The 57671-nt window shown below is 46.2% G+C and carries 52 protein-coding genes and 1 pseudogene (2 of these 53 cut by a window edge); 42 read left to right on the top strand and 11 right to left on the bottom strand.

Translation table 11 applies throughout. The features are described 5' to 3' along the window. The 5 genes in view from AC0WRU_RS23550 to AC0WRU_RS23530 are tightly spaced (at most 27 nt apart) and all read left to right on the top strand, a layout consistent with a single transcriptional unit that may run on beyond the window. On the top strand, positions 1-520 hold the 3' portion of the coding sequence (locus AC0WRU_RS23550; RefSeq protein ID WP_025684309.1) for an ABC transporter permease. The gene continues 281 nt to the left of window position 1, outside the view; 520 of the gene's 801 nt are visible here — the last part of the coding sequence; its start codon lies off the left edge, out of view; it ends in the stop codon at positions 518-520. 12 nt (positions 521-532) lie between these two features. After that, positions 533-1300 carry an ABC transporter permease gene (locus AC0WRU_RS23545; RefSeq protein ID WP_476126531.1) on the top strand — a complete coding sequence of 256 codons (768 nt, stop codon included), beginning with the start codon at positions 533-535 and terminating at the stop codon, positions 1298-1300. 27 nt (positions 1301-1327) lie between these two features. After that, the gene (locus AC0WRU_RS23540) at positions 1328-4519 is read left to right on the top strand and encodes a lantibiotic dehydratase (RefSeq protein WP_476126530.1); all 3192 of its coding nucleotides are present in this window, start codon (positions 1328-1330) and stop codon (positions 4517-4519) included. Further along, positions 4516-6399 carry an ABC transporter ATP-binding protein gene (locus AC0WRU_RS23535; RefSeq protein ID WP_476126529.1) on the top strand — a complete coding sequence of 628 codons (1884 nt, stop codon included), beginning with the start codon at positions 4516-4518 and terminating at the stop codon, positions 6397-6399. Before AC0WRU_RS23540 ends, AC0WRU_RS23535 begins: the two co-directional genes overlap by 4 nt. Continuing rightward, complete coding sequence (locus tag AC0WRU_RS23530; RefSeq protein ID WP_476126528.1) at positions 6396-7778, top strand: lanthionine synthetase C family protein; 1383 nt, start codon at positions 6396-6398, stop codon at positions 7776-7778. The genes AC0WRU_RS23535 and AC0WRU_RS23530 overlap by 4 nt, the downstream gene beginning before the upstream one ends. 125 nt (positions 7779-7903) lie before the next feature. Here AC0WRU_RS23530 and AC0WRU_RS23525 read toward each other — a convergent pair whose 3' ends face one another. Further along, positions 7904-8908, bottom strand: a complete 1005-nt coding sequence (locus tag AC0WRU_RS23525; protein WP_476126527.1) for a cellulase family glycosylhydrolase — start codon at positions 8906-8908, stop codon at positions 7904-7906. Positions 8909-9381: 473 nt separating this feature from the next. Next, the gene (locus AC0WRU_RS23520; protein ID WP_476126526.1) at positions 9382-10389 is read right to left on the bottom strand and encodes an acrylyl-CoA reductase family protein; all 1008 of its coding nucleotides are present in this window, start codon (positions 10387-10389) and stop codon (positions 9382-9384) included. A gap of 355 nt (positions 10390-10744) precedes the next feature. On the opposite strand from AC0WRU_RS23520, the gene AC0WRU_RS23515 reads away from it, so the two are divergent. After that, a complete protein-coding gene (locus tag AC0WRU_RS23515; RefSeq protein WP_476126525.1) occupies positions 10745-12154 on the top strand; it encodes an MATE family efflux transporter in 1410 nt (469 codons plus the stop codon). Between the two features lie 314 nt (positions 12155-12468). Beyond that, positions 12469-13482, top strand: a complete 1014-nt coding sequence (locus AC0WRU_RS23510; protein ID WP_476126524.1) for a LacI family DNA-binding transcriptional regulator — start codon at positions 12469-12471, stop codon at positions 13480-13482. A gap of 185 nt (positions 13483-13667) precedes the next feature. Here the strand turns inward: AC0WRU_RS23510 and AC0WRU_RS23505 are convergent, their stop codons facing one another. Then, a complete protein-coding gene (locus tag AC0WRU_RS23505) occupies positions 13668-14624 on the bottom strand; it encodes a sugar kinase (protein WP_476126523.1) in 957 nt (318 codons plus the stop codon). Between the two features lie 339 nt (positions 14625-14963). On the opposite strand from AC0WRU_RS23505, the gene kduI reads away from it, so the two are divergent. The 8 genes from kduI (at position 14964) to AC0WRU_RS23465 (ending at position 23496) form a co-directional block, all read left to right on the top strand. Then, a complete protein-coding gene (gene kduI / locus AC0WRU_RS23500) occupies positions 14964-15794 on the top strand; it encodes a 5-dehydro-4-deoxy-D-glucuronate isomerase (RefSeq protein WP_476126522.1) in 831 nt (276 codons plus the stop codon). A gap of 79 nt (positions 15795-15873) precedes the next feature. After that, the gene (locus AC0WRU_RS23495; RefSeq protein ID WP_025683172.1) at positions 15874-16518 is read left to right on the top strand and encodes a bifunctional 2-keto-4-hydroxyglutarate aldolase/2-keto-3-deoxy-6-phosphogluconate aldolase; all 645 of its coding nucleotides are present in this window, start codon (positions 15874-15876) and stop codon (positions 16516-16518) included. 50 nt (positions 16519-16568) lie between these two features. Next, on the top strand, positions 16569-17345 hold the full coding sequence (gene kduD / locus AC0WRU_RS23490; RefSeq protein ID WP_025683173.1) for a 2-dehydro-3-deoxy-D-gluconate 5-dehydrogenase KduD: 777 nt from the start codon (positions 16569-16571) through the stop codon (positions 17343-17345). Positions 17346-17592: 247 nt separating this feature from the next. Next, positions 17593-18831 (top strand): CynX/NimT family MFS transporter, encoded by a 1239-nt coding sequence (locus tag AC0WRU_RS23485; protein ID WP_476126521.1) that lies wholly within the window; start codon positions 17593-17595, stop codon positions 18829-18831. Next, complete coding sequence (locus AC0WRU_RS23480; RefSeq protein WP_476126519.1) at positions 18812-19963, top strand: winged helix-turn-helix domain-containing protein; 1152 nt, start codon at positions 18812-18814, stop codon at positions 19961-19963. Before AC0WRU_RS23485 ends, AC0WRU_RS23480 begins: the two co-directional genes overlap by 20 nt. 91 nt (positions 19964-20054) lie before the next feature. Beyond that, entirely contained in the window at positions 20055-21419 is a 1365-nt protein-coding gene (locus AC0WRU_RS23475) for an MFS transporter (RefSeq protein WP_476126518.1), read from the top strand. 49 nt (positions 21420-21468) lie between these two features. Further along, positions 21469-22056: a GNAT family N-acetyltransferase gene (locus AC0WRU_RS23470; RefSeq protein WP_476126517.1), complete on the top strand. Its 588-nt coding sequence runs from the start codon at positions 21469-21471 to the stop codon at positions 22054-22056. A gap of 273 nt (positions 22057-22329) precedes the next feature. Then, positions 22330-23496 (top strand): cation:proton antiporter, encoded by a 1167-nt coding sequence (locus AC0WRU_RS23465; protein ID WP_476126516.1) that lies wholly within the window; start codon positions 22330-22332, stop codon positions 23494-23496. A 183-nt stretch (positions 23497-23679) separates the two neighbouring features. Here the strand turns inward: AC0WRU_RS23465 and AC0WRU_RS23460 are convergent, their stop codons facing one another. Next, positions 23680-24315, bottom strand: coding sequence for an NAD(P)-dependent oxidoreductase (locus AC0WRU_RS23460; RefSeq protein WP_044644324.1), 636 nt, complete (start codon positions 24313-24315; stop codon positions 23680-23682). Between the two features lie 256 nt (positions 24316-24571). Here AC0WRU_RS23460 and AC0WRU_RS23455 point away from each other — a divergent pair, with 256 nt between their 5' ends. The 3 genes from AC0WRU_RS23455 to AC0WRU_RS23445 all read left to right on the top strand — a co-directional run bounded on the left by AC0WRU_RS23455 (position 24572) and on the right by AC0WRU_RS23445 (position 28174). Beyond that, positions 24572-25525 (top strand): alpha/beta hydrolase, encoded by a 954-nt coding sequence (locus tag AC0WRU_RS23455; RefSeq protein WP_476126515.1) that lies wholly within the window; start codon positions 24572-24574, stop codon positions 25523-25525. 211 nt (positions 25526-25736) lie between these two features. Next, positions 25737-26294, top strand: coding sequence for a glycerol-3-phosphate responsive antiterminator (locus AC0WRU_RS23450; protein WP_476126514.1), 558 nt, complete (start codon positions 25737-25739; stop codon positions 26292-26294). 176 nt (positions 26295-26470) lie between these two features. Beyond that, entirely contained in the window at positions 26471-28174 is a 1704-nt protein-coding gene (locus AC0WRU_RS23445; RefSeq protein ID WP_476126513.1) for a glycerol-3-phosphate dehydrogenase/oxidase, read from the top strand. Positions 28175-28273: 99 nt separating this feature from the next. Here AC0WRU_RS23445 and AC0WRU_RS23440 read toward each other — a convergent pair whose 3' ends face one another. Together AC0WRU_RS23440 and AC0WRU_RS23435 are read right to left on the bottom strand one after the other, a co-directional pair. Then, on the bottom strand, positions 28274-28951 hold the full coding sequence (locus AC0WRU_RS23440) for a CidB/LrgB family autolysis modulator (protein WP_476126512.1): 678 nt from the start codon (positions 28949-28951) through the stop codon (positions 28274-28276). Then, on the bottom strand, positions 28948-29319 hold the full coding sequence (locus tag AC0WRU_RS23435) for a CidA/LrgA family protein (RefSeq protein WP_025683925.1): 372 nt from the start codon (positions 29317-29319) through the stop codon (positions 28948-28950). Before AC0WRU_RS23435 ends, AC0WRU_RS23440 begins: the two co-directional genes overlap by 4 nt. A gap of 131 nt (positions 29320-29450) precedes the next feature. On the opposite strand from AC0WRU_RS23435, the gene cidR reads away from it, so the two are divergent. Continuing rightward, the gene (cidR, locus tag AC0WRU_RS23430) at positions 29451-30350 is read left to right on the top strand and encodes a cidABC operon transcriptional activator CidR (RefSeq protein WP_476126511.1); all 900 of its coding nucleotides are present in this window, start codon (positions 29451-29453) and stop codon (positions 30348-30350) included. Positions 30351-30449: 99 nt separating this feature from the next. Here the strand turns inward: cidR and AC0WRU_RS23425 are convergent, their stop codons facing one another. Beyond that, positions 30450-30629 (bottom strand): Spo0E family sporulation regulatory protein-aspartic acid phosphatase, encoded by a 180-nt coding sequence (locus AC0WRU_RS23425; RefSeq protein ID WP_476126510.1) that lies wholly within the window; start codon positions 30627-30629, stop codon positions 30450-30452. A 517-nt stretch (positions 30630-31146) separates the two neighbouring features. Between AC0WRU_RS23425 and AC0WRU_RS23420 the strand changes: the two genes are divergently transcribed. From AC0WRU_RS23420 to AC0WRU_RS23410, 3 genes and pseudogenes are all read left to right on the top strand, one after another. After that, positions 31147-33513 (top strand): helicase C-terminal domain-containing protein, encoded by a 2367-nt coding sequence (locus AC0WRU_RS23420; RefSeq protein WP_476126509.1) that lies wholly within the window; start codon positions 31147-31149, stop codon positions 33511-33513. Then, the gene (locus AC0WRU_RS23415; protein WP_476126508.1) at positions 33503-34012 is read left to right on the top strand and encodes a MarR family winged helix-turn-helix transcriptional regulator; all 510 of its coding nucleotides are present in this window, start codon (positions 33503-33505) and stop codon (positions 34010-34012) included. The genes AC0WRU_RS23420 and AC0WRU_RS23415 overlap by 11 nt, the downstream gene beginning before the upstream one ends. A gap of 114 nt (positions 34013-34126) precedes the next feature. After that, a pseudogene (locus AC0WRU_RS23410) lies at positions 34127-34264 on the top strand (pentapeptide repeat-containing protein); the annotation flags it as partial. Between the two features lie 85 nt (positions 34265-34349). Here the strand turns inward: AC0WRU_RS23410 and AC0WRU_RS23405 are convergent. Then, positions 34350-34958: a hypothetical protein gene (locus tag AC0WRU_RS23405; protein WP_134912046.1), complete on the bottom strand. Its 609-nt coding sequence runs from the start codon at positions 34956-34958 to the stop codon at positions 34350-34352. A gap of 216 nt (positions 34959-35174) precedes the next feature. Next, complete coding sequence (locus AC0WRU_RS23400; RefSeq protein ID WP_476126507.1) at positions 35175-35351, bottom strand: Spo0E family sporulation regulatory protein-aspartic acid phosphatase; 177 nt, start codon at positions 35349-35351, stop codon at positions 35175-35177. Positions 35352-35556: 205 nt separating this feature from the next. Between AC0WRU_RS23400 and AC0WRU_RS23395 the strand changes: the two genes are divergently transcribed. The 12 genes from AC0WRU_RS23395 (at position 35557) to AC0WRU_RS23340 (ending at position 50008) form a co-directional block, all read left to right on the top strand. Beyond that, positions 35557-36513: a nucleoside hydrolase gene (locus AC0WRU_RS23395; protein WP_476126506.1), complete on the top strand. Its 957-nt coding sequence runs from the start codon at positions 35557-35559 to the stop codon at positions 36511-36513. Between the two features lie 456 nt (positions 36514-36969). Next, a complete protein-coding gene (locus tag AC0WRU_RS23390; RefSeq protein WP_476126505.1) occupies positions 36970-37575 on the top strand; it encodes a hypothetical protein in 606 nt (201 codons plus the stop codon). After that, entirely contained in the window at positions 37559-38092 is a 534-nt protein-coding gene (locus AC0WRU_RS23385) for a hypothetical protein (protein ID WP_476126504.1), read from the top strand. Before AC0WRU_RS23390 ends, AC0WRU_RS23385 begins: the two co-directional genes overlap by 17 nt. Then, complete coding sequence (locus AC0WRU_RS23380; RefSeq protein ID WP_476126503.1) at positions 38085-38462, top strand: DUF4280 domain-containing protein; 378 nt, start codon at positions 38085-38087, stop codon at positions 38460-38462. The genes AC0WRU_RS23385 and AC0WRU_RS23380 overlap by 8 nt, the downstream gene beginning before the upstream one ends. Before the next feature lie 52 nt (positions 38463-38514). Next, a complete protein-coding gene (locus tag AC0WRU_RS23375; RefSeq protein WP_476126502.1) occupies positions 38515-41361 on the top strand; it encodes a phage baseplate assembly protein V in 2847 nt (948 codons plus the stop codon). Continuing rightward, the gene (locus tag AC0WRU_RS23370) at positions 41358-42806 is read left to right on the top strand and encodes a discoidin domain-containing protein (protein ID WP_476126500.1); all 1449 of its coding nucleotides are present in this window, start codon (positions 41358-41360) and stop codon (positions 42804-42806) included. The genes AC0WRU_RS23375 and AC0WRU_RS23370 overlap by 4 nt, the downstream gene beginning before the upstream one ends. A 24-nt stretch (positions 42807-42830) precedes the next feature. Then, complete coding sequence (locus tag AC0WRU_RS23365) at positions 42831-44018, top strand: hypothetical protein (protein ID WP_476126499.1); 1188 nt, start codon at positions 42831-42833, stop codon at positions 44016-44018. A gap of 26 nt (positions 44019-44044) precedes the next feature. Next, a complete protein-coding gene (locus tag AC0WRU_RS23360; RefSeq protein WP_476126498.1) occupies positions 44045-45238 on the top strand; it encodes a hypothetical protein in 1194 nt (397 codons plus the stop codon). Between the two features lie 95 nt (positions 45239-45333). Further along, entirely contained in the window at positions 45334-46374 is a 1041-nt protein-coding gene (locus AC0WRU_RS23355; protein WP_476126497.1) for a hypothetical protein, read from the top strand. 20 nt (positions 46375-46394) lie between these two features. Next, complete coding sequence (locus tag AC0WRU_RS23350; protein WP_476126496.1) at positions 46395-48419, top strand: polysaccharide deacetylase family protein; 2025 nt, start codon at positions 46395-46397, stop codon at positions 48417-48419. A 20-nt stretch (positions 48420-48439) separates the two neighbouring features. Further along, positions 48440-49834, top strand: coding sequence for a hypothetical protein (locus AC0WRU_RS23345; RefSeq protein WP_476126495.1), 1395 nt, complete (start codon positions 48440-48442; stop codon positions 49832-49834). 27 nt (positions 49835-49861) lie between these two features. Next, positions 49862-50008 carry a hypothetical protein gene (locus AC0WRU_RS23340; RefSeq protein WP_476126494.1) on the top strand — a complete coding sequence of 49 codons (147 nt, stop codon included), beginning with the start codon at positions 49862-49864 and terminating at the stop codon, positions 50006-50008. 140 nt (positions 50009-50148) lie between these two features. Here the strand turns inward: AC0WRU_RS23340 and AC0WRU_RS23335 are convergent, their stop codons facing one another. Next, positions 50149-50457 (bottom strand): hypothetical protein, encoded by a 309-nt coding sequence (locus tag AC0WRU_RS23335; RefSeq protein ID WP_476128703.1) that lies wholly within the window; start codon positions 50455-50457, stop codon positions 50149-50151. Positions 50458-50715: 258 nt separating this feature from the next. Further along, the gene (locus AC0WRU_RS23330; RefSeq protein WP_354450225.1) at positions 50716-51069 is read right to left on the bottom strand and encodes a hypothetical protein; all 354 of its coding nucleotides are present in this window, start codon (positions 51067-51069) and stop codon (positions 50716-50718) included. An 81-nt stretch (positions 51070-51150) separates the two neighbouring features. Between AC0WRU_RS23330 and AC0WRU_RS23325 the strand changes: the two genes are divergently transcribed. The 8 genes from AC0WRU_RS23325 to AC0WRU_RS23290 all read left to right on the top strand — a co-directional run. Next, positions 51151-52614: a lipase family protein gene (locus tag AC0WRU_RS23325; protein WP_476126493.1), complete on the top strand. Its 1464-nt coding sequence runs from the start codon at positions 51151-51153 to the stop codon at positions 52612-52614. Positions 52615-52662: 48 nt separating this feature from the next. Beyond that, entirely contained in the window at positions 52663-52956 is a 294-nt protein-coding gene (locus AC0WRU_RS23320; RefSeq protein ID WP_476126492.1) for a WXG100 family type VII secretion target, read from the top strand. A gap of 446 nt (positions 52957-53402) precedes the next feature. After that, positions 53403-53741, top strand: a complete 339-nt coding sequence (locus tag AC0WRU_RS23315; protein WP_049827368.1) for a hypothetical protein — start codon at positions 53403-53405, stop codon at positions 53739-53741. Positions 53742-53922: 181 nt separating this feature from the next. Continuing rightward, positions 53923-54996 carry an ABC transporter substrate-binding protein gene (locus AC0WRU_RS23310; RefSeq protein ID WP_476126491.1) on the top strand — a complete coding sequence of 358 codons (1074 nt, stop codon included), beginning with the start codon at positions 53923-53925 and terminating at the stop codon, positions 54994-54996. Then, positions 54996-55925 carry a nucleoside hydrolase gene (locus AC0WRU_RS23305; protein ID WP_476126490.1) on the top strand — a complete coding sequence of 310 codons (930 nt, stop codon included), beginning with the start codon at positions 54996-54998 and terminating at the stop codon, positions 55923-55925. Before AC0WRU_RS23310 ends, AC0WRU_RS23305 begins: the two co-directional genes overlap by 1 nt. A 27-nt stretch (positions 55926-55952) precedes the next feature. After that, the gene (locus AC0WRU_RS23300) at positions 55953-56774 is read left to right on the top strand and encodes an ABC transporter permease (RefSeq protein ID WP_025683946.1); all 822 of its coding nucleotides are present in this window, start codon (positions 55953-55955) and stop codon (positions 56772-56774) included. 6 nt (positions 56775-56780) lie between these two features. Beyond that, positions 56781-57569 (top strand): ABC transporter permease, encoded by a 789-nt coding sequence (locus AC0WRU_RS23295; protein ID WP_476126489.1) that lies wholly within the window; start codon positions 56781-56783, stop codon positions 57567-57569. Between the two features lie 16 nt (positions 57570-57585). Continuing rightward, a protein-coding gene (locus tag AC0WRU_RS23290) for an ABC transporter ATP-binding protein (protein WP_476126488.1) crosses the window boundary here: on the top strand, positions 57586-57671 show its beginning. Its footprint extends 973 nt past the window's final position; only the first 86 of its 1059 coding nucleotides appear in the window; the start codon lies at positions 57586-57588; its stop codon lies beyond the right edge, outside the window.

Raw genomic sequence — 57671 nt, 5'->3', positions numbered from 1 at the left:
CCGTGGCCAGATATTTTGGAGCAAGCTATTCGTGGTTAATATCTCTATTTTGCTGCTTCTAGTAGTTTTTGCGGTATCCTCGCAGGTGATCGTTGAAGTATGGAGATTCTCATACGATCTAGGTAATACTATTTTTATAGGGAATAAATGGATCTACGTATTCGAATATTACGGTTGGGCGTTTGCTTCGCTACTCGCTATAAGCTCCCTCTATTCCTTTATTGCTATGTGCAGCAAAAGTGTAACGTATGCGATTGGTGCCTGTATGACTTACAATCTGGGTGCCTTGCTGTTTGATGGATTATACCTAAAATTAGCTTCCCTTGCCCCTCACACTTCATATTTACACGATGTCATTGCTTTTTTGCTTATTCCTTATATGCAATATACAGGGCTGGATGGATCGCTGGAGGGAAATGGGTCTGTGAATGGGGCGATTACCACAGTTGTCGCTTTTTATTTAATCTTTTTTACGTGGGCCGCATACCGTCGTTTTGCTGCCGGTGATTATTTGTATTAGGAGGATCTTTGTATGCTGGGAATTTGGCGAAGTGAAATGGAACGGATATGGAATCGAAAATCCACAATTTTATTATATATAGCTTTTGTACTTATCGTTATTGCAAACATTTGGAGCCTGAAAATAACAGATACAATGAGGTTCCGGTTCGGTGAAGGGATTGTTGCTGTTAACAATTTGAATTTGCCGTGGCTCATGATGAGTGAAGTTTCCTTATTTCTAATCACGGCGATGTTACCCATCTTGTATGTGGATCAGTTAAGCGGGGATATTCATTCTGGTGCGTATCGCTTATACGTATTGCGGCCGTACCGGCGTTTTCAATTCTGGTTGGGTAAGTTGCTCGCATTATCAGTTACGACGATATTTTTTACAGGAACGACCCTGCTTATAGGTGTGTTTGCCGGGTGGATGTTGTTCCCGAACGCCGCTACCTTTTTTAAATACGGTTCGACATTACCCTCCACCTCAACGGAAGCTGTCTCATACACCCTTGCGTTTTATCTGTTGCTCACACTGGTTTGTCTGGCAAAGCTCATGCTGAGTAGCGTCGTGTGCTTGTTCATCTCCAGACCTTTGTTTGCCTTTATTGCCATTTTGGCTTTATCCATGTTTCTCTACCCCATTTTCAAGCCGCTTGTGGTATTAATGGACCCTTTTCAGCAAATTCTGCTTGCGTTAAGAGTGGATGGTTCCTTCAAATTCTGGATGTGTTTAGGTGTGACTGTACTACTGTGCTCTATCGTTAGTTTCACTCGTTGGCAAAAAAAGGTTATCTAGAAGCTTGGTTTAGAACGGAGGTTTCACATGAAGACGCAAGAAAACCTTTATAAAACCTTGGATTTCTTTATGCTCCGTACCCCGGTGCTGCCTATAGAAGAGTTTGCAAAATGCTTTCCAACCTGTGTCGGAGAAGATGAGAATGTCAGAAAGGTCACATTGCATCATCTATCCGAATGGTCCAGCAACCCCTTCATACGTGAAGCACTGGCAGCTTCCAGTCCTACGTTGCTTGAATCTTTATTACATATTAGCAACCCGGACAATCCGCGCAAACAGGGACAGGTCATCAAAGCCTTCATGCGCTATATCATCAGAATGATGACACGACCCACACCGTTCGGCTTGTTATCGGGGGTCACATACGGGCAATTCACGGAACAATCACAGCTTTGTTTACGAGGGACGGATACTTATCAAAAGCGTGCAAGACCCGACATGGAGTGGCTGCTGAAAGTGATGGAGCTGATCGAAGGCCGTCAAGAGGTGGTACGTCAGTTAAGGATTCAGCGTAACACCTTAATTTACCGTCAGGGCAACCGTGCTAAAATTCCCTATACGACAAGGCACGGAAGTATGGTTGACGGTGAAGATCAGAGTGTGTCCGTTCGTACGACCCAAGTGTTTGATTGTGTGATGGACGTAAGCTCGGTCCCCATCCCTTATCTGGAACTGGTCGATCATCTCCAAAAGGAATTTGTGGGTGCTAGTCCTGAAACGATTGACCGTTATGTGTGGCAGCTATTTGAGCAAGAATTTCTGATTTCTGAGCTTATTCCTCCTACGACGACTCCTGACCCGCTAAATCATATACTATCCACCTTGAAACACGTAACGGGTATGGATGAAATCAAACAAAAGCTTATTTACATTGCAGATGCTATTCATGAATATAATGGTTTACCTATCGGTCAGGGAGAAGAATTTCTGGCTGAATTAAGACGCTATATGGACGACATGTTCAGTGTGAAATCCAGTTTGCAAATCGACCTGTCTATGGAGGATCGAGGGATGTCCCTTCCGCACGCCATTCGTAAAGATGTTGAGCGTGTTGCTGACTTGTTGACCAAGCTTTCGACGCGTGAAAACAGACCCTTGGACGAATTTTGTGTGGAATTTCTGGAGAAGTACGGTCCGTACCGAGAGGTTCCCTTGCTGGAGCTGCTGGATGAGGATACGGGCTTAGGGGCTCCCGCAGGCTACAAGCATCCCCTGAGCCGCCGAGTGCGACTAGAGAATATGTCTCCATCCAAGTCGAGAACGCATTATGAAAAGCTTTTATTTCAATGGTTCGTGTCCTGCATTCATGAAGGAAAGAATGAAGTTGTGCTGACAGATGCCATGATAGACGAAATTGTAAAGGGGCAGGAGCAGGGGAAATGGCTCGCAGCACCTTCTATGGAATTGATCTTTCAAATTTCTGCCTCGGACCAACTGGCTGTGGATCGCGGCGAATATACCTTGCTGTTAGGACCTAATCAGGGGTCTGATGGGGCGGGGAAGACATTCGGGAGATTTTTGGACCTGTTTGGGCAGCCTTTTGCGGACCTATTCTCTCAAATTCAGCTAGAAGAGCAACGATTACAGCCTGAAAAGCTGCTGGCTGAGATATCCTACTTGCCTAGCGCGGGAAGAACGGCGAATGTGGTGTTAACGCAGCACACCCGGCCTTATGAAATTGCAATAGGAACCAATCACATCATGCCAGAGGAACGGCAAATTCATGTTTCGGACCTCGCCGTAGGGGTACGGAACGACCATTTCTATTTGAAGTCGATGAGCCGCAATCGTGAGATCATTGCCAGAGCCGGACATATGCTCAATGCGGAATTGACCCCTAACATATACCGCTTTCTCTTGGAGGTCAGCGACGACGGTTACCGACATTGGTCGCCTATGGAGTGGGGGTTCGTCGCGCACGCTCCTTTTACTCCGCGGCTAAGATATGAGCATATTATTCTTCACCCGGCGACATGGAGAATGATATGTGATTCAACACTGGATGCATCCAAGGATGCGGGGCTCTTTGAGAAGTGGGTGCGTCAGTTCCAAAAAAAATGGAGCCTGCCGCGTTATGTGTACATAATTGAATTAGATAATCGCATTCTGCTGGATATGGAACACCCGCTGCATATGGAGCAGATTTGCAAGGAGCTTCAATCCAAAGGCAAAGTCACTCTGATTGAGCATATAGGTGCAGTCGAAGATATGCCCGTTTCTCGCAGTGGTAGCCGTGTAGCGGCCGAATTTGTGTTTCCGCTCATGCGTCGCAACCAGGTTGTTGATGCGCATCGTTTTGGAGAAGAAGTGGCTGCTTCCCTATATATAGATCAGGAGGAAACCAATCACCACCCCACAGAAGCGGTCTTTGCTTATTTGCCGGGTAGCCGCTGGTTCTACGCGAAGCTATATGGTATGAACAGTCGGCAGGATGAGTTTATTGGTGGGTACTGGGAGGAATTTGTGCGCCAGCAACAAGATAGTGATGTGATCCTTCAGGGTTACTTTATCCGCTATGCTGATCCGGATAAGCATATTCGCGTTCGATTCGAACAGTCGGAGAATCAGGAGGGCAATGCGTTCCTTTCCCTTTTCCATCAATGGACAGAGACACTTTTGCATGAAGGATTGATATCCAGAGTGGTCATTGATACCTATGAACCTGAAATAGAGCGTTACGGCGGGAAGGAGCCTATGGCGTGCGCGGAGCGAATGTTTTCCTGCGACAGTGAGGTAGCGGCTAGGCTTGTACATCTGATCCGGTTCAACCAGACCTCCTTGCAGCAGGATGTGATCGCAATCCTAAGCGTCATTAACCTCCTGTCTCAGTTTGGGTACAGTGAGGAAGATACCTTCAACCTCCTGAATCAACATTTTGACGTCAAAGAGTATTTGGATGATTTCCGCAAGGAAAGAAAGTTCTTTTTACAATGGATGGCATCGGATCAGGAAAATCTAAATTCGGTTCAATCCAGCCGTGACTCCATAGAGAGTATTTTTAACATGAGAAAAGAAACGGTAGCGCGGTATAACCGTGTGATCCATGAGCAGGAAGCGAAGGGGGGAGCCACCAATACAAGAGATGATATCGTATATAGTGTGATCCATATGCATCTAAACCGATTTCTAGGGATAGACAGGGATCGGGAGCGTAAGGTGATGATTATGGCCAGACATGCGATGCACAGCTTGATTCAGTATCGGTGGAATTGCCAATGAGCAGCGTGCAGGAAAGTGCAAAGCTTGAGGTTGAGTCCATCTGGAGGTCCATACGACAAGGTTTAAAGCTTTTTGGACTGGTATTTGGTATGAATAAGCCGTATATGGTTTCCAGTATTTTTTTGCACATCGTCCAAGGCTTGATGCCTGTTCTTACATTGATTATTATGCAAAATCTGCTCAATAGCATTGTTTCTTCCAGCCCGCAGGGCATCTCCCTGATTATGCTTCAATTTGGTCTGTTTATAGCCATTCATGTATTAAAAAGTGTGGTGACGATGAGTCAAAGCTATGTAGAGGGAACGCTTGAAGCTGTACTGTCCAAGTCCCTGAATATTATGATCGGAGAAAAGTCAGGTTCCTTGGGACTGGCGGATTATGAAAATTCGGAGATCAACGATCAGCTGAAGCGGGCTTCTCAAGAGGCTTCTTATCGTCCGTATCAGTTATACACTCAAATGGCAGGTATTATATCGAGCTTGGTTACCATGCTGTCTTCTGCAACGCTGCTTTTCCTATGGAAATGGTGGGTTGTCGTCATTCTTTTTATAATCTCTTTGGTATCTGTGTATTCCATTTTCAAATTAAATAAAGAACAGTTTGAAATTTACATGAATCGTACCCCGTTATATCGGGAGTCCTGGTATATGACCTATTTGCTGACCAATGATCGTGCGGTCAAGGAAGTGAAAATGTTTAATCTGGGACCTTATTTGCTGAAAAGATACGGGGCTTTATTACAACGATTTTTTGTAGAGGACAGACGAATATTGGGCAAAAGGGTTAGGATTACGTTTCTGTATAGCCTACTGGAGCTGACGGTTTTGCTATGGGTCGTATGGCTGGCGATTCGGGAAACCTTTGAGCAAAAATTATTAATAGGCAGTTTATACGGCTACATTCAAGCTATTATGCTGACCCAAAGCCAGATGCAGGCCTTGATTCAGGGGATTGTCCAATTTTCGCAAAACAATCTGTATATGGAGCAGTTATTTCTATTTTTACAGTTACCCACATCGGATCCGGTTCGTCGTCAACAGGAACAGGCGCTTTCGATTCGCTCGGAATGCAGTACCGGCTTTGGTATTGAGCAAATTTCAATAGAAGGCGTTTCTTTTACCTATCCCGGTCAAACCGAGCCGTCCATTCGGGATATTCATTTAACAATGGACAAAGGCCAGACCATAGCCATTGTAGGGAAAAATGGTTCAGGGAAATCAACGCTCATGAAGGTGCTGATGCAGCTCTATTCGGATTACAGCGGTGTGCTCAAATTGAATGGGCGTCCTGTTCAAGATTACGATCTGGAACAGATTCAGGAGAAAATAGGCGTGGTATTTCAGGACTTTATGCATTATGAAATGTCTGCTCGTCACAATATCGGCTTTGGTTCGCTGGAGCATATGGGGCAGGATGAGGAACTAATGCATGCTGCCGAATACGCAGCTATAGACCGCATTATAACCCAATTGCCACAGGGCTTGGACACACAGCTTGGAAAATGGTTCGAGGATGGCTATCAGCTCTCGGGAGGTCAGTGGCAGCGGGTGGCTATCGCAAGGGCTTTTTTGCGGAAAGCGGATGTGTATATTTTGGATGAACCTAGTTCTTTTTTGGACCCGGTGGCAGAGAGGGACTTGCTCGTCTTGTTTCTGGATTTAATGAAAGACAGCATCGGAATTTTTATTACTCATCGGATTTCCTCAGCACGTCTGGCTCAGAAAATTGTGGTGATGGACAATGGTTTAATTGTGGAGCAGGGGACCCATAGGGAATTGATCTTACTGGATGGGTTGTATGCAGAGATGTATAGGATTCAAGCCAGTTCGTTCAGTGAAGAAGATTCCTTAATCGAAGCCGGAGGGAGAGTTTCAGGATGACGACGATTTCATATACATGCGACAGTTGGATACCCGTCGAGGGGGAAATAAAAGATAGGATATCTGCGGTCTTGCTGGAGATTGCCGAGCGTTATAGAGACCCGGAGCAGGTTCGTTTATGGATGAAAAAAGTACCTCCGATCGAATCTGACGGAATGAAGATTGAGCGTTGGTCAGATGAAAGCTTGGGAAGCGGGTTTACGGGCATATGTTTGCTGATGGGTCAGTTGGATCGACTCTATCCCGAGGATGGCTGGGATAGGGTAGGACATCAATATCTGGAGCGAATTCGTTTGGTCATGGAACAGCAAGGTATCCATGATCTGTCGCTGTATAGTGGATTAGCAGGTATTTTGCTGGCCATTCACTCCTTATCGAGAAAGGGTACGCGCTATCAAGGGATGCTGGACACTCTCGCCTCCTGGTTCGAAGAATCCGCGCTGCATAGTGTGGCTTTATGCCAAGAGCAATGGGAAAAAGGGCAGCTACAAATGAGTCAGTATGATGCCATATCAGGTTTTACGGGGATAGGACGCATCGCCATGCTATTTTCTGATCGCCCCACTATGCGTACGGTATGGAACCAGACGATTGAGTTGTTTCAAGTGATGTGCAGCGACCGAATTAGGAATGGGCATTCTGTACCTGGGTGGCACATTTCCTCAGAACATCAGTTTCAGGAGGATGAAAAGCTACAATATCCTCAGGGGAATTTCAATTTAGGACTTTCGCATGGTATTGCAGGTCCCTTATGTTTTCTGAGTCTATCTGCTCTCCATGGAGCGGACTCCCTTCTTTTAGAGAACGATATACAAAAACTGGCCGAGTTTATACATCATTGGCGCGTTCAGGATAAAGAGGGCATAATTTGGCCCGGTCGGGTTTCTTTTGAAGAATGGGTGGGTGACCGTTTATTGCCGGACAGCGCTCAAAATCACCGTGATTCCTGGTGTTACGGTGTACCAGGCATTGCGCGTTCGATTTGGCTGGCAGGACAAGCAGTTCAAAATGAAGAATGGATTGAAACGGGACTTCGCGCCTACTTGGATATGGAAAAACGGCTTTACCGTAAGGGTGGATTAACCTCTGCCACATTGTGTCATGGTATTGGGGGATGGTTGCATCTGGTTCAACGGATGTACTCAGATACTGCCCATGAGCAGTTAGGTATGATGCGGGACAGACTACTGGAAGATGTATTAAATATGTTCGATACTAATTCGTTGTTTGGCTTCTATGATCATAGCCTACTGGATGGAAGGCTTGCAGAAGTGGATGAGGCTGGTTTTCTGAATGGAAGTGCTGGTGTTGCTCTGATGTTGGCTTCTTTGATCGGCGATGAAAGTCCGGAATGGGACGCCGCTTTTCTAATTCGCTAAGATGTACCACGGTTTTTTTGCATGATCTGAAAATAGAGTAAGTGAAAAAAGATCCAATCGGCCATTTGTGGCTCGACTGGATCTTTTATATTGAATACCAATACCTCGTGAGCCTCAGTCAGACCTTAGTACACCGAAGCTGTCTTCGAAGTGTTCTTGATGCCGTTGGCATCGTTCAATACGATATTGCCCCATGCCGTTGGCGTTTTCCAGTCGCTGCTGTTCACGAGATCAAGCCACGCGTTCTCACTGTTGTTGCCAGTCCAGGACCAGGCCAGATAGCCGATGCCTTTTTCTTGGGACTGCTTCATGACCTCATAGGGATTCACGGTGGTGCCCAGATTGTTGTTGCCATTGTTGTAGTTGTAGCCAAACTCACCCACGATTACCGCGAGGCCCTTGTCTTTAATGGCTTGCAGCTCGGAGCCGATTTTACTGGAATCATTGTAGTTGGCGTACATATGGACAGAAAATAAAAGATTATGGTTAGGATCATGCTGTAGCAGCTCTACGCCATGGGCCTTGATCGGGGAGGCATATTGTCCCCAGCCGGAGCCGTCGATTACAATCGTATTCGGCAAGCCTGCGTTGCGCAGTGTGGTAATAGCCGTTTTGTAAGCGTCTCGCCACGCGGCATCGGTGAGGTTGTGGTCACCCCACTCATTCGCGATATTCACCAGTACGTATTTCTGGTTATCGGCCAGTACCTTTTTCACCGCTGGATCAGCGAAATAACGGGCCATATCGTTCAAACGGTTGGCGTCATTGCTGCCCGTAACATCGTGCAGTTCAACCACGGAAATGAGCTTGAGCTGTTTAGCGCGGTTGATGATTTCCTCCAGTCTTTGTGCTGATCCATTCGTTTGCCACACAATGCGAACAGTGTTGGACTTCGTGGCCGCAATGGTATCCAATGCCTGATAGGCCTGTGTATCGAACCAGATATGAGGGTTATTCACTCCACGCATGACAAAGGTATTCCCGTTCGCATCCTTCAGACTGGTTCCGCTTACATAAAACCCTGAGGCTGCAAACGATGTACCTCCATTCAACAAACCAATGCCGGAAAAAAGCAGAAACACCACAGCGAATACCAGCACCTTTTTACCATAAAACCGCCAATCTCTCACAAACGAACGCCTCCTTCTCTATAGTCAAGTTAATCCTATGTTGAAAATGGATACATATTACACCTATTGTGATGTTGGAATGGCATATCGTTTCTTATACATAGAGTTCGGTTATTAATTGCCTAGTCACGCAATAGATCGACATAGGGGAGAAGGAGGTATGAGTATGTGGAAATGGGGCAATCAGGATAAGCACATTTTAAGGGAATACCAAATTTCAACTTTACAAAATTATCATGTTGAACTAGGTTGTAATATATACCCAAGCAATTGTTAAATCATACAAAATAATTCTGAGAACCATTAATGATTAGTAGAACTCTCCAAGTATAAAAAAGTAACCTTCATATTCACTTCCAGTGATTTGAAGGTTACTTTTTTATACTCAATTAACACAAAAAATTAAAGTTAGGAATCTTGGTAAGCTTTTGTGGTGGTCATAAAACTGATATTGTATTTGTAAATCGTCACTGCTAGTCAGCCACCCGCACGAGCGTTCTGCCCTGCGAGCGGGCTGCCAGGATGTCCTCCAGCGCGTTTGGCAGGTCAGCCAATCCGACTTCGCGCTCGAGAAGCTGCTCCAGCCGTTCCGGCTTCCAGTCGCTGCCAAGCCGCTTCCAAATCGCTACGCGTGTTTCATAAGGGCAGAAGACGGAGTCTATGCCCAGCAGGCTTACGCCGCGCAAAATAAACGGCAGCACCGTGGCAGGCAGCTTGGTACCTGCCGTCAGGCCGCTCACAGCAACGGAGCCGTTGTAGGCGACTTGGCTGAGCAGCGAAGCGAGCGGCTTCCCGCCTACGGGATCAATGGCCGCTTGCCAGAGCTGCTTGCCGAGCGGCCGGATGCTCTCCGCGCCGTCGTAGACCTCACCGCGGGAGATAACCTCAGCCGCTCCGAGCGCCTTGAGGTAGTCGTGCGCCTCGGCTTTGCCGCTGCTGGCTACAACATGGTAGCCCCTCTTGCCCAGCAGGGCAATGGCGGCTCCGCCTACGCCACCCGTTGCTCCGGTGACGAGCACCTTACCTTGATCCGGCGTAACGCCGTTTTGTTCCAGCCGATGTAACGACAGGGCCGCAGTAAAGCCGGCTGTCCCATAAATCATGGCCTCTCTTGGCGAGAGTCCGTCCGGAAGCGGAACCACCCAGTCGGCAGGCACGCGTGCATATTCGCTGAATCCTCCGAATTGAGACACGCCGAACCCGTAACCGGTAACGAGAACGGCTTGTCCTTCGCTGAAACGGTTATCCTCTGAAGAGACGACGGTTCCCGAGCAATCTATGCCTGGCACAAACGGATAGGCTTTGACAATATTTCCATCCTTGCGGGCGGCAAGCCCGTCTTTATAATTGATGCTGGAATAAGCGACACGAATCGAAACTTCTCCAGCAGGTAAACTGCCAGTTTCCAGAGAGCGTACCTCTGCTTGAACTTCACCGTCCTGCGTCTGATCGACGACAAGGGCTTGAAATGATTGAGTCATTTGTAAAAGCCTCCTTTATTGCAATATAAGCCTTTGATGGCGGAACATTTTAGTATACCTCACAAATCATGCTTAAGAAGATACAACTATCCGCGCAGCCTGTCAGCGGCAATGCTCACAGGTCCATATTCTCATTATACCCTTCTGCTCATAATTCCGTCGAAAAAGCCCGGATTACAGGGGCTACTTTTGCCATATTGTGTTTCAATAAAGTTCGATAATCAATTGAAAGAAAGTGATAAATGAATTCTTACGTGTTTTGCAAATCATTTTACGCAAACGGGATGTATTTTCAGAATGACTGTGCTAACATACCTTTTGATCGTTAAATAAATCTATGAAGAAAGGTGAATGAATGACAACCAGAGCACTAAAAAAGGGTTCGGTATTGTCCGAAGCCAAGGAACTGAATTTGTTCCGTTTGACATGGCCTATTTTCCTTGAATTGTTCCTGTTTATGCTAATGGGAAGCGTCGATACATTCATGATCAGTTCTGTATCTGATAATGCAGTGTCGGGTGTGGGCGCGTCCAACCAAATTATTTCAATTGCTATCCTTGTACTGGAGGTTATCGGCAACGGCGCTGCTATCGTCGTAGCTCAATATATCGGTTCTAAAAAGCTTGTCGAAGCGGCCCAGGTTACGGGTACGGCCATTACTTTGAATCTAATGGTGGGTCTTTTGCTTAGCGTGATTTTTCTCGTGTTTGGTACTCATATGCTGCAATGGCTGAATGTCCAGGGAGATATTCTGGTTTATGCGGAATCGTATATGAGCATCGTCGGGGGTGCCATTTTCCTTCAGGCATTGATTAACGCGCTGGCGGCGACGATTCGTACACATGGTTTTACCAGGGAAACGATGTATGTGTCTGTGCTGATGAACGTGATTCACGTCATCGGTAACTATGTTTTGATTTTCGGACATTGGGGAATGCCTGCGCTGGGTGTAGAAGGTGCGGCTATTTCTACGGTGGGAAGCCGTTTTGTGTGTCTCCTGATTTTCTTCTGGCTGATGTACCGCGTAACCGAGGTGCGTGTCGAGTGGAGATATTACGTTCAGTTGTCCAAAAAGTTTATCGCTAAAATTTTGCGCATTGGTGTACCCTCCGCGCTGGAGTCCATCCTGTATCAGTCGTGTCAGCTCATTTTTACACTGTACGTGACCTATCTGGGCGCAGAAGCGATGGCGACCCGTCAATATGCCAATAATATTTCGAGCTATATTTACTTGTTCAGTATGGCGGTCGGTATGGGTACGGCGATCGTGGTCGGAAGGCTGGTCGGAGCCAGACAGAAGGATACAGCCTACAAACGTGTAATGAGCAGTGTAAAATGGGCGCTTATCGTGACCGTGGTTATTGATGTGATTATTATCTTTTTCCGCGTGCCTTTGCTCAGCCTGTTCACCGAAAACCCTGAGATTATTCGTTTGGGGGCGCAGGTGATTTTACTTAGCATTTTACTGGAAACCGGCCGCACGACGAACATCGTCATCATTAGCTCCTTGCGTGCCGCAGGAGATGCCAAGTTCCCGGTCTTCATGGGATTGATCTCCATGGTCTGCATGAGCTTGCCACTCGGTTATCTGCTCGTGTTCAAGCTGGATATGGGGCTGGCAGGTGTGTGGCTGGCGATTGCTGCTGATGAATGGACACGTGCAGTCATTATGTATGTCCGCTGGAAAAGCCGTTTGTGGGAAAAACATGCGCTGATCGAGCACGATGCACCAGATCAGCCTGCAACGCCAGTGCCGGCACACTGATTCGAGGATCATCTATGATTATGTAGAGGTAGTTCAAGAGAGCATCTTGAACTACCTCTTTTTGCTGCCCTGAGAGTAAATAGTAGTTTTATAAGCTGATCTAAAAAATGTACATGGAAAACGGAGTAGGCGGAATGGTGCTGTACAAGCGAAGCACTATCCATCTGCACAGTGGCACGATAGGTAACTTTTAAGTTCAGATTATATAATCATGGTATTCATAAATAGAAGTATGGTAAATTTACTAAAAAAAAGATATACTTTTGTTGCACTAATGCAGTGCATGCAGTACATGAGGGACAAGGAGTGTACCGATGAAGAAGCCGACGATTGAAGATGTTGCCCAGAAGGCGGGAGTGTCTAAAAGCACAGTCTCGCAGTTTCTGAACAAACGATATAAATACATGAGTGACCAGACCAGAGACCGAATTTCCGAGGTCATTCAAGAACTAAATTATCAACCTAATGGACTGGCTCGCAGCTTGAAGCAGAACCGGACGTTTATGGTGGGTGTTATTGTAGCCAACATTGATTACACGCTGTCGATCCAGTCCATTCGGGCTATTGAGGAGGAATTGCAGCGTTTTGGCATTCAGGTAATCATCTGTAACGCCGACGAAAACCCGGACAAGGAGAGCCAGTATATTGAGATGCTCAAGGCTCGTCAGGTGGACGGATTGATTATTTTCCCGACAGGCAAGCATGCGGATATATACAACCAGCTTATCCGTGAAAAGTATCCACTGGTGTTTTTGGATCGTCTGGTAGATGGTGTGAACACGCGCAGTCTGCTGCTGGATAACGAAATGGCGGTCAAGCTGGCGATTCAGGAGCTGGTGGCCCATAAGCATGAACGGATCGCGCTGATTACCCTGCCGCTGGGACTGAACCGGATTACTCCAAGGGTAGAGCGGTTGAGCGGGTACAAAAAGGCGCTGGAGGAGCGTGGCTTGCCCTTTCGGGAAGAGTACATGCGCAGTGTGTCGAAGGAGGATATCCAGCAGACGCTGGAGGAGCTGTTTCAGTTGCCGGAGCCGCCGACTGCGCTGCTGGCCGGGAACGATATCGTGCTGGCAGAGGTGCTGAAATATGTGAATGCCCGCCGTATACGCATTCCGGCTGAGCTGTCCATTATCGGAATTGACGATGCGGAGTTTGCCCATATTTACAATCCGCCGATTACGACCATTACGCAGCCGATTGCGGATATGGGAAAGCAGGCGGCAAAAACGTTGCTGTCCAGCATCGAGGAGGGCGGCGAATCGGTTCCGATCATTTACCGCTTTGTGCCTGATTTAAAGCGGGGCGAATCCATCAAAACGTTGTAGAGCATCATCAGGCATCACATTATAAAAGTAGCCCGTATTCCTTTCTGCGTCCCAAGCCTGTACGTACTAATCAGGCTGTGCATAAGTGAATACGGGCTATTTGAGTTATCTTCGAAGATTCCTGATTCACCTTGCAGGGCATGTGGAATCAGCAATATAGGAAAAGGCAGGGGAATAAACCCTGCCTAATTCGTGCTGGCGCTGAGTAAAAAAGACTCCAGCTCAGCTCGTGTCGGATAGCCGTCCATATCTCCGGCTGACATGACCGCCAGTGCGCCAAGGGCGTTGCCGCGTTTGACCGCTTCTGCCAGGGGCAAGCCCTCCAGCAGCGCGCTGATGACGCCTGCGGCAAAGCCGTCGCCCGCCCCAACGGTATCGACGACATGCTCCACGCGGAAGCGTTTGACATATCCTTCTGCATCGGCGGATTTATAATACGCGCCTTCCGTTCCCAGCTTGATGATGACCAGCGAAGTACCACGGTCAAGGTAGAAGGAAGCGATATCCTCTGGTGAGGTGTAGCCTGTCAATATTTTACCTTCATGAATGCCCGGCAGAAGCCAGTCGCAACCCTCAGATGCCTCGTTAATCGCCTCCACCATCGTTTGCGTATCAGGCCATAACTTGGGTCTGAGGTTCGGATCAAAGGATACGGTTTTCCCTGCCTTTTTCATAAACTGCCGCGCATGTCGGGCGAAGTCACGACACTCAGGAGAAAGGGCGACAGAAATACCTGTAAAGTGCAGATGGCGTGCCCCGGCAAAGTATGCCTCGTTAAAATCGGCGATGCTTAATGTGGAAGCGGCAGAGTGTCTGCGAAAATATTCGACCTCCGGGTCTCCGCTTATGACTTTGGATTTAATCAGCATCCCGGTAGAGTGGTTTTTGGTAAACATGACGTTCTGGGTGTCGATCCCCTCTTGACGCAGCGCCCCGGCAATGAACCTGCCGAATGCATCCTCGCCTAATTTGGTCACGAGTCCCGCCCGCAGTCCCAACCGCGCCAAACCGGCCGAAACATTTGTCTCCGCCCCGGCCAGCGCTTTGGTGAACGAACGCACCTCATCCAGAGAGCCTGCCTCATTGGCATAAAACATGGCCATCGGTTCTCCGAAGGTAACAGCATCCAATGTTGCGGTCATTCTAAATTCCCCCTTTGTTTAGTAAACTAAATCTGTAAGCGCATGCACCAACTGAATAAATTGAAATTATCACATAAATCGGTTTTTCACAATGAGGAAGTTGATATATTTGTTAAAAAATTTTTGGATAATGTAGATAAAAAAATATGATTTTGTTTATCAAAAGGTAAAAAGAGTGTAAAAGTTCGTGAATATTAAGGATTTTTCAAGGAATAGTGAAGATTTGGGTTGACACCCTCTTAGATAATAATTACAATTCTAGCTAAGAAGTAGAGTTAGAAACCGCTTTTATAACAATCCGTTGATAAAAAAGTTTATCTAAACAGGAGGAATGTTTTTATGGAAATGCGTTATTCAACTCATCCCGAACATGCCAAGCATTTTACGACTGAAGAGTTGCGTCAGCACTATTTGATACAGGAGCTGTTTGTGCCTGAGGAGGTAAAGCTGGTCTATACGCATGAAGATCGTGTCATTATCGGGGGCATTTATCCCGTGAATAAATCCGTTGCGCTGGAAGGCAGCGATCAAATCAAGGCGGAAACCTTTTTGGAGCGCCGCGAGCTGGGTATTTTTAATGTCGGCGGTAGCGGTACTGTAAAAGTTGACGGTGAAACCTATGAGCTGAACACGAAGGACTGTCTCTACGTAGGCAGAGGGGGCAAGGAGTTGATCTTTGAAAGCGATTCCAGCTCGAAGCCTGCAAAATTTTATATCGTTTCAGCCTTGGCTCATACCACGTATCCGACGACGAAGCAGTCTTTTGCCGATGTACCGTCTGAAAGTCTGGGTTCGCAGGAAACAGCCAACAACCGTACGTTGCGTCGCTTTATCCATGATGAGGGCATTCAAAGCTGCCAATTGGTTATGGGTATGACGACGTTGGAAAACGGCAGTGTGTGGAACTCGATGCCGACACATGTTCATGACCGTCGTATGGAAGTGTATTTCTACTTTGAACTGAATGAGAATGCGAGAATGTTCCACCTGATGGGTGAGCCGAACGAAACGCGCCATCTGGTGATGAAGAATGATGAAGCCGTTATTTCTCCACCTTGGTCTATCCACTGCGGTGCGGCTACTGGCAGCTATACCTTCATTTGGGGCATGGCCGGTGAAAATAAAACATACAAAGACATGGATCAGGTAGCCATGAGCGAGTTGCGTTAATCCGATCAGTGCATTGGAGCGTAGACCTGCAAGCGGCTGAGGGTACATGGTCATCCCATTCGTGGAAAGGATCAGGAACATGACGAAAAAGAAAGTTTTGGAGCATATCACTTCGGTAGGTGTCGTCGCAGTCATTCGGGGAAACACGGCGGAGGAAGCGTATCTAATGTCTAAAGCCTGCATTGAAGGCGGCTTGGATAATATTGAGCTTACGTTTACCACGCCGGATGCGGATCAGGTCATTCGAAGATTGAGAGACGAATTTAAAGATCGGGCAGTGATTGGTGCAGGAACGGTACTGGAGTCACTGACGGCGAGAATTGCTATTCTGGCCGGAGCAGAGTTTGTCGTGAGTCCTTCTTTTGAAGAAGAAACGGCGAAGCTATGCAATTTGTACGCGATTCCTTATATGCCCGGCTGTATGACGCTGAATGAGATCAAGGAAGCCATGAAATTGGGTAGCGATGTCGTGAAGTTGTTCCCAGGCAGTGCGATGGGGGCGGACTTTGTTAAGGCGGTCAGAGGTCCAATGCCTCATGTGCAGATTATGCCAACCGGTGGCGTTGATCTGGATAATATGGAAACCTGGCTGCGCAACGGATGTGTGGCCGTGGGAATTGGGGGCAATTTGACGGCTCCAGCCAAGGAAGGCCGCTACGACTTGATCACAGAAAATGCAGCGCGTTATGTAGCTAAATATAAGGAAGTTCGTGCAGCGCTGTAGGATTCATTAGAGGAATATATCTTAAACTAAAATATGATGGAGGCGTAGGCATGGGTCTGGACAATTTTTCATTGGATTTTTTCAGTCTAAAGGGTAAAACGGCAATTGTAACAGGAGGCAACAGTGGTTTGGGTCAAGGGTATTCCGTAGCTTTGGCTAAAGCGGGTGCAGACCTGTTCATTGTAGCTAACAATGATGAATATGAAGAAACCAGACGTTTGCTGGAACCTACAGGTGTGAAGGTTGTCTTTCATCAGGCCGATCTGACGGAAAGAGAATCCATTACAAAGATTGTAGAAGAATGCGTCAAAGCATTCGGTAAAATTGATATCCTTGTGAACAATGCGGGTACGATCCGTCGCGCTCCTCTGCTGGAGTATAAAGATGAGGATTGGGACGCTGTCATGGAAATCAACCTGAATGCCGTATATCATCTGAGCCAGGAAGTGGCAAAGGTGATGGTAGAGCAAAAAAGCGGGAAGATTATCAATGTCGCTTCTATGCTTGCTTTTCAGGGTGGCAAGTTCGTTCCGCCGTATACAGCGAGCAAGCATGCGGTAGCTGGTTTAACCAAGGCATTTGCGAACGAGCTGGCGGTTCATAACGTTCAGATTAATGCGATTGCGCCTGGTTATATTGCTACGGCAAACACGGCTCCAATCCGTGCGGATGAAAGTCGCAATCAAGAAATCTTGTCGCGTATTCCTGCTGGTCGTTGGGGCGATCCGTCTGATCTGATGGGGGTTGTTGTTTTCCTCGCCAGTCAGGGTTCCGACTACATGAACGGTCATATCTTGGCGGTGGATGGCGGCTGGCTGGTACGTTAAGCAGCGCTGGTCACATCTAAGTCATGAACTGAAAGCTGCCTCAAAAGGAAACCATCCTTTCAGGCAGCTTTTATTTGTTCGATGAAGCTGTGCGCTGAATTTGAAGGTTTGGAGCGTTGTGTCGATCCGTCCTATGCATATGACATAAATGCCATTATAATTTAATGAGATAGAAATTGCTCAGGCTCCAGCCGTACACTTGGTTGGAGCCTTTGAGCATAACACAGATGGATTGGAGAATGGAGAGATGAGTTCACAGCAACACCAACGAGCTTTGGTATACAAATCTTTGTGGCATGTCGGTCCTTGGGTGCTTGCCGTAGGGATCATTTTGGTAGGTGCCAATCTGCGTGCCTCGATTACCTCGGTAGGACCCCTTATCGGTTTGATTAAGGATTCTTTGCATATTTCGAATACACTGAGTGGCCTATTAACGACATTGCCGTTGCTGGCTTTTGCCCTGTTGTCGCCATTTGTAGCCAAACTGTCGCGCCGCTTCGGGTCGACTCTTATTATTTTTGCAGCCTTGCTGCTGTTGACCGCAGGTATTGTGGTGCGCTCCACGTTGGGAGTGACTGCCTTATTTACCGGGACAGCCATGCTGGGACTGGCTATAGCGGTGTGTAATGTTTTGCTGCCCAGTCTGATCAAGGAAGAGTTCCCCCATAACAGCGGACTGATGACCGGAGTGTATTCAGTATCCATGAATGTGGTTGCTGCAACGGCATCCGGATTGAGCGTACCTTTGGCTCTAAACGGAGGTTTGGGCTGGCGCGGTTCTTTGGGAATATGGAGTATTGTGGGTGTGGTAGGTATTCTACTGTGGGTGCCCCAGCTTCTCAAGGCGCGAAAAACAGTCAATAAAGCGGCAGTGTCCGCCCGAACTGTGAGTGTGTATAAATCGTCTTTGGCCTGGAAGGTGACGTTGTTTATGGGGTTGCAATCTGCCCTGTTCTACGTCCCTGCCGCATGGTTTCCCGAGATGATGGTCGGACAGGGAATGGATTCGGAGACTGCGGGATGGATGCTGTCCGTTATGATGTTCTCGCAAATGCCGTTTACTTTTATTGTACCTATTTGGGCTGCACGGGTGAAAGATCAGCGAATATTGGTTCTGATTATGGCTGCGCTGTATTTTATCGGTTTGGGTGGATTTCTGCTCGGGGCTACACAGTGGAGTGTGATTTGGGTGATTTGTATGGGTATAGCGGGTGGTTTTGCTTTTCCGCTCGTGATGATGTTCTTTAATTTGCGGACGCGGACACCGCAGCAGGCGGCGGAGTTGTCGGGTATGGCCCAGTCCTTTGGTTACTTGCTGGCGGCGACAGGGCCGACGATATTTGGCTATTTGCATGATGCTACACAGGGCTGGACCATTCCGCTACTGCTGCTTTTGTGCCTGAGCGTATTGCTTCTGTTTATAGGGCTGGGAGCGGCGAAGAAACGATATGTCGGAGGCGAGGTGGATGATCAGGCTGCAATTTGATGCAGACGGTTACAGTGTAATCTGTAGTGCAGATCGTGTTATGTTGTTGGCTAAAGAGTTTGCACTGTTGCGCTTTCTATACGATAACTGCAATCAGGTATTTACCCGGGAACAACTGCTGGATCGTGTGTGGCCGCTGGAATATCCGGTGGAGCGCACGGTGGACGATCATATCTATAGATTGCGCAAAAAACTTAAGTCATGGAATGTGCTCCGTATTCATACGGTCCGGGGGTATGGTTACAGCCTGACCCTTACTGGCGTGCAACGACAGAATCATCCGTCCCTGCGCGATCAGGAGGTACAAGACGCTGTCCACGGACTGTTACGGAAATACCAATTGCTCGGACAGGGCAATTCCATCGTGGCGCTGGCTGCTCAGCAGGAGCAGATGGGATTCGAATTGTCTCCTTTTTATCAGATGTATACCCGGTTTGTGCAGGCCGATATATTGTGGTTTTTGGAACGGGAGGACTTTGCTCCTAAAGATCGATTGTACTGGATGTTACTGCTATATATGGGTACAGCAGGGGTAACAGATCAGAAGCTTGCTCTATGTGAGCAGGCGCTTTCCAGTGGATTACTATCTGCCGAGCAGGAGCGGGAATTACGTATTCTCAACATCCTGGAGGCTTATGTGGAGAATGGACAACCTGAACGCGCATTGGAGAGACTTCCGCTGGCTTTTGCAGTGATGGAGCGGGATGAGCTGGACAAATTTGTGATGCCTGTTGCACTGATGGAGATGTACATGCATCTGACCGCCAACCGTATGGAGGAGGCTAGGGTACTATCCGTTCGATTGAAAGGGATGCTATATGAGGCTCCATATTTGCGGGAGCTGGGACGTTATCGGATGATGCGGGGATTCATGCTATTGCTTACCGGGGGAGTGAACGAGGCCGAGCGGCTACTGGATGAGGGGCTGGACACGCTTGATATGGCTAAGCAGGAATTGCTTAAAATCAAGGCGGTCTGTCAAATCTGTGGTTTTTTGAAGCGTTATGGTGGCTTTCCTTCATTGGAAAAGAAATATACGGCTCAATATGAACGGCTTGATCGGGATAATGGCTTAACGTTACATGGTGCGACGCTGGGGCTTTGGTTGGAGCAAACACTTTCTGCGGTCTGATGTTTTTCGCTGTCTGATTTTCCTCTGATATAGGCCCGCTAGAATGTTCTTATTGCTACTAATGCAGAAAATGAGAGCAGGGTGAATAGAAATGAAGGAAAAGAAAGAATCAGAATCCACGTCTAGCATTTGGCGCAACGGCCGTTTTCGGCGGATGTTTGCGGCGCACACGGCTGCTTCCTTTGGCGATTGGTTTGATGCCATCGCTATTCAGGTGCTCGTCGCTTACCGCTGGGAAGCCGATCCCATGCTAATTGCGCTGATTCCGGTAGTGATGGCGCTACCGGGTCTGCTGCTCGGCTCTATCGCAGGTACGTTAGCCGACCGGGTGCATAAGGCCCGGCTGATGATCGGCTGCGATGTAGCTATTGCCTTGCTGACGTTGGCGATTCTCGCAGTTCCGGGGCCAGCGTGGTTGTTGCCTCTGCTGGGTCTGCGTGCGGCGGCTGGCGTATTCCAAATGCCATCACAGCAGGGCTTGACTCGCACTGTAGTCGCCAGCGGCGACCTGTTTCGGGCGACCTCGCTGAATGGGCTGGTCAATCAGGCTTCTAAAGTGGCAGGGCCATTATTGGGCGCCATGACCTTGACTGTGCTGTCGCCCCAAGCCTGCATTATTCTTAATGCACTGCTGCGCCTGTGCTCCGGTTTGGTGCTGTGGCCGCTGCGCGGAATCGGCCCCGCCCTCGTCAGCATAGAGCAGCAAGCGACTATTGCTGTGCTGCAAGGAAAGCCGGATTCGCCAAGCGAGGCTGAGGTTGAGGAAGCCGAGCATCGGAAGGAGCGCGTCGGCGCGTCCCGTTTTTTCAGCCAATGGCGCGAGGGCTGGGCGTTCCTCTGGCGCAGTCGAATGCTTTTGCATACGCTCATATTCGGACTTTTCGGCTTGACCGCCATTCTCATGATTGACTATCAGTTTCCTACACTGCTGCGAGTGCTCGCTCCGGGTAACGAATCGCTGCTTGGCTGGCTGGTTTCATCCATAGGGGCTGGCGCCGTCGGCTGCATGCTTGTGCTTAATCGCTTGAATCGCATAAGCGCAGGCTGGGGGCTTGGTGGAGGTAATGTACTGGTTGGTGGAGCTATTGCCGCTTTAGGCTGGGCGCAACCGGGGACAGGATTACCCGTACTGCTTATGATTGGGGCCATGCTAGGCGTGGGCAACGGCCTGTACATCATCACCCAGAATTACATATTACAAGCCGGAACTCCGGCCGATATGGTGGGGCGCGTCTTCGGTATCCAAAGTACTGTGATTGGAGCGATTATGATCGTCTCACCGCTTATCGGGGGTGTAATGATTCGCATAGCCGGAGCAGGAACTACCTTTGTTTGGATTGGGGTGACGATTGGGGCTTTGGGTTTAGTCGGACTCATGCTTCAATCCGTCATTTGGCGCCAGTCACCTGCTGATTTCAATAATTCTGCTGTGAAAAATGCCGACCCTGCACAGTAGTTTGTTTCCAAATTTCATAACTGAACATTTTTAGAATAGGAGGATGATTATGACTCAAAAATCTTTGTCCACAACGTCTGTGGCACGACTACTTGAAGGATCGCGGGTGTACTTGCGGCCCATTCAGGTGGAGGACACCGAACTGTACTATAATACGTTGTTTGATCAGGACGTGAGGAGGATGACGGGTACGCAGCGCAGCTTTACCAAGGATCAAATTGCACGTTATATCGAGGCTAAGGGGCAGGATACCTCCAGCCTGCTGCTGCTGATTGCCCTTCAGGAAGATGATCGTATTATCGGTGACATTGCTCTTCAGGATATGGACAGCCTGAACCGCAGTGCCAACATCCGCATTGCCATTAATGAACAGGAGAATCAGGGAAAAGGCTACGGCACTGAGGCGCTTGTGCTAATGCTGGATTACGGATTCGGTATCTGTAATCTGCATCGAATTGAGTTGAACGTGTATGATTTTAATGAACGGGCCATCCGTTGCTATGAAAAAATAGGCTTCCAACGTGAAGGCGTGCAACGGGATGCTTTATTTTATAATCATCAATACCATGACTCCATTCTGATGAGTATGCTGTCCTCTGAATACCGTGTCCGCTATGTAGAAAAAGCAGAGAACTGATTCAAAATGTTTACAGCGGTTTAGGAAAAAGGTATAATAAAGGTATATATGCGCGAACTTATGTAGGTTACTGAACGACAACATAAAATGACAATGAATTACCGGAGGAGCCTGTCACCAAGGCTCCTCTTTGTCTTTTTTAAGGGGATCTGTAGTTACAGGTTCCTTCTTTTGTTGTGTTCAGGGCACGTCAGACACATATTTTGCGCAAAGTTGTAGCATTTTATCAATATTAGATGTCTACCATTTGATGATTGAGGAGGTATATGAGCCATGCAATTTATATTGTATCTTTTGCTGATTCTGCTGTTTACTAAAGTGGCTGGTGATCTGTCGGTCAGACTTGGTCAGCCTTCGGTGCTAGGGAAGCTGATTGCCGGTATTGTACTGGGGCCGGCGGTATTGGGGTGGGTTCAGGACAATACACTTATTCATGATATGTCTGAAATCGGAGTGCTGCTGCTGATGTTCATTGCCGGGCTGGAGACGGATCTGGATCAGCTTCGTCGTAACTGGAAACCTGCGGTAGCGGTAGCAGTTGGGGGGATTATTCTTCCGTTGATCTGCGGTTTTGGAGTCGGGGAAGCCTTTGGATTTTCGGTGCATGAAGGATGGTTTCTCGGTGTTGTTCTGAGCGCCACTTCCGTCAGCATTACGGTGCAGGTGCTAAAGGATATGAACAAGCTTAACACCCGGGAAGGCTCGACGATTTTGGGTGCGGCAGTGCTAGATGATGTGCTGGTGGTAGTGCTGCTTGCAGTGATGATGAGTATATTCGGGGTAGGAGGGGGAACATCTCTGGGGCTTCTCGTCGGCAAAAAGCTTCTTTTCTTTGTCGTCGCTATATTCGGAGGTTGGTTTGTGGTTCCCTGGATCATGAAAATACTTGCACCGCTTAAGGTGACAGAGGCTACCATTACCGCTGCTTTGATCATCTGCTTCGGGTTTGCGTATTTTGCAGATATGTTGGGTATGGCGGGCATTATCGGAGCCTTTGCTGCCGGGATTGCCATTTCGCAAACGAGCTTTAAGCATGTCGTAGAAGAAAAAGTGGAGCCTATCGCTTATTCCATCTTTGTCCCTGTGTTTTTTGTCAGCATTGGATTAAATGTTTCTTTCGAAGGAGTAGGGCAGCAGATCGGATTTGTCGTTGCTTTGACACTGGTTGCAATGGTTACGAAGTTGATCGGTGGCGGAATCGGGGCACGTTTGACAGGCTTTAATAACCGTTCTTCGCTCGCGATTGGCTCCGGTATGATATCTCGCGGCGAAGTCGCGCTCATTATCGCAGCTACCGGGCTGCAAACGGGTCTGCTGGCACAGCAATATTTTACATCCGTCATTATTGTTGTCATTCTGACGACTTTGGCTGCACCTCCGATCCTCAAGCTATGCTTTAGCGATAAGAAGTCTCCCGGCCGTGCAGAAGAAGAGAGCTGAGGACTGACAGCATTGACAGCATTGACAGCATCCTCAAGTTATACCTAAAAGACCCTGTGGGTTCATATTCTCACAGTGTGTATGGAAAGTCCGATTTGTAGCAAAACCGGACTTTCCATGACATATGGGACATGACCGAAGGGTCTTTTTTATCATACGTATATGTCGGATTAAGTGCAGGAATTAGGACTCGGATACCACGGTGAAGCGTTGGTTCAGATGCTGTGGTTTCTCGATTTCGTCAATTACAGCCACCGCATAATCTTCATAGCTGACATAGCTTGCGCCTTTGGAATTAACTTGCAGCACATCTTTGCCTATTTTATAAGAGCCGGTGCGTTTGCCGAGAGCAAATTCAGCGGAAGGACTAATGAAAGTCCAGTTCAGATCGCTGGTTCCACGCAAAATTTCCAGGTTCTTTCCTTGATTATTAGCCGTTGGGTATACGAAATCCGGGAAACCAGGAGTGTCTTTTACCAACAAGGTTTGGGACTCATCTGTGAACAGGCTGCCTGCGCCGCCCACAACAATCAGGCGAGTACCGGACACATTACGCAATGCTTCAATCAGAACGTTACCTGCATCTACATGCAGATGCTCTTGACCGAGTGGAGCGGCAAAAGCGTTAACGACAACGTCAAAGCCTTTCAGATCGTCTGTTTTCAGATCGAAAACGTCTTTTTGTACCACAGTCGCACGGCTGTCTGTTACTTTGGCAGAGTCGCGAACGATCGCCGTTACCTCATGCCCTCTGTCCAATGCCTCTTTAACAATGTTGCCTCCTGCTTTACCACCTGCACCAATAACTGCAATTTTCATAATGAATAATCTCCTGTAAATGTTATTTAGATTACTAGTTTGATTATGGGTTTGCCCTATTCATTCACGAACTCTAATATGTAACTATTATAGTTACAAAATATAATGAAAGTCAAGCCCTTGTGTTGGGCATCCTAAAGCCATGAGATTAAAAAGAATTGATCTCGTTTAAGTATATAAGGTGAAGCTGAATGAGCCTAAATAAGCAACTTTGGATAGATAAAAACAGCAGACAGGAAAGGAAGAGTGAACCGATATGAGTAAAAAGGTACAGCTTGAACCCGCAGCGCAGAAGTTCGCAGACAATAACGCTAATCCTCCGTTTCTGTACGATTTGGGCCCTGAAAAGGGACGTGAAACGGTCAATGAGGTCCAATCCGGTCTGGCAGACAAGCCTGCCGCAGACGTGGAAGACTTGTCTATTTCCGGCGGCCCAAGCGGGGAGGTCAAGGTCCGGATTGTTCGTCCGCAACAGGTGACAGGGAACCTCCCGGTTATTGTATACGTCCACGGGGCAGGATGGGTATTCGGTAATGCCCATACGCATGATCGTCTGATCCGTGAACTGGCCGTGGGTGCGCACGCAGCGGTTGTATTCCCGGAATACAGCTTGTCACCTGAAGCCAAATATCCGACGGCAATTGAGGAAATTTACGCGGTCATTCAGTGGGTGGCTCAGCATGGACGCGAGCATGGGCTAAAGCCTGATACGCTGACGGTAGCTGGAGACAGCGTCGGCGGTAACATGACCGCAGCCGTAACGCTGCTTGCCAAGGAACGCAGCGGCCCTGCTATCCGACAGCAGTTGTTGTTCTATCCGGTGACAGACGCTTCTTTTGACACGGAATCGTATCATGAATTCGCCACAGGGTATTTCCTGAGCCGAGAAGGGATGCAATGGTTCTGGGATCAATACACGACAGATCCCAATGAACGGGCACAGATTACGGCATCTCCGCTGCGAGCAACGACAGAACAGCTCAAGGGGCTGCCGCCCGCATTGGTCATCACAGGCGAGGCTGACGTGCTGCGGGATGAAGGGGAAGCTTACGCGAACAAGCTGCGTGAGGCCGGGGTGGATGTGACCGCAGCCCGCTTTCAGGGAATCATTCACGACTTCGTGATGCTGAACCCGTTATCGGAAACCGCAGCCAAGCGCGGGGCGATTGCGCTGGCTACCTCATGGCTACGCCAAGGGTTTGAGGGTTAGTGCAATATAAAGCTTTTCAAAGGCACTGACATATGATGTGGTCTATTTCTGTTAAGGACTGAGGCTGTTTTCCCGAAGAATTTACTTTCGGGAGGACAGCTTTTTATATATGCCTAAAATGAAACCGCTTCACGTTCGTTGAACAGAGTGATAATATAAAATTTGAAAGATTTGACCGACATTTTAGCCTAGGGATTTAAGGGGGATATCCATGCCATTTCAGGGACAACGCATTTTGCCTGCGGCTAAGCATATGAAACAGCTGGAGGATATTTTGGACAGCTCCTATGAGTATGCAGTTTTTCTGGATACGCATGTAGCACAGCTACGCAGCCTGTATCAGTTGGCACGGAGCCGCAACAAGCAGATGCTTCTTCATGCCGATCTGGTACAGGGCTTGAAGAATGATGAATATGCCGCTGAATATTTGTGTCAGGAGATTAAGCCATTCGGTATTATTTCGACCCGATCCGGTGTGATTGCGACCGCCAAAAAGAAGGGTATTCTCGCTGTGCAACGGGTATTTATGCTAGATACGATTGCGCTGGAAAAAAGCTACGCGCTGGTGGAAAAAACGCGACCCGATTACATTGAGGTGCTACCCGGCATTGTTCCCCCCATGATTACAGAGGTCAGTGAACGCACGGGTATTTCCATCTTGGCAGGAGGGCTAATTCGTACCCCGGAGGATGTAGAGGCGGCTCTCGCTGCTGGAGCTACAGCGGTAACGACCTCCAACAAACAGCTTTTTGAGCATTATAAGCAATAGCCAATAACCCCTTTTCACAGCGTACGGTGTGTGCTACGATATAGATAAGTTAATACCCGTCAGGAGACTTGGAGAGACCATGAACCGCTCGGCATATGCCGTAGCGATGCTCGTGGTCTTTTTTTGTATTTTGATGATGGGGTCGGCGAGTGAACATAGAGATGGAGGGATAGACCATGGGAAAACTTGCATTTGCTGCGCAGGAGAGAACGGCTGTTTTGGAACGTATGGAGCGTGAGCATTTTGATATATTAATTATTGGCGGCGGCATTACAGGAGCCGGAATTGCGCTGGATGCCGCGGATCGCGGCTTGAAGACTGCTCTGGTCGAGATGCAGGATTTTGCGGCAGGCACGTCCAGTCGCTCTACCAAGCTGGTGCATGGTGGTCTTCGATATTTGAAGCAGTTTGAGGTTAAAATGGTAGCCGAGGTCGGGAAGGAGCGAGCGATTGTATTCGAAAACGGCCCGCACGTGACCACGCCGGAACGTATGCTGCTCCCATTTCACAAGGGAGGCACGTTCAACGCGTTTACCACTTCTGTCGGACTGCTAGTGTATGATTTTCTCGCCGGGGTTAAGCATAGCGAACGCCGCCGGATGCTGAATATTCGGACCACGCTGGAACGGGAGCCTTTGTTGAAGCGGGAAGGACTGAAGGGAAGCGGCAGCTATGTGGAGTACCGTACGGACGATGCTCGCCTGACGATTGAGGTCATGAAGGAGGCCGTGGCGCGAGGGGCTCTGGCTGTAAACTACGCTAAGGCCGACAAGCTGCTGTATGATGACGGACGAATCAGCGGCGCAAGCGTAACGGATCGGGTAACGGGGCAGTCTCATGAAATCCGGGCTTCGCTGGTTATTAACGCCGCCGGACCGTGGGTGGATACGCTGCGGGAGATGGATCGGTCCAAAGAAGGCAAGGTGCTTCGCCTGACCAAAGGTGTCCATCTGGTGTTCGATGCCAAGCGATTCCCGCTCAGACAGGCCGTTTATTTTGATACACCGGATGGACGGATGGTATTCGCCATTCCCCGTGACGGGAAAACGTACGCAGGTACGACCGACACGGTATATGAAGGGGATACAGCTCATCCCCGAATGACTGCCGAAGACCGGACCTATGTACTTCAAGCGATCAACGGCATGTTCCCTGAGGTGAAGCTGTCCGTCAAGGATGTGGAATCGAGCTGGGCTGGTGTGCGGCCGCTCATTTATGAGGATGGCAAAAGCCCTTCGGAAATTTCACGCAAGGATGAAATTTGGGAATCACGCTCGGGCCTGATCACGATTGCGGGCGGCAAGCTGACAGGCTACCGGAAAATGTCCGAGCTGGTTGTAGACCGCGCGGTACGGGAGCTGGGCCGTTTGCATGGGCAGAGCTTCCGGGCATGCCGCACTAGGCACATCCCGATCTCGGGCGGCAGCGTAGGCGGCTCCGCCGGTTGGGAAGCCTTCGTGAGCGGGCAAGCGGTAGCGGGTGCTGCGCTCGGGTTGCCGCCAGAAACCGCAAGGGTGTGGGTCACCCGATACGGCTCCAATGCGGAGCGGCTGTTTGCCATAGCGGCTCGCAGCATGAAGGAGGCCAGCGAGACGGAAGCCGCGCTGCCCGTGGAAGTGCGTGTCCCGCTCCTGTATGCCATGGAGCAGGAAATGACGGTGACACCGTCTGATTTTTTCATACGCCGCACCGGGGCGTTGTTCTTTCAGATTGACGGGGTGAAGCGCTGGAAGCAGCCCGTCATTGCGCTGATGTCTGAGCATGCAGGCTGGAGCGCCGCGCAAGAGCGCCAATATGCGGCAGAGCTGGACGCTTATTTATGTGAAGCTGTGACGCCTGTTGAGGCAGATGAGAAATCCGGCGCTGTTAAAGCGATCTGATGGCAGCGAGAGATGAGGGGGCCTTGCTCCCAAATAGGCAAAGAACCTCCGTTCCACTAGCTAGTGGAACGGAGGTTCTTTGTTTTGTATATGAAGAACTCACAGCATCAAGTGGAACAGGAACGGCGCAGCCGCCAAGGTAAAGAGAGCGGCGAGCACCATAGAGATGCTGGAAATAGTGCCCGTCAGCGAACTGAACTCGAACGCTTTGGAAGTACCCGTACCATGAGCGCCGGTACCGAGCAGTACACCGCGCGAAACTTCATTTTCGATACGGAACAGCTTAACGATCATCGGACCGATAATGAGACCGCTTAATCCGGTCAAAATAACGAACACAGCCGTGACTGTCGGATTACCGCCAATCGTTTGTGAAACATTCATGGCAATCGGTGTCGTAATGGAGCGAGGAATCAGGCTGCTCATCAGTGAGGAATCCAGATGCATCCATTTGGCGAGTACCATGGAGGATACTACGGCTACGACTGAACCGGACAGCACGCTAAGCACGATTTGGGTCGCATGTTTTTTCAGCACAGGGAAATATCGATATAAAGGGACGGCAAATGCAATCGTCGCTGGTTGGAGCAGCATGGAGAGCAAATGGGCACCCGAATTATAGGAACGGTAATTTATACCCGAAAGCGTCAAAATTAAAATAATAATGATCGGTGTAATGAGTAGTGGAGACAAATACACCTTGGGCAGTGTACGGTACATGCGTTTGGCCATCCAGTAAATAGCGAGCGTCAATACAATACATAGAAGACCGGTCATGAGGATTTGTGCTCCTTTCGTTTGCCGAGCAGACTGGCGATCATGCCCGTGCAGGCCATCACGAGAAAGGTACCGAGCAGTACGACCAGCATAATGCTCATACCATCGTGCTCCAGCATCGGCCAATAATTCATAACGCCGACAGCGGAGGGAATAAAGAATAATAGCAGCTCGGCCAGCAGCCAGTTTGCGCCGATCTCAATCCAGCTTAGGCGGATCACGCCCGTTTGCAGCAGAATAAAGAGAATCAGCATGCCGATAATGCTACCAGGTACAGGCAGGTGGAGCCAGGAGACCATCGCGTTCAGGATGAGCGAAAAGGCCATCAGGACGGCGATCTGGAGGACACCGCGTATGAAGCTTTTCATATATAATGGCTCCTATCTATGAGTTTCGTTATTTTCAAACTGTAATGAAATTTTACATCACAAGCTTTCATGAGTAAAATGCATATAAAGAATGTGATGTATTCCGTTTATCTATAGAAGGAGGTGATAGGATGGATATTCGACATTTGCAGTATTTTTTGGAGGTCGCGCGCTTGCGCAGCTTTACGAAGGCGGCCCAGAGCCTGTTTATTACACAGCCGACGATCAGCAAAACGATTAAAAGTCTGGAGGATGAATTGGGCGTCGCATTGTTCGACCGGATCGGCAAAAGAATCGAGCTGACGGACGCGGGGAAGGTGATTGAGCTTCAGGCACAAGCAATTGTGAAATCCTTCCAGAGCTTGTCCTCCGAGCTGAGTGATTTGATGAACCTGAAAAAAGGGCACATCCGTATCGGTCTGCCCCCCATGGTCGGATCGAGCTTTTTTCCGCGTGTCATTGGGGAATTTCACAAGGCATATCCCGATGTGACCATTCAGCTATTTGAGGATGGGGCGAAAAAAGTAGAGCAGGACGTAGGCGCGGGTGCATTGGATATCGGCGTAATTGTGTTGCCGCCGAGTGGGGACATATTCGAGACGTTTCTGTTCGTGGAGGAAAAGCTGAATTTGCTGGTTCACCCTACGCATGTACTGGCAGAGCGTACAGAGGTACCGCTGGCAGCGCTGGCGGAGGAATCGTTTGTGCTGTTCCGCGAGGATTTTACATTGCATGACCGTATTATTGCAGAGTGTGTCCGGGCTGGCTTCCAGCCGCGAGTCGTCTATGAAAGCTCACAATGGGATCTGATCAGCGAAATGGTTGCTGCGAACTTGGGGATAGCGCTGCTGCCGGAAGCGATTTGCCGTGACCTTGATTCCGAACGATTACGTGTTATTACACTCGTTGATCCCGTCATTCCCTGGCATCTAGGGATGATCTGGCGAAAGGATCGGTATCTGTCCTTTGCCGCCAGAGAATGGATTACGTTTACGCAGGAACTACTGCGGACGCAGTACGGAAGAAAGTAGTGTCCTACCGGAAAGTTAACGTGTACAGATATGGGAGTGGGATACGACGCTATGTACAAAAAAAGCTGCCCTTACGGGCAGCGGTGTAGCTTTCTTCTATTAATGTGCCTGATTGCTACCATTTACCGCACGCTTGGTGTGGAGATACTTGTCCATAATTCGGTCAAGCCTAGAGGATTTGTCCAATACACGTTCATCCCTTAATCCATGTAAGGTTGCCATACGATTTAGTTCGCGGCGTTCTTTTTCCATGAGTTTTTCCAATTGTTCGAGGTTCAAAAAGCCCACCCCCCCATGTAGATTGTAAGGCATGTCTCCTCTAGCGGCAGAAGGTTTTCTAATACGATTCTTATTTCCATTTTACCACTTTTTATTAACAATAATCCAGCTTTCCTGACATTTAGCGACTTATAATTATCGTTTTGCTATTTCTACCCGATTGCGTCCTGAGCATTTAGCTTCATTCTGTTTTTTTGATGTGGTGTATCATGAAGTAGGTGAACAAGTCGCCGAGTATCAGAACGATGGCAAAAAAGATGATAGCTTGAGGATGAGGATGCTCGGCTGGCGTAGGTCGACCATAATATCTCCACGGACCCATACACCTGTCATCGTATTTTCGGAAAAATAAGCTCCCAAAGAATAAGAAACTCGTTAATAACGCAAAATTGCTGAAAGCTAAAAGCCCTATTTCTATATTTCGGAAAAAAGAGGTCATGAGTGAATACCAGTTAGATGACAAACAATCCTTTTGCCTCTTACGTTTCGTCTGTCTACGTGATACAGTGAAAGGACTATGACCGGAACGGGTGATCGTATGAAGGAACCAATTAACATATCGGTGCGACCCCTTGTGGAATATGTGCATCGGAGCGGCAGCATTCACGGTGGTTTCCGCTCGAACAGCAGCATGCTGGAAGGAACACGCGTGCATCAGCTTATCCAAAAAAGCTATAAGGAGCATGACCGCAAAGAGGTACATCTGCGCACAGAAATTCTATATGAGGATGCCCTATTTATCGTTGAGGGCCGCTGTGATGGACTGATTGAGCTGGACGGCATATGGACGGTTGATGAAATCAAATCGGTCTCCATTCCTCTCGAAGATATACCGGGGGATGGTCAACCTGTGCATTGGGCACAAGCGTTTCTGTACGCCTATATGATTGCCCGCGAAGAGCAGCGCAATTCCATGCAGGCCCAGCTTACTTATGTACAGGCACACAGCGGAGAAATTCGGCGGTTCAGACGAGAGTTATCCTTTGCAGAGCTGGAGACCTTTGCGCTGAGGATGGTCGAGGGTTATGCGCCGTATGCTTTCCTGTTAAGAGCGCATGCGGAGAAACGGGATGCCAGCATTGCAACACTGGCCTTTCCCTTTGACACATATCGTTCAGGCCAGCGGCCTCTGGCGGGTTCGGTGTACAAGACGATTGCAGAAGGGGTCAATCTGTTTGCCAAAGCGCCTACGGGTATCGGTAAAACGGTATCCACCCTGTTTCCTGCGATCAAGGCCATCGGTGAAGGGCTGGCTAGCCGTGTGTATTATGTGACTGCCCGCACCACGACCCGCGCAGCAGCAGAAGAAGCGTATGCCAAAATGCAGGCCCAAGGGCTGCACATGCATGTAGTAACCTTGACGGCGAAGGATAAAATTTGCTTCAAGGAAGAAAATGATTGCGATGCCGGATCATGCAGCATGTGCGAGGGATATTACGACCGGATCAACGGTGCGGTGTCCGATATTTTGGCGAACGAGACGTTGATGACCCGAGCGGTGATCGAGTATTATGCGCGCAAACACAGGGTATGTCCCTTTGAATTTTCACTGGATGTGGCGTATGCCTCAGATGGTATAATCAGTGACTATAATTATGTCTTTGATCCGCGTATTTCCTTGAAAAGACTCTTGGAGGAGCACAAGCGAAAAGGTGTTGTGCTGGTGGATGAAGCGCATAATCTGGTGGAACGCGGCCGAGATATGTTTTCGGCGGAAATGTTGAAATCGTCTTTTTTGGAATTGAAAAAAGAGTTCAAGCTGCTAAGCCCGGAGATTGCCGGGGCGGCTAGTGCAGTTAACGCGCATATGATTGCGTTGCGCAAGCTGTACGCGGATACGGGAAAAGCAGTGAATACGGAGGCGCCGCATGAGGTGCTGGAGCTGCTGGCACCTTTTGTAGAGGCAGCCGAACGTGAGCTGTTAACTGGCGTTGGTAGTACGAGCAGCTCAGGAGCGGCTCATACCTTGCTGTTGGATGCGTATTTTGCCGCTCAAAATATGCTGCGGATTGCAGCTTTGTACGATGAACGCTACGTTACCTATATCGAGGCGGGACGCAGTGAAGTGCGGGTCAAGCTGTTCTGCCTGGATCCTTCGCATTTGCTGGGTCAGGCTGTGAAGGGCTATCGCTCGGTGATTTATTTTTCTGCGACGTTGACGCCGCTTGCGTATTACCGGGACATGCTGGGAGCGAGGGAAGAAGATTACACGTTGCAGGTTCCTTCCCCTTTTCATCAGGAGCAATGGGATGTACGCCTGTTGCCGCTCTCTATTCGTTATAGGGATCGTGAACGCTCGAAGGGGGCGATTGCAGATATGCTGGCGGGATTGGCTGAGGAGCGTAAAGGGAATATGCTCGTGTATTTCCCTTCCTATCCGTATCTGCGAGAGGTGTATGAGGAATTTATGGCCCGGGGCGTGTCGGCGGATACGCTGGTACAAAATCCAGGCATGACCGAACCGGAGCGGGATCACTTTCTGGAGGCTTTTCAGCCGGGGCAAGAGCGTACCCTGCTCGGCTTTGCCGTACTGGGGGGCGTGTTTGCCGAAGGAGTTGATCTGCCGGGTGATCGTTTGAATGGAGTCGTAGTGGTTGGTGTCGGATTGCCGCAAATTGGCGCAGAACGGGATGTGCTGCGGGATTATTTTTCGGAACAGGGACGGAATGGATTCAACTATGCGTATGTGTATCCTGGGATGAACAAGGTTCTTCAGGCAGGGGGCAGGCTTATCCGCACAGAGCATGATGAAGGCTTGCTGGTACTGGTAGATGATCGGTTTGCCAAGGAGCCGTATGCTTCTTTGCTGCCGGAGGAATGGAAGAAATATCGTTTGACAGAACAAGCGGGATCAGGGAAGGAATGGACAGGCTATGAATTTTAATTTTCATAATGATTCTATACGCGGGGTACTGCGTAGTTTTGGGCAAGAGGAAGCAGAAGTAAACAATATGGAGACCTTTGTGACATTTGCGCGTTTGGCTAACGATATTTTCAGAGAAATGGATACGGATTTGGCCAAGCTGGGTGCCTCTCAGGGCCGGATTATCGTACTTAGCCTGTTGCATTGTCATACGCCGCACCGGATGACACCATCAGAGCTGGCAGAAAAGGCCGATGTAACGAGGGGAACCATGACGGGGCTAATCGACGGTCTGGAGCGGGAGGGTATGATTGAACGGGTGGCTCACGAGAGCGATGGACGAATGGTCACGGTCGGACTAAAGGAGGCAGGACGGGAGCTGCTGGTAACAGTGGTTCCTTATTATACGAAGCTGATCCGGGCATGTATGGCCGAGTTTACGACTCAGGATCATGAGATGATGAAGGGTTTGCTAAGGAAAATGAAAAGCGGTTTTGAGCGGTCCTTGCCGAAAAGCTGAGTTCCTAATTTTAGGGATAAGGGATAGAGGGGCCATGCTGAATGCATCCCATACCAATCTCCGCCTGTAATCGTGATACCATCCATATTCGCCCCTGCGAAATCTGAGCCTACGCAGCTTCAAGGAACGGATCTGCGCGGCGCGAAGATGGATGGCGTGAATTTCAAAGATTTGAATATCACCGGAGCCAGGCTCGACATCCAGCAGGCGGTAGCCGTGGCCCGATCCTATGGAGCCAAGGTGGGAGACTAAAAAGCACGGAGATTCGCAGGAGCTGGCGGCTTGCCCCGGGATATCCCCATGCTGGTTTAGGTTGAAAGTGATGTAGCTGTCGGGACTAGGATTTGGGTTCCTGATCTTTATCGGAAGCGGGCAGCAGTGGGATCGCTGCTTCCAGGTTCCGGCCGGGCAATAGTTCAATTCCCGCAGGGTCCAAAGGCTGCTGCGGTACGGTCCAATTGCGGGCAATATCCGCCGAAGCCTGCTGCTCCAGCAAACGCTTGGCTACTTCATAGCACTGTTCGACATGCCGATTGCCAATGGTGCGCATCGCGGTAAAGCCAATCGCGGCAGCCAGTCCCTGCCCCAGTAAGGGTACAAATTTGCTGACCTGCTTGGTGGCGATGCGAACGCCCATCTTTTGCAAAATTTGCACGATCACCTCGCGGGTAATGATTCGACCGATCAGCTTGCTACCGATCGAGGTGATAAAGCCATACACCATGGATTTTGTTTCCGCATCCAGACCGTTTAACTGTTTTTCGGATAATCCGAATTTCCCGTTAATGGCAGGCAGCAACTGCATCAGAATGCCAACATCGGCCAGAACGTCAGCCCCTGGAACTGGAACCAATACTGCTCCGCCCGAAGCCGCAGCCCTTTTCGTCACCATGGATCTGCACTCCTTGCGGATTTGCTCCAACTCTTCTATTGTTCGGGCTGTCATATGCATCTCTCCTTAGTATGCTTCCGAATGAGACTCATGTTTCTACTCTGTTATTACACACATTTGTACCTTTCTTAAGCACGAAGTAAACAAAAAAATCCCTGCTCCAGCGGCAGAACCTGAGGATCAGGACCGGGACCGGACAGGGAAATGGGTGCTTTATATGTTGAACTGACCCGAGAGGGGAAGGATGTATGGTGGGGACAAAAAGAGGTATTAGTTTCTCTTTTTTCTTTGCTGGTCAAGGACTACATAATGATCCAGACGTTGACTCAGCTCTACAATGGAAGGGTCGGTAAAGGCCGCATGTTGTGCCTTTGTAATAAGCTCTCTGCGCAATTCTTCAATGATGGCAAGCAAACCATCCCCGGATGCATTCAGATTGGATACCATAAGCTGCACCTTCCTCCCTGCTGCTCGTAAGAGTATAAAAGCAATTGCATAAAATTTGAATTATACATTAATGGTAAATATAGGACTTTTTATCTTGATGTAAAGTAGTATAGCACATTTACTCCAACGAAGCGATCATGCATAATTAAAGATGATTGCCGATGAGAACATGCCTGTTACGCGGGGATAAGGAAGGAAGAGACAGATGAGTCAGACAAACGTTTATTTTAATCATGATGGTGGAGTGGATGATCTGGTATCCCTGTTTATGCTGCTTCAGATGGAGCAAGTTCATTTGACTGGAGTATCGGTTATTCCAGCAGATGGTTACCTGGAGCCTGCGACGGATGCCAGCCGTAAAATTATTGATCGTTTTGGTAAAAATAAAGAATCTGTGGAAGTCGCGAAGTCTAATTCACGCGGTAAAAATCCATTTCCTGCTGCTTGGCGTTTACATTCCTTCTATGTAGATGCATTACCTGTACTGAATGAATCGGGACAAATGGAAGCGCCGGTTTCCGATCTGCCGGCTCATCAGCATCTGATCGAAAAGCTACGTGGAGCCGAAGGCAAAACACTGCTCCTGTTCACTGGACCGCTGACTGATCTGGCACGCGCACTGGATGAGGCACCGGATATTGAAGAGAAAATCGACAAGCTGGTATGGATGGGCGGTACCTTTGAAAAAGGTAATGTAGAGGAGCCTGAGCATGACGGCACAGCAGAATGGAATGTATTCTGGGACCCAGAAGCAGCTTATCGGGTATGGCAAAGCGGCATTACCATTGATCTGGTGGCACTGGAAAGCACAAGCAAAGTGCCATTAACGCCAGCCGTACGCAATCGTTGGGCGGCCGAGCGCTGCTATGAGGGCGTGGATTTCCTGGGCAACTGCTACGCAGGGTGTCCGCCGCTCGTCTATAGCGAGACGAACTCGACCTACTACCTGTGGGATGTGCTGACCACTGCATCGGTGGGACGTCCGGATATTGTAAAGAAAAAGACGATGCATTGCAGCGTCATTGCAGACGGTCCAAGTCAGGGCAGAACAGTGGAACAGGCGGAAGGCCGCCCTGTCAATTTGGTATATGACACAGATCCGGAAGCCTTTTTTACGTATATGGCGGATTTGGCCAAGCTGGCTGCTCCCAAGCGTTACTAGGCTAAGCTAGGCCCGGCTCGGCCATGCACATAAACGTAGTTTAGAGTGACATGACTACCTATTAGCAAACATACATGACATGAAAACCCGCGACGATATCCGTCACGGGTTTTTGTGCCCTTTTGGCCATATATGAGCAAAATCCAGCCTCTGCTTTAGGCAAATTCCTGATATGTTTTCAATGTCAGATGGAGCGTAATCTCAGTCCCGCTACCGGGCTTTCCACTTCAATTTACCTATTCGCTTGCGCAAACCTTCATTAAATAGGTCTGATACGGTCGTTTCTTCGAAAGTATTTGGCTAATTATTACGCATTTATGAAGTGAAATAATTATTTTCATTCATTTTCATAAATTCATATGTAATCTCACGATATGAAAATAGTGTAATAAAATAGGAGGATAGAACCAGTAATATCATGTAAATATTCTATATAATAGGTTCAGAGGTGGGATTATGAATAGATTGGAAGCCCTAGAACACTTCCATAAGACCTATGCGGATGATGTACTGGAGCAGAAATTACACCAAGTAGCGTCTTTGTATGAGCAAAGAAAAGAAGAGTTAATGCTATCCTTCATTCAATCCTTTCAGCGGACTTGCCTGCAAGCCAATCATATAGACGCGGCAAAAGCAAGGATCGGATACATTACCTATTCAATGAGGCGTACATACCTGGTGGATCGCAACTATAACTATGTCATCGAAGTCTACGATAAAAGCTGGTTCTTCGATCCCCAGCCATGTCAGGGATTCTATGATGCAGGATGGGCCTTTAGCTTTCTGGGAGAACTGGAGGATGAATTGAACCAACTTCGAAAACCCTATATGAATAAAATTATTGAGCCTGATGTCGAGCGTTTCGTACTTCAAGCTGCGGAACAATTCCATGCTTACATTGTGAAGCTGGCTAAGGATGCTATTCCACAGGCTATACAATTACCGGAATTCCAGGCGCTGAACTACGAGGACGATTTGGAAGTAAGAATAGGGGAATATAAAGGAATCAGTGAGGCGGTGTATTCAGCAGCGTATGGAATATTACATGATTCAACAGGATGATCGTATTACAAATTATATGTATCCAGTAGAGACGAATCGGAGACAGTTATTGGAATGGGTAGAAAGCTCATCATGTACTGATGAAGAGTCTATTTTACAATTTTATGTATCAGGTGATGCGGACTATATTGATTTTATAGAGCATCCGGTATCCATCGTTTCGGAACAGCTAAAGGAAATCTTTGATATATATCAAGCCGGATTAAGCTGGAAGTTGGTTGTATTTGCCGATATGCAGCGAATGCAGCAAACGAGGTATTGGTTGGCTAATCCGCCTAGCCTGATGTGTTTATCACCACTTAGTGAATATCATAGGGGCGGTACACTGAGGAAAATGATTTTGGACGAATATGCAGTGGATAATCATAAAATATTTAGGGCTCAAGATGCGAATGATCATATCATTGTGGATCTGGATGTGGCTGAATGTATTTTGAAGTTCAATCTGGCAGGCTTGAAATTACAAAAGGTCGATACAGAGGAGTCATTTATACAAAGGAGAGTCGAGAATGAGTGAAAGCTATGTTGTAGATGGGGCGCAGGTAAAGTGCAACTATGGAAGTCATTCGGGAAGATTTAGCGTTTCAGCTAACAGGGGGATTAGTGTTGGCGATAAAATGCAGGGGAATATTCAGGATTTTCACCCGCAGACTCATATCCCTTCTTTCGGAATGTGCCGCAGTATGCATAATCCTGCAGTTTCTTCTGCAAACAAAGGTAATTCCGGAAAAATCATTCCGCAGCCCTGCAAACCGAGCGTTTCTATGCCTTGGTTAAATGGAAAAAAGGATGTATACGTAGATCAATCTCCGGCTCTTTTGAATTGCTCTACGAATTTATGCATGTGGTGTGGAAAAATTTCATTCACAACAGACGGGCAGGAATAGCAACAGATTGTAGGAAGTGACATCACATGGGAAGACAAATGGAGGGAGTAAGATGGGACTGGCAGGCACTGTGCTGACATATGGAAATATTAGAGTGAATGCACCGTATGAAATTGTCCGGCTGCTGGATTTTGAATTGACACAGAAGGTGAATGAGCACGGCAAGGTTTACATCACTGCTCTCATACCGGATGAGGATCATGCGAAGTATGACGGTTTAGCGCATGATGAGGATGTGCTGGAGGTATATGAGACGGATGAAGACCGTGGGACAGTTAGCATTTTTAAAGGAATCGTCACCAATATTAGAATCGGATTCAAAAATGGCGTATATCACATGTACATAGAGGCTGCCTCTTTTACATATTTGCTGGATCAACAACGGAAAAATCGTTCGTTTCAAAACCGCAACTTGACGTATTACCAATTGTTCCGCGAACTCATAGATGCTTATCCACACGGGGATTTTATTGACCTGACGGACAGCGATAACAAGCTGGACGGCTTTATTATTCAGTATGAGGAGAGTGATTGGGAGTTTCTAAAAAGAATGGCCTCTCATCTGCAAACTGGACTGATTGCCGAGATTACATCCGTGTTCCCGAGACTATGGTTAGGCGCATCGAAAGATCAGGTGAAAGGTGAATTGAGCAGCATTAACTTCTCGCTTCAAAAAATAAAGGCAGGCCCGAAATATACATATGCTGAAGTGGAAGATACGAAACGCTTTGAACTTGGAGATGTGGTTGTGTTTCAACGAAAACATTGGATCATTGATCAGGTGAATGCAGAGATGAAGCAAGGTATCATGACATACGACTACATTCTTGTTCCAGAAGCAGGCATTCCGAGGGAAGTTATGCATAATCAACTCATACAAGGCGCCTCCATTGAAGGGAAAGTCATTGATTTAGACAGTGAAGGAGAGTCGGTTAAACTTCACTTGTCCGTGGATGCTTTGCAATCCAAAGCAGAAGGGTGCTGGTTTTCTTACCCGACCATGTATACCGGGGATGGGATCGGTTGGCATTGCATGCCTGAGCTTGGGGATCATGTCCATTTGTATTTTCCATCGAGCAAAGAAGAGGAAGCTCATGTGGTTCAATCTCTCCGAAAGAGGGATTACAAAGGAGATGAAATCAGCAAGCCAGAAAGAAAGCTGTTCCATACCAAAACTCAAAAAATAGCGAGATTCGATGATAAAGAAGTAGCTCTCTCCACCCAGAAAGAAAAGATACTTGTACGCTTAAATCCTGCTTCCGGTATTCACGTGTATAGTCATCACGATATTACCTTTCAAGCAGATACAGACTTGGTGCTTCACGGCAAAAAGGTACAGATGAACGCTACTCGCGAAATATCTCTGACTTGCAAGACCAGCTACATCCGAACCGATGGAACGCTTCATATTAAGGCAAGTAAGCTCATGAAAAATCAGGTGCCTGATGCAGAACTGAAAGCCTATAAATCCCTAATTCAAGAATTAAAGGGGAAGGGATATCCACAATGGGTACAGGATTTGCTGCTTCAATTTAAAGCGGACTACTACAAAGCCGTGGCAGCAGGGGACAAAAAGGGGGCCAAGGAAGCAGCAGCCAAGGCCAAGCAATTGCGTCAGCAGGTGGCAGAAATAGATCGTATGCCTGCCTGGGCAAGAGCGCAAATGCATGAATACACGTCCCAGTGGTGGGAAGCGCACGGCGCAAATGACAAGGCCAAGCAAAAGCAGATGCATCTTTTCGCCAACCAGCTGCGCGACAATGTGCTAATCAACGAGCTGATTCGCGGGCATTCTGCCAACTCCTATCTCAATGCGAACCGGTTGGAGGAGTTGTCTGGGCAATACGCAGATGCGGCCCATAGACTAACCGTTGCCGATCAAAAGGCTTTAGCCAAGGAAGCAGCCGCTTTGCGGAGTAAGTATGGCGTGAACAGCCTGCTTGCCAGAGAGAATTTAAACAAGCTTGCCAAGAAGTATCCAGACAGCTTCTCGTACAAGCTACCAACTACAGGCGACTGGGATAAGGAGCTTAACGCCGCACTGCATGATTTTGCGAAAAAATACGGTCTGGAGAATAAAGGATATGGTCGTGATGTGCTCGCCGTATACCTGCATCAAGTAGCCAATGGCATTCTTCCATGGCCTAAGGTTAGCAAGGCTGCAACGCCAGCTGTTCCGACAACGAAAACGGAACCGGGCAAGAAGCCGCCGACTACTCCTGAAAAGCCGACGAAGGAAGAAACGAAGCCAGTAAATCCTGAGGATTATAAAGATGGATTGGTAGCGGTGAAAAAGATTGAAAGCTATATAAGTAGTAAGGGCATAAAAGATAATCAGGCTCGAGCCTTATACAGAATAAACGATTACACGAATAACAGCATTGTTCAAAAGAAACTGTCATCGAACCGTAAGACACCCCTTGTGTTTTTCTTTGAAGGAGACGGTTCTTATAGTCACAAACAACTCGATCATCCAGAAGGTCGATATGGGGCTATGGCTATTGTGGTGATAGATGGCGAAATTAAATACACAAGCAAAAATGCCAGCACGCTTCCTGATTATGAAAGTAAGGATAAAACTGTTAAAGATGGAGTGTATGAATTTCTAGGGGGAAGACATCGGCATACTTATCCTGCTTTGCGTATTCGAAATGGTGGAATAGTTCCTGCTACCAAAGGAACCCAAAAAAAGGATTGCACTGCAGAAGGAATAAATATACACAAAGGCAACAATAACGATACTGTAGGTAGAGAGACTTCGACAGGTTGTATTACAGTCCATAAAGATGAGTATGTAAGATTTCTTATTTCAGTAGGTGTGGTAAAGGACTCATTGGGGGATGAACCTGATGATATAAAAGGACTAGCTATTCTTGATCGGAAGGATAGATCAAAGTGAAGATTATTAGAAATATATTATTAATTCTTTTTTTAATCGTGTTATCAGCGTGCAATGCTTCTCCAAAAGCCCCTGCTTCCTTTTCTTCGAAAACGGTGGATGTGGCCTCAGAAGTGGTGAAATCATCTGATAAAAATGATAGAACAGAGCTTGCTAAAGAGAATAGAAAGAAAGAATGGGCTTTAACGGTAGAAGAAGGCAAAGAAGATCCAGCAGAATTTTTAGTTCAGCTGGAAGGGTCAAGAGTTGAACGCTTCTTAAGTGCCGAGAAACTGATTAGTCTCCTACAGTCAAAGGTGGATAAAGAGAAATATCGAGATTCTTATGTAGATGTAGGGAGAATCCAAGAAGATGGGAGTCAAATCGCATTCGTATTAGATTTATTTAAAGAAGCAAGATTAATAATACAGATTTATGATTTGGATTCGGGTAACAAAGTAAATGAATTTAAGCTGCCTTATAACCATCCAGTAATTTCGTCTGATTTAACCAAATATTTATATGAGGATAAAGACAAAGCGTATATATATGACACGTTAACTAATCAATCAACAGCTATTCAATTAGATGGAAGTTCTATAGATATAGATGACATTCATCAAGGACAATTTTCTCCAGATAGTACCCAGTTTTGTTTTACCGACAGCCAGCAGAATATTGTCGTATTTGATGTATCAAATTATAGAATCATTAAGAAAATCCATATAGATTCTGGTATGGCGATAGTCAATCAATGGGCTCAGAAAAATCAATTAATCTATTCTATTGACTCCTTGTCTGTAAATAAAACGTACTTGTTAAATTTAGATAATGGAGAGGAGCACCTTTTAGGCAAAGGGATGGAACGACCTTTAATGTCTCGTGATGGGTCGGAGTTATGGTTTGAGAAGTTAGACTCGCCGTCTAATTATAAACTGAATATAAATACAGGTTTAGAAAGTAAAGCCGCATCTATCACTATAATTAATGGGAATATAGCAACGCCTGTGCAGTGGTTTTATACTGCTAATGATTTTTCTGAATATGATAGTGAAATAAAAATGCATCAAATTAAAGCTTCATCCACTCTGCCAAGTAAAGGCACGCAGACTTATGATGCCAAAAATCTGTTGGATGGAGATACATCTACTGCATGGTGTGAAGGTGTGAAAGGCAACGGTGAAGGGGAAACTATACTGTTAGATCTGGGGTCATTACAGAAGGTAAAGGGGATCGATTTGATTAACGGATATGCTAAATCTGAGAAAAGTTATCGGGAGAATAACAGAGTTCAAAAACTAAAACTGGAATTCTCAGATGAATCCTCTCTAGAAATGAATGATTTTAACACACGTAAGAAATTTAAAGAGCCTATTAATACCTCATTTATTAAACTTACTATTTTATCAGTTGAACGTGGAACGAAATATCAGGATACATGTATATCCGATGTACGGCTTTTCTAGCATTCCTAACAAAGGAGAAGGCATATGAAGTGGAAAGAACCAACGTTTGGTGCAACACCTATGTTGAAAGCTTTAACAACCGCTAATGCGCACAGGAAAGCAAAGGCTTTTGATCTGGCGGCAGAACAGAAGAAGCAAAAACTGAATTACCCCGATTGGGCCCAAACCTGGATGCGTAAATACAAAGAGGACTGGTACATCGCTCAAGCAAATGGCGACGAGGTTGGCATGCGTAAAGCGCAAAAGCTGGCAGAAGGACTTCGAAGCAAGCTCCGCGAAATGGCGACATTCCCCAAGTCGGCCCAAGAGCAGATGCAAAAAGAAACCGTCCGCTGGATGACCGCTGAAGCAAGCGGAAATATCAAGCAAAAGCTGGCTGCTGAGGAAGCGGGGCGGGCTATACGAGAGAAATTGGGTCTGATCGATACGAGTACTAAAGCACCACCAGAAGAACCAGTTACCAACGAATCGAAGGATGAACCTACAAAAAATGTAAAGACCCCGGCTGGGAAATGGATACCTGCTGAATTCCAGTATAACGGTAGTTCTGAAGCTGAGAAAACATTTAAAAGGCGCTCATTAAAATTCACCAAAATGAAATGGAATCAGGAAAAGCTGCACGGTTTGTGGGAAGCTACAAAAAAGATACAAGAAACGTATGATATTCAGATTGATCCCCGTTTTTTGTTAGCGATTATTATTCAAGAAGGAACCGGCAGTTTTAACACTAGTAGTACAAATAGGGCGGCCGATGGTGAGCATGGTGCTGAAACTAATTATGCCAAAGATTTAATGAAAGCCAATAGTTTAGTATTTGGAAAAATATTGGGATATATATACTATGGTCAGGAGTTTAGACAAGCCGTAGTGAAAAACAATAAATTAAGTGGTATTACAGGCAAAGGGGACGTATTTCAATATTGTAATTGGATCACGCCGATCATTAGAATGAAATCAAAACAAGTCGATTGTGGTGAATACGCTAGCGATAACCACTGGGGGGAGAATGTGCAGAAAATCTATAACATATTTAGTGGAAATCAAGCTGCTAATTATGAACAATATCTGCTAAGTATTGATAAAAGTGTAACTCAAAAAATTGCTGTTTCGGAAGGTATTAAACTTCCTAATATTACATTTAAACCTGTGCAAAACGGTAACAATAGCAAAAAGAAGAGTACAGGAGAGTGGACGATCGTTGGCGAACGATGACTACAAGTTAGAAATGAGGAAAAGAAATGTACAGGCAAAGCTACGGTTATCTCATTATGATGCTTGTAATGATATTGGCGTTAACTGCATGTAGTTCTTCGTCTATCCATGATTATAATAGTGGGGAAACAGCTACCGCCAAAGTTAAGCAAGAAGACACTGGCTACTATCCAGATAAAAAAGCACACAAAGCCAAAAATGTTGTATCTGCCGATCCTAAGCCCCTTCAGGACGAGGACTTTGAAGTCTCATATCGATTGCACAAGATTGATAAAAATACGGATATTAAACAACTTATTCATGAATGGGGTTACGGTGAGGGATTTGAAGCTAGCAACAGGGGATATGTTAGTGGGAATGGAACCTATAGAAGGTGGGGCTTATCTTATCCTAACTATGAAGATCCAGAAATTGATTTTGTAGTCTTATCTAAAATTGAACTTGAAGGGGAGGAACTAGTTGATGGTGAAAGTTATCTAGTAGCCGTGAGTTTGGAAAATCCAAAGTTTAAAACTAAAAGAGGATTGAGGATCGGTGATACCCTTGGTAAAGTGCTACAACTTTACGGTCAACCAAGTACCATAACAAATAGAAGTCTGGTTTACTCCAAAAATGGCCTACATTTAAATATTTATTGGGATACTAAAACAGAGAAAGTAGATAATATTTTTATCGAATATAACATGGATAAATCCGTGGAGCAGCAACGTAGTGCTGATTATGTAGAAGAAGATGCTCAGCCCGACCCTGATCTGGAACCATATACTATCCAAAAAGAACAATCGTTCACCACCACTCTTAATGGATGGGGGGAAGTAAAGTTTATATCCACTTTGAAAGATGAGGATACAAATGATCTGATACAAGCAAAGTTTTTTTTGGAAGCTAACAGCGAGAAGTATGCGGAAAAGAAGATTTTATACGAGTTTCCCGAATTTTATGGTAACAACGGTAAGATGATTGACAAGATTAAAGCAGTAAGCTTTAAGGATGTAAATCAGGACGGGCGTACGGATATTGTCATAATTGCGGATTATATCACAGGGGTTAATGCACACGGAATAGAAACGCTCCCTATCGCGGGGATTTACTTTCAGAAAAAGGATAACACGTACACTACCCTGCCCGAATTGGATAAGAATATCAATCAAACAGGCCACAATCGAACGCTTCAAAATATTATTCAATACGTAAGCAAACAACCAATAAACGTGCAATAAGTAATGTAAGAAGGGAGTTTTGTGAAATCAACTTTGTAAAACAGAATACAATAATATTGTTTGCAATGTTAATTAGCTTGTTATTGAATGGATGTGTGGAAAAACAAACGAACGAAATGCAACACACAATTGAACCTATGGAACCTGGCGTTCAAGTGATGGAGCATAAAGCTGTGACGGAACTAGAGTCTGCTAATCAAGATCGAAATAGCAATATCGATAATCCAATAAATAAAAGAAATAGTGCTCACGCTACAGATTCTGACACATTAGATCAGTTTATAAAGAAAATCCAACCCCAGGGTGAGCATCTTCAAAAAATATTAAAAGAAGATTTGGACTTTGATGGAAAGTATGAATACGTGCTTGCTTTTGGATTAGAAAAAGAGGAAATTGACAGCATATTTGTAATTCGGGAGGATGTTGGCTATCACATCATTGGTAAATTAGAGGACCCAGTTATGGTTGTACATCTTAATACAGATGTGAAGATCATGAAGCTGGATCACTCCAGACGTAATTTCATCGTAGTATATTCCACTAGCGAAGTGGATGAGGACGAAGGATTCTCTATAGTTTCTTTACACCATAACCGAATTAACAATCTGAATTACAATTATCCAGAAGCAACAGGGCGAGGAAGCAGGAAGCTAGAGGACATTAATAAAGATGGTGTTTTTGAGGATGTGAGTTATTACCGTTTTCAGGATACTCAACAACATACAATAATGACGTATCAGAAATTCGATAAGACTGGGCAAGAAAAATCAAAAGTTCTATATGAGAATAAAAACAAAAAATTTGTATATCCCCTGATTCCTAAAGATATTATTCAAAATTATTTGGAGGATCATTATCTTAAGAAACGCTTTTTAATACCCTTGCCTGAGATGGAGGAATTCACTGATTTGTCAGCAAACCCAAAATATGATTTTGAGGATATCATAGATTTCTCCGCTATGGACTATACGGGATTAGATCTAGATATAAAAGAGATTGCTTATGAGGGTAATCAGCGGTCGTTTTTGGTAAAGAGTAGCTCAGAAGAAGAGGAATCAAACCAAGGACTTGTATTTACATTGGAAAAACAGTCAGGCAAGTGGAAGATTATGAGTATAGAGATGAACGATAAATAGTAGAAAGCGTGATATCCAGCATGAATTACTTGAAGTACGGGCGAATTTGTTGCGTGCTGTTACTACTAATTTCCTGTGTAGTAATGAACGGATGTACGAAGGGACAGGATTCTCCAACAACAGAAACAAATCATACGCTTTCTCTCCAAAATGACGCTAAAACGATTTCCTATTCGAAAAAGTTGGATGCGTTAGTTCAAAAACTTCGTATAATCAACAATGAGAATATGGATTCTGATGTCAGACAAAACAAGATTGAGGAGTTCACACAGGAACTTAATTTGTTATTAAACGAACCAGAAAGTGTAGAGATGAAGGATGGAGAATTAGTAGAAAAATTTGATAACAATCTTATTATCTTAACAAAATCGTTTCAGTTAAAAAGTGGGCAGCTCAACGTTAGAGTTGTGAATTATAGAGCACCCAATACGGTGACAGGTACAATCGGAGGAAAATACACATTTATTCAGTGGTGGAGCACGAAGCAGCTTGTACACGCCCAGATGATTGGGGATGGCGAGCCAGAATTGGCTACAGATTTTGTGGTTCGAGATTCAGAGCACGGAATACAGTTGTTGTTAGGGGGACATGTTTCAATATATCATCCATACCCTGTATTTGTTGCTTTATGGGAGTTGTCTGGGCAGAAGTGGACGCAGAAAAGCATAGTAGTGGGTAAGATGAAGCTCCCAGATTCGTGGGAATTGAACAAGGATGTGGATGAGCTTATTTTAGAAAATAGGCAACATGATAGCATGAGTATTGAAGTTTTAGACCACGGTAATGGTTTCTTAATAAACAGTGATGATTCTGAACAGAACATTATCATTGAGTTCTCTAAAAGTGGAGAAGTCCGTATTGATTCTGAACATAGCATCACCTCAAATACTCATATTGAACAGCAAAGCTATGAACTCATTCAAGAGAAATATTCGGAAAATGGGATCATTATTAAATATCCTCAAATTACAAAACTCAAGGATGCTGAAAAGCAAAAGTCTTTAAACCAAATTCTTAAGAACGAAGCTTTAAAAGGATTACATGAATACGGAGATTCTGATTCTGGAGTTCATCTCGAAATTGATTATGAAATTAAACGACAAAGTGGACGGTTCTTGAGTGTTCAATATACGGGTATTCGTTATGTGAAGGACGCAGCCTATCCTAATCATATTTTCTATACGACCAACTTGGATATGAAGCAGGCCTCAAGATTAAGATTAAGTGATCAGGTAAAGATCGAGAAACCTTTTATTGATCTTATAAAAAGCGGGAAATTCTCAGTTGTAGAGCCAGAACAAAAAGATTTGCTTGGTAATTTTACTCAAGATGAGTTAAATCAATGGTTAACAGATGCAGACCTACTAAAAGGTTCAACTGAGGATTCAGGATTAGATACGTTTAGTTATCTTACAAGTGATTCATTGGGAGTGAGTATACCCGTGGCTCATGCAGTAGGGGACCATGCAGAATATGAGATTCGTCTTGCTCAAATTCCAGATAATATCAAGCAAAATAAAGAACTATGGAGTGAGCTAAGTCCTGTTGCTGATCAGCCAGCTACCGTTGTAAATGAAGGTGAATTGGATACCGACCAGTATGAAGTCGAAGAGTCGCAGTCTTTTCAAACTACTCTTGAAGGCTTTGGGAAAGTACGGTTTGTATCCACATATGGATATCCGGAAGATCTTCGTAAATTCTTTTTCTTTCTATTAGATGATCAAGGACATATTTTATATCGATTCCCAGAGTTCTACGGGAACCATGAGTGGGTAGCACGCTATGGAGGTGTAGAAGCAGTGGCCTTCAAGGATGTAAATAAGGATGGATTGAAGGATGTTATCGTCATTGCCAATGTTGATAACGGGATTCATGGACCTGGGTGTGTTGATGAATTCCCTATAGCAGGTATCTACTTTCAGAAGAAAAATAAAACCTTTACCACGGTGCCTGCACTGGATCAGGCTCTCAACGATCAGGGGCATAATCAAACCATTAAAGATGTCATTCAATACGTAAGCAAACAACGGATAAACGTAAACTAGCTGACAAAAGGAGGAGAAACATGGGATATCCAATTATAAAGTATAACGGGGCTGTTTTATCTCTTAAGAATCCGAAGGTTAAAGTTGTACAGAAAATGAATGAGCATGTGAAAGTCTTTTTGACGGGCGTGCTGACCGGTACTCAAATAGAAGAGTACACAGATCATATGGAGGCAGGAGCTAAGTTGGTTGTTTCTTATGTGAATGATGATCAGAAACAGATTGTATTATTTAGAGGATTAGTCGCGCAGTTCAGAATCAAGCTGGTGTCCAATGTAGCCTATTTGGTCGTCGAAGCCCTATCCTATACTAGCCAACTGGATGAAGTGCCTCATAGACAATCCTTTCAAAATGTAAAAATGAAGCTACAGGCTTTGCTTGAACATGTACTCAAATCATATCCTAAAGCCAATTGTACCAGTCGCTTAAAAGATCAGCTTTTACAGGAATTTACGATGCAATTCGATGAAACGGACTGGTCGTTTCTGAAACGTATAGCGTCTCGGCTTGGTTGGGGACTGATACCTGATCCGATAGGAGAAAACCCTCAGTTTTATTTTGGATTACCGGATGGTGTCAATCAAGGTGAGCTGAAACAGTATAACTACTCGATGACCAGAAAAACCAAACCAGGGGCAAGCAAGGATGACAATTTTTTGTATTATAAAGTGCAAACGACGGGAGCGAAAGATGTCCTGCTACAAATTGGGGCTGAGGTCAAATTTAAAGGGAAAGCCTTATACGTCTTGCAATCTGTTGCCTTTATACGACACAGTACCTTGTGGCATGAATATGTGCTAACTACATCGGATGGAATGAAGCAGGAATTGATCTTAAACGAGAATATTCGAGGCATGTCATTGAAGTCGAAGGTGATTGGAATTGAAGAGGATCATGTGAAAGTTTTCTTTTATGAAATGGATAAGGTCAAGCCTAACGTCAAGGAAACCTGTACTTTTCCAACGGCTACATTTTATACATCGGAAGGGAATACAGGATGGTACTGCATGCCAGAGCTGTTTGACTTTGTAGATATCTACTTTCCGACCTCTAAAGAAAAAGACGCCATTGTAACCCACTCAATCCGCAAGAGATCCAAAGGCGGTGACTTTATTAAGGACCCGTCGACGAAGATCTTTATGACCAAGTACCGCAAAGCCATTATTTTTGAGAAAAATGAAATTTTAATCACGGGGAATGACGATGAAGTGGTGATTCGACTGCTGGATGACCATGGAATTGAATTGCGGAGTAAAAAGGACATCCGTGTTAAGGCTGATGGAAACTTGGTATTCAATGCGGGTAACACAATACAGGTCACCGCGAAGGATGCCATCGGTTTAAAATGTAAAACGAGTTTGGTAGAAATGGATGGTAACATCAAAATGACTGGAGAAAAGATAAAGACGCAATAACTAAAACCACCAAGAGAGGGTAAACGCATGGCTAAAGTAACTACTGGAGCAATCGTGAATGAGAAACCGCCAACCCAAGAAGATATGATTCAAGAATGGAAACGTAAAATAAGTAAGGGCGAATATCCTTTTATTCATGTAACTAAGCAAAGCGCCAAAAGTGAAGAGAGTTAAATGTGTTAGCGATAACTGGATGGGGCTCCTAAGGAGCCTTATTTGCAGTAATTATACTACTTCTTAATCTGGGAAAAATCAGACGTTAACATAGGCTGCAAACTATTTTTTTAAATGAAATGTTCTATGAGTAGCCCTTCTCAGGAAGAAGGGGTCTTGTATTTGGGAACTTCGCTGTCGATAAACCAATCTGGCCCAGAGACGTCGATCACTTCTTTAGTTTTATAATTATAGTAAATGGTAATTCTGCTGTCTTCGTGACCTTTAATGTAACCATACAGATATATCCTTGAGTGGATAGCCGGATCATCCACAGCATAATCCTTTAATATGAAATCGGCGTTATAGTGTTCTTTAATAAATTCCACACCGATGGGAGTGGCGATTTCTACTAGTTCTTTTTCTTGAGCTACTGAGAAACCGCACCCTGCTATAATAAGTGGCGTCATAAAAAGTATTAGACTCAACTTAAAAAACATGCTCATTTATGTATTCTTCTCCTAACATACAGTTACAAAGTCCTAATCGTTATTAGGTGTGAACTATTACCATAAATGCAGTGACCAATGACTTTGTTCTTATTTTCTTTTCCAGCTATACCGGAAGTAGACAGGATGCATTATAATGATTCTACTTCCTGAGACTGGAAGATTAATTTTGAGTATTTGGAATGTATCAGGAGTTCCTATTCTAAATGTAGAACCCTTTTAAGAGGAGGGGACGTCCTTTTTGGGATATCGGCTGTCTATGAACCAATCGGGCCCGGTCACGTAGAGCACCTCTTTTTTTTCATAGTCGTAAGCTATTGAAATTGTCTGACCCTCATGCCCTTTTATATAGCCACGAAGATAAACAGTAGAGTTAACGTAGCTGCCAATAAAGTCGTGATCTCTATATATAAACTCGGTCCTATAGTATTTTTTAATGTATTCTTTTCCAATAGGTATACCGGTTTGTACGTATTCTTCTTTTTCTGCGTTCGACGTATATTGCATGTAATAAAAGATTCCTACAAATATGGCTACCAAGGTAAAAGTAGTAATCCAAATTTTCTTTTTCATTTTCCTATTCTCCTTTAATGGAAATAATGACTTTTTATAACTCTATAATATATCAGCTAATTAGACAAGGTTGTGGATGAATTGCAATATATTAAAGACGAAACCTATTGGATCATATCAAATGAAGCTTACGAGTTGAATATTGATCCGAAGACTTATAAAAATGATAAGATTCCTAGTTGGAATGTTGTTGATTTAGATAATAAATTATTACATGACACGAATGGCTCCGGATTTGATGGAACAGTTTTCCATAATGAGAATAGCAATCAGGTGATTATAGGATACAGGGGAACAGAACCAGGAGGGCGACCTATATGGAGTCGAATGATGGATATAGGAACCGATGTAAGTGATGTTGTAGGTGGACGTGCAAAAACGCTGAATCAAATTCATGATTATTATGTACATAATCCGGAAGAGGTTAAAACTTTCCCCCCACAGGTACAAAGTTCATTTCAGCAGTATGAGGCACAGTATCAGAACAATCAGTTTACAAAAGCTCAAACACTGTACGATGAAGTGAAGAAAAAATATCCGACCGCTGAAATCTCTACAACAGGACATTCTCTTGGCGGAGCGGAAGCGGAATATGTCGCAGTAATGAATGGCTTGCCATCTGCGAGTTTTGCTGCTCCAGGCATTGTACATTTATTGCCTGAAGATCTTCAAAAGAGGGTAAAAGCAGGAGAGTTCAAGAAGACAAATGTGGCTTTTGCCCATCCAGGAGATACCGTTGGTGGGGGAGCTACTAAAGCTAATCAACATGTGGGAGAAACCTATCATATTGGAAACGATTATAAAACTGCCAATGTAGCCAAGTTTACTATTCCTGTTTCAATTCCGATGGAAAGAAAAACCGAATTGGAAAGACTTATTTTTGGCCCAAAATGGTCCCCAATTGTATATCTTCCAGTCACACTTCCTATGATGCAGCAAGATGCATTCACCAAATTCTATAATTCAGTATTAGGTGGAGAGCACACTCATGCAATGGAACACTTTACATTTGATAAAAACGGAAATATCAGCAACCCACTGTACACCATGGACGGACAACTGGTAGAAGGTAACCCAAGGCTACAGGCATACGAGCAAAGGCTGGCGGCGGAGGCTGAATTCAAGGAAGTCATGGGCGATTTGGTCGAACGCTACGGTGGACAAATGGGTGCCTTTGGGCAGTTTGCTGCTACTGCACTGGGAGTGAATATCATGGGGGAAGGACAACAGAATGGTCGCTCCAATGGTGGAGCTTATTTTGTGGGCAACAAAAATGGAGGAACAATTCAATTAACACCTGAGGAGCTAAAGCATGCAGCCAACCAGATGCGTTCCAGCTTGCATGGATTCTCTAGCGACACAAGGGCATCTATCCAGTTGTTTCAGGCACATATCGGGACAAGTGAAAGTCAGTCTCTGACCCCGCTTGCGCATAGTGCAACGGCCACGTTAGATCGGATTAACCGTTGGTATCAGGAATCGATAACGGAGATAGCGGAATATATAGATCGCAAGGGTCAGGAATTTACCATGGTGGATCAATAACATTTTAAAAGTGATACATCTAGAAGCAGATAACAGGAGGCAAAAGAGATGAGCAGAATATCTGTGAGCCTGGGGGATCTGCGGAGGGCTGTACAGCAGTGCGCACAGCTAAAGCAAAGACTTCAGCATCAGGAGCAGCAGATGAAAAATATATATGGTCGTCTGCATGAGTGGAGAGGTGAATCAGCTACAGAATTAACACGTAAAATGGAGGCGTTTCTCCAAGGAACAACTGTACGAATACAAGAATTGGACGAGCATAAGGAGCAATTGAAACGATATATTCGTAAAATGGAAGAGGCTGATCGTCGGGAGAAACGTAAACGGGAATCACCATGGTAATAGAAGGTTCCTCCAACCACAGTCAGTTACATAATATAAAGAACCGTACAACCGCCGGGGGCTCCAGCGGAGTACAGTTAAATGTGCTTAAACCAAATTACATATATAGTAGAAGGAAAAAAAATAACTCCGGGAATGGCGACGATAACACCTTTGTAGTCTGCTGCTTTCTTATCCAGTTCTTTAGAGCCTTCGGCTAGGATTTACCGAAGTCTACTTTAATTTATCCTGTGGGAAATATAGTAGCATAGTAGCGTTCGGAAGCTTGAGGATGAGACAAAAAAAGTGTAAAAATGTTGCAAAGCTACAAGGTTCGACATATTGTTCGCTTTTTCGCACCATATTCTATTTAATCAGGGATTTTGTTTGCTATTTAGCATATATTTATGTATAATTTAACATGTTGAAAGATTGATTGTACGTAATATGCTGATGAGGGTGGGTCCATGACGCTGCTCGACAGTAATGAAGGCAAGAAGCGAATGTGTCAGATTTACAACGAAATTTCAAAGGAACTGTTCGGCTTCGGGACCACGCTACTGCGGGCCACCGTTGAGAACAACATTGTTACCTTTGTGGCGAAGCACCGGCGTTCTCCACGCTCGGCGGCATTGGAAGTGGAAGCCCCCGGCTTGAAGCTGGAAGTGGATTTCCGAATGTCCATGCTGTATAAGAAGAGACTTCGCGAGAAGCTGATTGAGGATATGGGGCTCGATATTGAAGCTTTACTGCGCGACTATGATTCAGCAACGCAGTGGGCAATCACGAACATCATACTGAAATAATCCTAATACAATTGGATATTCGGCTTTTCGCTTCGGATCTATCTGAGGGGAGAACCTGTTGTAACACACAGCGGGATCAACTATTCTTTGTTTACGAAGAAAAGTATTCTTGTTTTTACAAGAGTACTTTTCTTTTTTGTGTTATCAGGTTCGCAGAATGAATAAATAGGGGGAGTTTCAAATGAAAAAATGGTTTAAAGGGTTCATGGCTTTGACCTTGGCATCTGTTGTGCTTGCAGGTTGCGGCAGCAATGCTACCGGAGGTCAGGAAGATGGAAAAAGCAACTCGGCTGATGGCAAGAAGAAGCTAATCATTTCCACATGGGGCTTCTCCGAAGACTTCTTGAACAAAGAAGTGTACGAGCCTTTTGAGAAGGAACATAACGTTGATATTGTAGTAGAGATTGGGAATAACGCAGAACGTTTGAACAAAATTAGTCAAGGAAGCACAGACGTCGATCTGATTTATCTGTCTGATTATTATGCCCAACAGGGGATTCAACAGGGTTTGTTTGAAAAGCTGGATCGTAGCAAGGTGCCAAACCTGAATCAAATTTATGATATTGCCAAAGCGCCGCTGGGTGAGGAATATGGCCCTGCTTATACGATTGGGCGCCTCGGTATTGCTTACAACCCGGAACTGGTGAAAAAGAATGTGACCTCTTGGGCTGACCTGTGGGGCAATGAGTTCAAAGGAAACGTGACTCTGCCGAATATTACGGCTACGGCCGGACCGATGATGGTAGATGCAGCCTCCAAGGTAGCGGGTAGTAAAGAGTTTAATGAAGACCAGGCCTTCGGGAAACTGAAGGAGCTGAGTCCGAATATCGTTAAGTTTTATAGTAAAACGTCCGAGTTCGTCAACATGTTCAGTCAGCAGGAGATCGCGGGCGGACCGATTATGGAGATGTACTTCAAGGATTTGCAAGCAGCTGTGCCCGGAGCCAAATTTGTAGCGCCGAGTGAAGGGACTTATGCAGTAATGAACACGATCAACGTGGTTAAAGGCTCCGACCAAAAAGAACTGGCTGAGGAATTTATCAACTGGCAGCTGAGCAAGGAAGTTCAAGAGAAGTCTGCCAAGGCAAAGGTTGATTCTCCAGTGAATACGCAGGTGGTGCTGTCCGGTGCGGACACAGAAGGAATTACGTATGGTGCAGATGTGGTAAACAAGCTAACCAAGCTGGATATGAAATTCGTCAATGACCATATCAAGGAATGGACGGACCGCTGGAACCGGGAAGTTGCCCAATAATGAAAAAAGTCATATTAGATGTAGATACAGGTATTGATGATGCCTTGGGTATTTTATTAGCGGCCAAAAGCGGTCAGTTGGATGTTACAGCCATTACTACCGTGTGCGGTAATGTATCGCTTAAACAGGCTACATTGAACACATGCAAAATCCTCGACCTTTTGGATAGACCGGATATTCCGGTCTATCGGGGGGCCGATGCTCCCTTGATCCGTAAAGGATTGCATGAGCATCGTATTCATGGAGAAGACGGCATTGGCGGCGCATTGAGTGGGGTTGTCCCTGCTATTTCTGCGTCTGAAGGCTTTGCGCCGGACATCATCATTGATACAGTCATGGCTCATCCGGGAGAACTGACGCTGGTTTGCACCGGGCCGCTCACGAATCTGGCGGTGGCGCTTCTGAAATGTCCGGAGCTGACGCAATACGTCAATGAGGTCATTTTTATGGGCGGTGTTATTCACGGGTGCGGCAATATTACGCCTGTAGCGGAATATAACATGTATGCTGACCCGGAAGCGGCGCGGATCGTATTTCATGCCGGATTTGGGCGTTTGATACAGGTGGGACTGGATGTAACACGGAAGGCACTGCTGACAGCGGACCATATTGCCCGTCTCACCGATCCGGCGATTCGCGGCTATGTGGCCGACAGCACCGCCATCTATACCAAGCGCTATGAGGAACGCAACGGGGTAAAAGCGTGTGCGCTTCATGATCCGCTTGCTGTAGGCGTGGCGCTGAATTCGAGGCTGGTAGAAACTTCGCCCATGTATGTCGATGTGGAAACCTCCAGTCGGATATGTGACGGACAAACGGTGGGCGATGTGCAGAATCGTCTCAATCATAGTCCAAACATGAACGTGTGTGAACAGGTGGACAGCGAGGCATTTCTGGAGCTATTTATTCAGGTGCTGAACAAGGAATAACATTTTGATAACCGCAAGGAGCTACCCATGAAGAAAACATACTTGTATTGGCTGCTGCTGCCAGGTCTGCTCTTTCTGGTGGTGTTCATGGTCATTCCGATTGTGTTGACGATCGGCTCGACCTTCGTACAGAACAGCTCATTCACCCTAGAAGGCTATCTCCATTTCTTCAAGGACCCCTATTTTCTGAAAATATTGCTGACTACGCTGGAAGTCAGTGTCGTTACGACGCTCGTATGCGTACTGCTCGGCTTCCCGACAGCTTATTATATTTCGCAAAAGGCCCCACGACGTAAAGGGATTTTGCTGGCCTTGGCTATCTTTCCCTTACTGACCAGTCCGGTGGTACGGTCATTTAGCTGGATGGTCATTCTGGGTCGCAAGGGGCTGCTAAATAACGTGCTCATCGGTTTAGGACTCGTGGATGAGCCGCTGAATATTTTGTACACCCCGGCTGCGATGATTATTGGTCTCGTTCATTTGTTTTTACCGCTGATGATTATTTCACTGATTGGTGTACTCGAAAATATCGACGGTGATCTTGTTCATGCTGCTCAGAGCCTCGGTGCATCACGTTTCAGTGCATTCCGTAAAATTGTGTTTCCGCTGTCTGTACCGGGCCTGATCATTGGAAGCATTCTCGTTTTCGTGGGCAGCCTGACTGCATATACGACACCAGCACTACTTGGAGGAAAACAGCGCGTCATTGCTACATTTTTGTATCAAAATGCGATGACGCTAAACGACTGGTTTTTAGCTTCTGTTATTGCAACAATTATGATTGTTATTACATTTATCGTGGTCGGTCTCTTAAATAAGGCGGCCCATAAACTCAATCCGAAGGGGTAGGTGGATATGCGGGAGAAACATTACGGACTAGGCTTCTTTAGCCTGCTGGTCTTCATCTTTCTGCTCGGTCCGCTGTTGATCATATCGGTCACTTCTTTCGAGCCGGGCACGGTATTAAAATTCCCTCCGCAGGGCTTTTCCTTGCACTGGTATCAAAATATTTTTGAAGTGGACCTATTTATGTCCACATTCAAAACGTCGATTGTTGTCTCTTTGCTGGGTAACATCTTGGCGCTGCTGATCGGTATGCCTGCCGCTTATGCGCTTAGTCGTTTTTCGTTCCGCGGGAAGGATGCGCTGAATGCTCTGTTCCTTTCCCCGCTGCTCATACCGGGTATTGTGCTGGGCTTTACGCTGCTGCGATATCTGATCATTGTTTACCATTTACCGGTATACGCAGGACTGTTGATCGGGCATACGGTGATTATGCTGCCGTTCATTATCCGGGTCATTGCGTCCAGCTTGTCCAACTTTGATTTTGCGATTGAGGAAGCAGCGCTCAGCTTGGGAGCCGGACGGCTGGAAACCTTTTTTAAGGTGGTTCTGCCCAACATCCGTTCGGGTATTATTGCGGCTATCCTGATTGCCTTTCTGGAATCATTCAACAATGTCGACATTTCCGTCTTTATGACAGGACCGGGATTCAGTACCCTGCCTATTCAAATGCTGACCTACGTCGAAAATTATTTTGATCCGACGATTGCAGCGATTTCAGTAATGCTGATGATATTGACCGGTATTCTGATGTTCTTGATTGAACGACTGATGGGATTGTCTTACTTCACTAAAAGGTAATGGAGGCTTCAACCATATGGCACTGCTTACTCTGGATCGCGTATCGGTCGCTTATGACAACCAACTGATCTTGCAGGATTTCGATTTGCAGCTCGAACGGGG

The organism is Paenibacillus sp. 1-8 (genome assembly GCF_056316205.1).
Note: the sequence above shows the minus strand (reverse complement) of the source record. Positions and strands in the feature narration are given on the sequence as shown.

Coding starts and splice junctions, on each gene's coding strand:
- AC0WRU_RS23380 (WP_476126503.1), top strand. CDS start 38,085: ATGAGTGAAAGCTATGTTGTAGATGGGGCGCAGGTAAAGTGCAACTAT.
- AC0WRU_RS23385 (WP_476126504.1), top strand. CDS start 37,559: ATGATTCAACAGGATGATCGTATTACAAATTATATGTATCCAGTAGAG.
- AC0WRU_RS23335 (WP_476128703.1), bottom strand. CDS start 50,457: ATGACGCCACTTATTATAGCAGGGTGCGGTTTCTCAGTAGCTCAAGAA.
- AC0WRU_RS23445 (WP_476126513.1), top strand. CDS start 26,471: ATGGGAAAACTTGCATTTGCTGCGCAGGAGAGAACGGCTGTTTTGGAA.
- AC0WRU_RS23330 (WP_354450225.1), bottom strand. CDS start 51,069: ATGAAAAAGAAAATTTGGATTACTACTTTTACCTTGGTAGCCATATTT.
- AC0WRU_RS23485 (WP_476126521.1), top strand. CDS start 17,593: ATGAGTTCACAGCAACACCAACGAGCTTTGGTATACAAATCTTTGTGG.
- kduD (WP_025683173.1), top strand. CDS start 16,569: ATGGGTCTGGACAATTTTTCATTGGATTTTTTCAGTCTAAAGGGTAAA.
- AC0WRU_RS23465 (WP_476126516.1), top strand. CDS start 22,330: ATGCAATTTATATTGTATCTTTTGCTGATTCTGCTGTTTACTAAAGTG.
- AC0WRU_RS23535 (WP_476126529.1), top strand. CDS start 4,516: ATGAGCAGCGTGCAGGAAAGTGCAAAGCTTGAGGTTGAGTCCATCTGG.
- AC0WRU_RS23295 (WP_476126489.1), top strand. CDS start 56,781: ATGCGGGAGAAACATTACGGACTAGGCTTCTTTAGCCTGCTGGTCTTC.
- AC0WRU_RS23480 (WP_476126519.1), top strand. CDS start 18,812: ATGATCAGGCTGCAATTTGATGCAGACGGTTACAGTGTAATCTGTAGT.
- AC0WRU_RS23375 (WP_476126502.1), top strand. CDS start 38,515: ATGGGACTGGCAGGCACTGTGCTGACATATGGAAATATTAGAGTGAAT.
- AC0WRU_RS23310 (WP_476126491.1), top strand. CDS start 53,923: ATGAAAAAATGGTTTAAAGGGTTCATGGCTTTGACCTTGGCATCTGTT.
- AC0WRU_RS23470 (WP_476126517.1), top strand. CDS start 21,469: ATGACTCAAAAATCTTTGTCCACAACGTCTGTGGCACGACTACTTGAA.
- AC0WRU_RS23495 (WP_025683172.1), top strand. CDS start 15,874: ATGACGAAAAAGAAAGTTTTGGAGCATATCACTTCGGTAGGTGTCGTC.
- AC0WRU_RS23390 (WP_476126505.1), top strand. CDS start 36,970: ATGAATAGATTGGAAGCCCTAGAACACTTCCATAAGACCTATGCGGAT.
- AC0WRU_RS23300 (WP_025683946.1), top strand. CDS start 55,953: ATGAAGAAAACATACTTGTATTGGCTGCTGCTGCCAGGTCTGCTCTTT.
- AC0WRU_RS23455 (WP_476126515.1), top strand. CDS start 24,572: ATGAGTAAAAAGGTACAGCTTGAACCCGCAGCGCAGAAGTTCGCAGAC.
- AC0WRU_RS23400 (WP_476126507.1), bottom strand. CDS start 35,351: ATGGTATCCAATCTGAATGCATCCGGGGATGGTTTGCTTGCCATCATT.
- AC0WRU_RS23365 (WP_476126499.1), top strand. CDS start 42,831: ATGAAGTGGAAAGAACCAACGTTTGGTGCAACACCTATGTTGAAAGCT.
- AC0WRU_RS23340 (WP_476126494.1), top strand. CDS start 49,862: ATGGCTAAAGTAACTACTGGAGCAATCGTGAATGAGAAACCGCCAACC.
- AC0WRU_RS23515 (WP_476126525.1), top strand. CDS start 10,745: ATGACAACCAGAGCACTAAAAAAGGGTTCGGTATTGTCCGAAGCCAAG.
- AC0WRU_RS23305 (WP_476126490.1), top strand. CDS start 54,996: ATGAAAAAAGTCATATTAGATGTAGATACAGGTATTGATGATGCCTTG.
- AC0WRU_RS23460 (WP_044644324.1), bottom strand. CDS start 24,315: ATGAAAATTGCAGTTATTGGTGCAGGTGGTAAAGCAGGAGGCAACATT.
- AC0WRU_RS23395 (WP_476126506.1), top strand. CDS start 35,557: ATGAGTCAGACAAACGTTTATTTTAATCATGATGGTGGAGTGGATGAT.
- AC0WRU_RS23545 (WP_476126531.1), top strand. CDS start 533: ATGCTGGGAATTTGGCGAAGTGAAATGGAACGGATATGGAATCGAAAA.
- AC0WRU_RS23435 (WP_025683925.1), bottom strand. CDS start 29,319: ATGAAAAGCTTCATACGCGGTGTCCTCCAGATCGCCGTCCTGATGGCC.
- AC0WRU_RS23475 (WP_476126518.1), top strand. CDS start 20,055: ATGAAGGAAAAGAAAGAATCAGAATCCACGTCTAGCATTTGGCGCAAC.
- AC0WRU_RS23520 (WP_476126526.1), bottom strand. CDS start 10,389: ATGACTCAATCATTTCAAGCCCTTGTCGTCGATCAGACGCAGGACGGT.
- AC0WRU_RS23510 (WP_476126524.1), top strand. CDS start 12,469: ATGAAGAAGCCGACGATTGAAGATGTTGCCCAGAAGGCGGGAGTGTCT.
- AC0WRU_RS23360 (WP_476126498.1), top strand. CDS start 44,045: ATGTACAGGCAAAGCTACGGTTATCTCATTATGATGCTTGTAATGATA.
- AC0WRU_RS23315 (WP_049827368.1), top strand. CDS start 53,403: ATGACGCTGCTCGACAGTAATGAAGGCAAGAAGCGAATGTGTCAGATT.
- cidR (WP_476126511.1), top strand. CDS start 29,451: ATGGATATTCGACATTTGCAGTATTTTTTGGAGGTCGCGCGCTTGCGC.
- AC0WRU_RS23405 (WP_134912046.1), bottom strand. CDS start 34,958: ATGACAGCCCGAACAATAGAAGAGTTGGAGCAAATCCGCAAGGAGTGC.
- AC0WRU_RS23415 (WP_476126508.1), top strand. CDS start 33,503: ATGAATTTTAATTTTCATAATGATTCTATACGCGGGGTACTGCGTAGT.
- AC0WRU_RS23540 (WP_476126530.1), top strand. CDS start 1,328: ATGAAGACGCAAGAAAACCTTTATAAAACCTTGGATTTCTTTATGCTC.
- AC0WRU_RS23440 (WP_476126512.1), bottom strand. CDS start 28,951: ATGACCGGTCTTCTATGTATTGTATTGACGCTCGCTATTTACTGGATG.
- AC0WRU_RS23505 (WP_476126523.1), bottom strand. CDS start 14,624: ATGACCGCAACATTGGATGCTGTTACCTTCGGAGAACCGATGGCCATG.
- AC0WRU_RS23350 (WP_476126496.1), top strand. CDS start 46,395: ATGAATTACTTGAAGTACGGGCGAATTTGTTGCGTGCTGTTACTACTA.
- AC0WRU_RS23450 (WP_476126514.1), top strand. CDS start 25,737: ATGCCATTTCAGGGACAACGCATTTTGCCTGCGGCTAAGCATATGAAA.
- AC0WRU_RS23530 (WP_476126528.1), top strand. CDS start 6,396: ATGACGACGATTTCATATACATGCGACAGTTGGATACCCGTCGAGGGG.
- AC0WRU_RS23345 (WP_476126495.1), top strand. CDS start 48,440: ATGGGATATCCAATTATAAAGTATAACGGGGCTGTTTTATCTCTTAAG.
- AC0WRU_RS23420 (WP_476126509.1), top strand. CDS start 31,147: ATGACCGGAACGGGTGATCGTATGAAGGAACCAATTAACATATCGGTG.
- AC0WRU_RS23320 (WP_476126492.1), top strand. CDS start 52,663: ATGAGCAGAATATCTGTGAGCCTGGGGGATCTGCGGAGGGCTGTACAG.
- kduI (WP_476126522.1), top strand. CDS start 14,964: ATGGAAATGCGTTATTCAACTCATCCCGAACATGCCAAGCATTTTACG.